This window comes from Polaromonas sp. C04 (genome assembly GCF_002002705.1).
Lineage (GTDB): Bacteria > Pseudomonadota > Gammaproteobacteria > Burkholderiales > Burkholderiaceae_C > Rhodoferax_A.
Genome location: NZ_MUNS01000041.1, coordinates 396540 through 453094 on the forward strand (window position 1 = coordinate 396540; position 56555 = coordinate 453094).

At 65.0% G+C, this 56555-nt stretch carries 50 protein-coding genes and 1 tRNA gene (2 of these 51 cut by a window edge); 24 read left to right on the top strand and 27 right to left on the bottom strand.

Features of this window, described 5'->3' with window-relative positions:
- Positions 1 to 74, bottom strand: partial view of a YbcC family protein gene (locus tag B0E49_RS18275; protein WP_077564002.1) — the start only. Its footprint begins 2449 nt before the window's first position; only the first 74 of its 2523 coding nucleotides appear in the window; it begins with the start codon at positions 72 to 74; its stop codon lies beyond the left edge, outside the window.
- Entirely contained in the window at positions 71 to 1705 is a 1635-nt protein-coding gene (locus B0E49_RS18280; protein ID WP_077564202.1) for an NADH-quinone oxidoreductase subunit L, read from the bottom strand. Before B0E49_RS18280 ends, B0E49_RS18275 begins: the two co-directional genes overlap by 4 nt.
- A 103-nt stretch (positions 1706 to 1808) precedes the next feature.
- On the opposite strand from B0E49_RS18280, the gene B0E49_RS18285 reads away from it, so the two are divergent.
- Positions 1809 to 2708 (top strand): LysR family transcriptional regulator, encoded by a 900-nt coding sequence (locus B0E49_RS18285; protein ID WP_077564003.1) that lies wholly within the window; start codon positions 1809 to 1811, stop codon positions 2706 to 2708.
- Positions 2709 to 2766: 58 nt separating this feature from the next.
- Here the strand turns inward: B0E49_RS18285 and B0E49_RS18290 are convergent, their stop codons facing one another.
- From B0E49_RS18290 to B0E49_RS18315, 6 genes are all read right to left on the bottom strand, one after another.
- Positions 2767 to 3351, bottom strand: coding sequence for a YqiA/YcfP family alpha/beta fold hydrolase (locus tag B0E49_RS18290; RefSeq protein WP_077564004.1), 585 nt, complete (start codon positions 3349 to 3351; stop codon positions 2767 to 2769).
- A gap of 26 nt (positions 3352 to 3377) precedes the next feature.
- Positions 3378 to 3662: a PEP-CTERM sorting domain-containing protein gene (locus B0E49_RS21040; RefSeq protein WP_144264618.1), complete on the bottom strand. Its 285-nt coding sequence runs from the start codon at positions 3660 to 3662 to the stop codon at positions 3378 to 3380.
- A gap of 9 nt (positions 3663 to 3671) precedes the next feature.
- Positions 3672 to 4319 carry a hypothetical protein gene (locus B0E49_RS18300; RefSeq protein WP_144264619.1) on the bottom strand — a complete coding sequence of 216 codons (648 nt, stop codon included), beginning with the start codon at positions 4317 to 4319 and terminating at the stop codon, positions 3672 to 3674.
- A gap of 278 nt (positions 4320 to 4597) precedes the next feature.
- The gene (locus tag B0E49_RS18305; RefSeq protein ID WP_077564007.1) at positions 4598 to 6925 is read right to left on the bottom strand and encodes a hypothetical protein; all 2328 of its coding nucleotides are present in this window, start codon (positions 6923 to 6925) and stop codon (positions 4598 to 4600) included.
- Positions 6926 to 7214: 289 nt separating this feature from the next.
- Positions 7215 to 8192, bottom strand: a complete 978-nt coding sequence (locus B0E49_RS18310; protein ID WP_077564008.1) for a helix-turn-helix transcriptional regulator — start codon at positions 8190 to 8192, stop codon at positions 7215 to 7217.
- A 383-nt stretch (positions 8193 to 8575) separates the two neighbouring features.
- Positions 8576 to 10483, bottom strand: coding sequence for a hypothetical protein (locus B0E49_RS18315; protein ID WP_144264620.1), 1908 nt, complete (start codon positions 10481 to 10483; stop codon positions 8576 to 8578).
- 285 nt (positions 10484 to 10768) lie between these two features.
- Here B0E49_RS18315 and B0E49_RS18320 point away from each other — a divergent pair, with 285 nt between their 5' ends.
- The 6 genes from B0E49_RS18320 to B0E49_RS18345 all read left to right on the top strand — a co-directional run bounded on the left by B0E49_RS18320 (position 10769) and on the right by B0E49_RS18345 (position 18327).
- Positions 10769 to 11491 (top strand): response regulator transcription factor, encoded by a 723-nt coding sequence (locus tag B0E49_RS18320; RefSeq protein WP_077564010.1) that lies wholly within the window; start codon positions 10769 to 10771, stop codon positions 11489 to 11491.
- 36 nt (positions 11492 to 11527) lie between these two features.
- Positions 11528 to 13357, top strand: coding sequence for a histidine kinase (locus B0E49_RS18325; protein WP_286138106.1), 1830 nt, complete (start codon positions 11528 to 11530; stop codon positions 13355 to 13357).
- Positions 13358 to 13389: 32 nt separating this feature from the next.
- Positions 13390 to 14544, top strand: coding sequence for a rod shape-determining protein RodA (gene rodA / locus B0E49_RS18330; protein WP_077564011.1), 1155 nt, complete (start codon positions 13390 to 13392; stop codon positions 14542 to 14544).
- On the top strand, positions 14541 to 15422 hold the full coding sequence (locus B0E49_RS18335; RefSeq protein ID WP_077564012.1) for an NAD(P)-dependent oxidoreductase: 882 nt from the start codon (positions 14541 to 14543) through the stop codon (positions 15420 to 15422). Before rodA ends, B0E49_RS18335 begins: the two co-directional genes overlap by 4 nt.
- Positions 15423 to 15531: 109 nt before the next feature.
- The gene (gene tldD, locus B0E49_RS18340; protein ID WP_077564013.1) at positions 15532 to 17004 is read left to right on the top strand and encodes a metalloprotease TldD; all 1473 of its coding nucleotides are present in this window, start codon (positions 15532 to 15534) and stop codon (positions 17002 to 17004) included.
- Between the two features lie 192 nt (positions 17005 to 17196).
- Positions 17197 to 18327 carry a 3-deoxy-7-phosphoheptulonate synthase gene (locus B0E49_RS18345; RefSeq protein WP_077564014.1) on the top strand — a complete coding sequence of 377 codons (1131 nt, stop codon included), beginning with the start codon at positions 17197 to 17199 and terminating at the stop codon, positions 18325 to 18327.
- 43 nt (positions 18328 to 18370) lie between these two features.
- Here the strand turns inward: B0E49_RS18345 and mpl are convergent, their stop codons facing one another.
- Both mpl and B0E49_RS18355 read right to left on the bottom strand, forming a co-directional pair.
- Complete coding sequence (mpl, locus tag B0E49_RS18350) at positions 18371 to 19852, bottom strand: UDP-N-acetylmuramate:L-alanyl-gamma-D-glutamyl-meso-diaminopimelate ligase (RefSeq protein WP_077564015.1); 1482 nt, start codon at positions 19850 to 19852, stop codon at positions 18371 to 18373.
- 84 nt (positions 19853 to 19936) lie between these two features.
- Positions 19937 to 21586 carry a long-chain fatty acid--CoA ligase gene (locus B0E49_RS18355; protein ID WP_286138108.1) on the bottom strand — a complete coding sequence of 550 codons (1650 nt, stop codon included), beginning with the start codon at positions 21584 to 21586 and terminating at the stop codon, positions 19937 to 19939.
- Positions 21587 to 21671: 85 nt separating this feature from the next.
- Between B0E49_RS18355 and B0E49_RS18360 the strand changes: the two genes are divergently transcribed.
- The 7 genes from B0E49_RS18360 (at position 21672) to B0E49_RS18390 (ending at position 27768) form a co-directional block, all read left to right on the top strand.
- A complete protein-coding gene (locus B0E49_RS18360) occupies positions 21672 to 22265 on the top strand; it encodes a hypothetical protein (RefSeq protein WP_077564017.1) in 594 nt (197 codons plus the stop codon).
- On the top strand, positions 22262 to 22837 hold the full coding sequence (locus B0E49_RS18365; RefSeq protein ID WP_077564018.1) for a redoxin family protein: 576 nt from the start codon (positions 22262 to 22264) through the stop codon (positions 22835 to 22837). Before B0E49_RS18360 ends, B0E49_RS18365 begins: the two co-directional genes overlap by 4 nt.
- A 163-nt stretch (positions 22838 to 23000) precedes the next feature.
- Complete coding sequence (accB, locus tag B0E49_RS18370) at positions 23001 to 23453, top strand: acetyl-CoA carboxylase biotin carboxyl carrier protein (protein ID WP_077564019.1); 453 nt, start codon at positions 23001 to 23003, stop codon at positions 23451 to 23453.
- A 22-nt stretch (positions 23454 to 23475) separates the two neighbouring features.
- The gene (gene accC / locus B0E49_RS18375) at positions 23476 to 24825 is read left to right on the top strand and encodes an acetyl-CoA carboxylase biotin carboxylase subunit (protein WP_077564020.1); all 1350 of its coding nucleotides are present in this window, start codon (positions 23476 to 23478) and stop codon (positions 24823 to 24825) included.
- A 27-nt stretch (positions 24826 to 24852) separates the two neighbouring features.
- Positions 24853 to 25761: a 50S ribosomal protein L11 methyltransferase gene (gene prmA / locus B0E49_RS18380; protein WP_077564021.1), complete on the top strand. Its 909-nt coding sequence runs from the start codon at positions 24853 to 24855 to the stop codon at positions 25759 to 25761.
- A 49-nt stretch (positions 25762 to 25810) separates the two neighbouring features.
- Positions 25811 to 26845: a DUF3426 domain-containing protein gene (locus B0E49_RS20575; RefSeq protein ID WP_077564022.1), complete on the top strand. Its 1035-nt coding sequence runs from the start codon at positions 25811 to 25813 to the stop codon at positions 26843 to 26845.
- A 20-nt stretch (positions 26846 to 26865) separates the two neighbouring features.
- Positions 26866 to 27768, top strand: a complete 903-nt coding sequence (locus B0E49_RS18390; protein ID WP_077564023.1) for a carbohydrate kinase family protein — start codon at positions 26866 to 26868, stop codon at positions 27766 to 27768.
- A 74-nt stretch (positions 27769 to 27842) separates the two neighbouring features.
- Here the strand turns inward: B0E49_RS18390 and B0E49_RS18395 are convergent, their stop codons facing one another.
- From B0E49_RS18395 to B0E49_RS18435, 8 genes are all read right to left on the bottom strand, one after another.
- Positions 27843 to 28301 (bottom strand): histone H1-like DNA-binding protein, encoded by a 459-nt coding sequence (locus tag B0E49_RS18395; protein ID WP_077564206.1) that lies wholly within the window; start codon positions 28299 to 28301, stop codon positions 27843 to 27845.
- Positions 28302 to 28480: 179 nt separating this feature from the next.
- On the bottom strand, positions 28481 to 29719 hold the full coding sequence (locus B0E49_RS18400) for a ribonucleotide-diphosphate reductase subunit beta (RefSeq protein WP_077564024.1): 1239 nt from the start codon (positions 29717 to 29719) through the stop codon (positions 28481 to 28483).
- Positions 29720 to 29838: 119 nt separating this feature from the next.
- Positions 29839 to 32793 carry a ribonucleoside-diphosphate reductase subunit alpha gene (locus B0E49_RS18405; RefSeq protein ID WP_077564025.1) on the bottom strand — a complete coding sequence of 985 codons (2955 nt, stop codon included), beginning with the start codon at positions 32791 to 32793 and terminating at the stop codon, positions 29839 to 29841.
- Positions 32794 to 33188: 395 nt separating this feature from the next.
- On the bottom strand, positions 33189 to 33803 hold the full coding sequence (gene ampD, locus B0E49_RS18415; protein WP_286138109.1) for a 1,6-anhydro-N-acetylmuramyl-L-alanine amidase AmpD: 615 nt from the start codon (positions 33801 to 33803) through the stop codon (positions 33189 to 33191).
- A complete protein-coding gene (locus B0E49_RS18420; RefSeq protein WP_077564028.1) occupies positions 33787 to 35226 on the bottom strand; it encodes a sigma-54-dependent transcriptional regulator in 1440 nt (479 codons plus the stop codon). The genes ampD and B0E49_RS18420 overlap by 17 nt, the downstream gene beginning before the upstream one ends.
- Positions 35227 to 35229: 3 nt before the next feature.
- Entirely contained in the window at positions 35230 to 36942 is a 1713-nt protein-coding gene (locus tag B0E49_RS18425) for a sensor histidine kinase (RefSeq protein ID WP_077564029.1), read from the bottom strand.
- Positions 36943 to 37173, bottom strand: a complete 231-nt coding sequence (locus B0E49_RS18430; protein WP_077564030.1) for a PP0621 family protein — start codon at positions 37171 to 37173, stop codon at positions 36943 to 36945.
- A complete protein-coding gene (locus B0E49_RS18435; protein ID WP_077564031.1) occupies positions 37170 to 37979 on the bottom strand; it encodes a cytochrome C assembly family protein in 810 nt (269 codons plus the stop codon). The genes B0E49_RS18430 and B0E49_RS18435 overlap by 4 nt, the downstream gene beginning before the upstream one ends.
- A gap of 96 nt (positions 37980 to 38075) precedes the next feature.
- Between B0E49_RS18435 and ffh the strand changes: the two genes are divergently transcribed.
- Complete coding sequence (gene ffh, locus B0E49_RS18440) at positions 38076 to 39440, top strand: signal recognition particle protein (RefSeq protein WP_077564032.1); 1365 nt, start codon at positions 38076 to 38078, stop codon at positions 39438 to 39440.
- A 75-nt stretch (positions 39441 to 39515) separates the two neighbouring features.
- On the opposite strand, the gene miaB is transcribed toward ffh, so the two are convergent.
- From miaB to B0E49_RS18460, 4 genes are all read right to left on the bottom strand, one after another.
- Positions 39516 to 40859 (bottom strand): tRNA (N6-isopentenyl adenosine(37)-C2)-methylthiotransferase MiaB, encoded by a 1344-nt coding sequence (gene miaB / locus B0E49_RS18445; RefSeq protein ID WP_077564033.1) that lies wholly within the window; start codon positions 40857 to 40859, stop codon positions 39516 to 39518.
- Positions 40860 to 40966: 107 nt separating this feature from the next.
- Positions 40967 to 41323, bottom strand: a complete 357-nt coding sequence (locus B0E49_RS18450) for a hypothetical protein (protein ID WP_286138110.1) — start codon at positions 41321 to 41323, stop codon at positions 40967 to 40969.
- A 216-nt stretch (positions 41324 to 41539) separates the two neighbouring features.
- Positions 41540 to 41616 (bottom strand) — tRNA-Met (locus B0E49_RS18455).
- Between the two features lie 38 nt (positions 41617 to 41654).
- Positions 41655 to 42434, bottom strand: a complete 780-nt coding sequence (locus B0E49_RS18460) for an enoyl-CoA hydratase (RefSeq protein WP_077564035.1) — start codon at positions 42432 to 42434, stop codon at positions 41655 to 41657.
- 114 nt (positions 42435 to 42548) lie between these two features.
- On the opposite strand from B0E49_RS18460, the gene B0E49_RS18465 reads away from it, so the two are divergent.
- Genes B0E49_RS18465 through paaK form a run of 3 tightly spaced genes read left to right on the top strand, consistent with a single transcriptional unit; the run spans position 42549 to position 45084 of the window.
- Complete coding sequence (locus B0E49_RS18465; RefSeq protein WP_077564036.1) at positions 42549 to 43355, top strand: enoyl-CoA hydratase-related protein; 807 nt, start codon at positions 42549 to 42551, stop codon at positions 43353 to 43355.
- A complete protein-coding gene (paaI, locus tag B0E49_RS18470) occupies positions 43352 to 43789 on the top strand; it encodes a hydroxyphenylacetyl-CoA thioesterase PaaI (protein WP_144264621.1) in 438 nt (145 codons plus the stop codon). Before B0E49_RS18465 ends, paaI begins: the two co-directional genes overlap by 4 nt.
- Entirely contained in the window at positions 43786 to 45084 is a 1299-nt protein-coding gene (gene paaK, locus B0E49_RS18475) for a phenylacetate--CoA ligase PaaK (protein ID WP_077564038.1), read from the top strand. The genes paaI and paaK overlap by 4 nt, the downstream gene beginning before the upstream one ends.
- On the opposite strand, the gene B0E49_RS18480 is transcribed toward paaK, so the two are convergent.
- Genes B0E49_RS18480 through B0E49_RS18495 form a run of 4 tightly spaced genes read right to left on the bottom strand, consistent with a single transcriptional unit; the run spans position 45081 to position 49852 of the window.
- Positions 45081 to 46163 carry a DUF3108 domain-containing protein gene (locus B0E49_RS18480; RefSeq protein ID WP_077564039.1) on the bottom strand — a complete coding sequence of 361 codons (1083 nt, stop codon included), beginning with the start codon at positions 46161 to 46163 and terminating at the stop codon, positions 45081 to 45083. The genes paaK and B0E49_RS18480 overlap by 4 nt on opposite strands.
- Complete coding sequence (locus B0E49_RS18485) at positions 46142 to 47920, bottom strand: M61 family metallopeptidase (protein WP_077564040.1); 1779 nt, start codon at positions 47918 to 47920, stop codon at positions 46142 to 46144. Before B0E49_RS18485 ends, B0E49_RS18480 begins: the two co-directional genes overlap by 22 nt.
- 33 nt (positions 47921 to 47953) lie before the next feature.
- Complete coding sequence (locus B0E49_RS18490; protein ID WP_502688714.1) at positions 47954 to 48679, bottom strand: DsbC family protein; 726 nt, start codon at positions 48677 to 48679, stop codon at positions 47954 to 47956.
- 48 nt (positions 48680 to 48727) lie between these two features.
- Positions 48728 to 49852 carry an FAD-dependent monooxygenase gene (locus B0E49_RS18495; protein WP_077564042.1) on the bottom strand — a complete coding sequence of 375 codons (1125 nt, stop codon included), beginning with the start codon at positions 49850 to 49852 and terminating at the stop codon, positions 48728 to 48730.
- Between the two features lie 58 nt (positions 49853 to 49910).
- Here B0E49_RS18495 and B0E49_RS18500 point away from each other — a divergent pair, with 58 nt between their 5' ends.
- Entirely contained in the window at positions 49911 to 50777 is an 867-nt protein-coding gene (locus B0E49_RS18500) for an MOSC domain-containing protein (RefSeq protein WP_077564043.1), read from the top strand.
- Between the two features lie 72 nt (positions 50778 to 50849).
- Complete coding sequence (gene ychF, locus B0E49_RS18505) at positions 50850 to 51941, top strand: redox-regulated ATPase YchF (RefSeq protein ID WP_077564044.1); 1092 nt, start codon at positions 50850 to 50852, stop codon at positions 51939 to 51941.
- Positions 51942 to 52020: 79 nt separating this feature from the next.
- Here the strand turns inward: ychF and B0E49_RS18510 are convergent, their stop codons facing one another.
- Positions 52021 to 52503 (bottom strand): YqaA family protein, encoded by a 483-nt coding sequence (locus B0E49_RS18510; RefSeq protein WP_077564045.1) that lies wholly within the window; start codon positions 52501 to 52503, stop codon positions 52021 to 52023.
- A gap of 137 nt (positions 52504 to 52640) precedes the next feature.
- Between B0E49_RS18510 and dusB the strand changes: the two genes are divergently transcribed.
- The 4 genes from dusB to B0E49_RS18530 all read left to right on the top strand — a co-directional run.
- Positions 52641 to 53717 (top strand): tRNA dihydrouridine synthase DusB, encoded by a 1077-nt coding sequence (gene dusB / locus B0E49_RS18515; protein WP_077564046.1) that lies wholly within the window; start codon positions 52641 to 52643, stop codon positions 53715 to 53717.
- Complete coding sequence (locus tag B0E49_RS18520; protein WP_077564047.1) at positions 53698 to 53934, top strand: Fis family transcriptional regulator; 237 nt, start codon at positions 53698 to 53700, stop codon at positions 53932 to 53934. Before dusB ends, B0E49_RS18520 begins: the two co-directional genes overlap by 20 nt.
- A complete protein-coding gene (purH, locus tag B0E49_RS18525; RefSeq protein ID WP_174571113.1) occupies positions 53925 to 55526 on the top strand; it encodes a bifunctional phosphoribosylaminoimidazolecarboxamide formyltransferase/IMP cyclohydrolase in 1602 nt (533 codons plus the stop codon). The genes B0E49_RS18520 and purH overlap by 10 nt, the downstream gene beginning before the upstream one ends.
- 316 nt (positions 55527 to 55842) lie before the next feature.
- On the top strand, positions 55843 to 56555 hold the 5' portion of the coding sequence (locus B0E49_RS18530; RefSeq protein WP_286138135.1) for a putative hydro-lyase. 67 nt of this gene lie beyond the right edge of the window; only the first 713 of its 780 coding nucleotides appear in the window; the start codon lies at positions 55843 to 55845; its stop codon lies beyond the right edge, outside the window.

A 56555-nucleotide genomic window follows, 5' to 3' on the forward strand; every position in this document is an offset into this window, starting at 1 on the left:
CGAGCGCAGGCTGCCGTGATCTGCGCGGCCAATGGCGAGTCATCAAGCCCGGGTGTATCGACACGCGTATTCATTGCGATGCTCCGGCAGCAGGGTGCGAGGTCAAGGGCATGAAGTTTCCGCCTGGCAGCGACGATGCCTTGGTCACCGCTGGGCCCGGAGGTGGCCACAGCCTGAACGCGATCCCGTTGAACGTCTCGTCCAGAAACAGCCCACCGTAAAACCAGGGGTACAGGCGCTGTGCCAGCTGGCTTCGGGGCGCCACGGTGACGAGCGACTGCACCGCGAACAGCGCTGCAAAGATGATCGCCACCATCACCCACAGTCCCGTGATGGTTGAGGTGGCAGGCGACTGCAACCAGATGCCAAAAAGGACGTGCAGGGCAAAGTAGATCAACGTGATGCCAAAGGCAGCGAGAGCCAGGGCGGGCAGCCAAAATCCCCCAAGTCGCGGGGCCTGCACCCGTATCAAAGGTGTCAGCGCCAGGCCCACAACGCCTGCCAGCACCCAGATGGCGGGTGCGGCAACCAGGGCGGGCGTCAGCGCCGTCCATAACACGCCCGCGGCCAGCACCATGCCCAGTCCGACCAGGGCGCCGGCCCCTATCCCCGCCCAGCTCGGAGCTGCGGCGCGTGGTGACAGCTTTGCCACCGAGCTCGTTTGCACGGTGCCCCCAGAGCCGAGAAACGAATGGGCCTTGTACAGCGAATGTGCCAACAGATGGACGAGTGCCATGTCCCACGCGCCCAGTCCGCATTCCACCAGCATGAAGCCCATCTGCGCGCAGGTGGACCACGCCAGCATCACCTTCACGCTGATGCGCGTGGTCATGACCAGCGCCGCCAGCGATGCCGTGGCAGCCCCTGCCAACACCAGAAGTACTTGCGAGGCCGGTACTTGTGACACCAGCGGAGCGAAGCGAATGAGGACAAATCCCCCCAGATTGACGATGCCCGCGTGCAGCAGCGCCGATACGGGGGTGGGCGCCTCCATGACCTGAATCAACCAGCCGTGAAATGGCAACTGGGCGCATTTCAGCAGCGCGGTGCAGGCAATGAGGGCCGTCGCGATCCGGGCGCTCAGCGGCAAGGCGGGGCTGTGGGTCGCCATCAGCAGGATCTGGTCTATTTGCAGGGTGCCAAAAGCCTGGTACAGAAGACACACAGTACCCGCCATGCACAAATCGGCCAGGCGCGCGACGATGAATTTCTTGTGCGCTGCCACGACGGCCGCGGGCCGCTCACCAAAAAAAGTCAACAGTTGATGCAGCGCCAGGCTCGTCCCCATCCATGCCAGGGCCAGCCCCAATACGTTGTTGGTGGCCACCACCACAAAGACCGACGCCAGAGTCGTCATGAGCCAGCGCACATAGTGGCGCTCCCTGCTTTCGCCCTGCAGGTAGCGTTGCGAGTAGCGGACGATGACCCAGCCCACAAATGCCACCAGCAGCAGCATCGCCGCGCCCAGACGGTCGACCCGTTGGCCATAGGCGGCGCCATGGAGGCCCAGCGCGGCAGCGACCAGCAAGGCCGCCGCCAGACCCAGTGCCGCACCGGTGGCCCACCGTGCGGCGCGCCAGGCCGTTGCCGTGTCGTGGCGCGGACTGGCGAGCAGAGCGGCCGTCGCGGTCGCCAGCGCTGGCGCCAGCACCCAGATGGCCTGTGCCAGCGGCAGGGTGACAGGAGAGAAAAGTTGAAGCGTCATAACGAAGTCCGGAATGCGAATGAACAGACTTTGCCGGCATCTGATCATTCTGTAAAATACATTTTTCAGTCAATTTCAATCTAAAAAACAGAACTATTTATCAATGAGCCGCCTGAACTTTCATCATCTGCATTACTTCTGGGCGGTCGCCAAGGAGGGGAATCTCACCCGCGCCGCGACGCGCTTGCATGTGTCGCAGTCGGCTCTGTCGGCGCAGATCCGGCAACTGGAGGAGCAGCTTGGTCAGCAGTTGTTCACGCGCGTCGGTCGAGGCCTGCAACTGACGGAAGCGGGACAGCTGGCGCTGGGCTACGCCGATTCGATCTTTGCGGCCGGCACGGAGTTGATGGCGCTGCTGCGCGAGGGGCGCCGCGACGAACGTCAGGTCATCCGCATCGGCGCCGTGGCCACGCTGTCGCGCAATTTTCAGGAGAACTTCATGCGCTCGCTGCTGGAACGCGACGATGTCGAGCTCGTGCTTCAGTCAGGGAACCTGCTCGATCTGATGGCACGACTGCGGGTCCACACACTGGACCTTGTCCTGTCGAACCAGCGTGTTCATGCCAGCACTGACAACCCCTGGCGGTGCCAGCGTGTCGCACGCCAGCCCGTCAGCCTGGTGGGCAAGGTCCGGCCCCCCGGCATGCCGTTTCGCTTTCCGCAAGACTTGTCAGAGGTGCCGCTGCTGTTGCCGGGGCGTGACAACGACATCCGCGCGGCCTTCGACATGATGTGTGAGCAGCGCGGCATCCGTTACCGCATCAGAGCCGAGGTGGACGATATGGCACTGATGCGCCTGCTGGCACGCGATTCCGACAGTGTGGCGCTGATGCCGAGCGTGGTGGTGCAGGACGAATTGCGCAGCGGTCGCCTGATGGAATACGGAGTGGTGCCGGATCTGTTTGAGAATTTCTACGCCATTTCGGTGCGGCGCCAATTCGAGCCGCCTTTGCTGCGAGCGTTGCGCAAGCAGCCCGAAGCCGCGGTGCTGGGGGCGCTGTAGCCGCACCGGCAAGACTTGCCCGGCGCAGCGCCTGCGGGTGGCGGTAGTGGACTCGTCGTCACGCCAGCTGCAAAAACTCGAACACCTCGTCGATCTGGGCGTCGAAGTCGCTCAGGGCGTGGTCGCTGCCCTCCAGCAGCCGGATGCGCGCGCCGGGATAGCGCGCCGTCATCTCGCGCCAGTCCAGCACCTCGTCGCCCTTGGCGATCACGGCGAAATAGTTGCGCGGGTCGGCCACCGGGCCGCATTCGAGGGCGCGCAGCTCGTCCACAAATTCCGGCTTGAAGAAAAAGTGATCGGCGGGGTCGTGCCAGGCGGTTTGCTCGCCCACGTACTTTTGCAGGTCGCGCGCCGGGGCAATGGCCGGGTTCAGTAGCACGGCCTTGCAATGGGTCTGCTCGGCCACAAATGTCGCGTAAAACCCGCCCAGCGACGAGCCCACCACGGCCATCGATTCGTGTGGCCACGCGGCAATGCAGTGCATCAGCAGCGCCATGGCTTCGCGCGGCGAGGGCGGCAGCTGCGGGCACCACCAGGTCACGCCGGGGTGCTGCGCTTGGACGCGCGCGGCAACTTTTTGCGCCTTGGCGGAATGGGGCGAGGAGCGAAAACCGTGCAGGTAGAGCAGGTGGGTGGTGGGCATGGCGCCATCATACGAAGTCGGCCCTGCTACAAATTATGTCGGCGGCGAGCTCTTGCGAGCGCTCCCAGCCCCATCAGCATGAGCGCATAGGTCGAAGGTTCGGGAACGGCGTTTGGAGTGGCCGGCGCCGCGTTGCCGACTCCGTCGGTAACGATCGAATAGCCGGGGTGCTCTGCTGTCCATTCAGGGTCGAGATACAAGGGGTCGATAAATCCGTTTGCAGTCTCAATCCACAAATCACCATTTTGTGTTTGACTGCCCGTCGCCTGCAATGTCAGAGTGATGGGTAGGGCGTCACCTGGCGCGCGCAACGAAAGACGTCAGGGCTGAAGCTGAAACTCGACGAGCTGACGAACCCAGTTGTTGTATCCATCGTCATATTCGGTCTTGACTAAGCTGCGTGTTGCCGGCGCGTACCAGTTGGCCAAAACCAGTCGACCATTACTGTGGGTTGTGTCGCTGTTCCAGAACCCTTTGTACTCAACCTTGAACGCGTCGAACTCACCTGCAGGTACCTTCACCTTCTCGAATGCGACTACGGTTGCCTTAAGTTCCCATCGCCCTTTGCTCCCGGTGACCTTGTTTGCAAAGCTAGCCTTGTACGCCCACTTCTTGCCCACCTCCAGGGGAAAACTCAGTGTCTTTACCTCCCCCGACACTACCGATGTTGATGATTCCATGATGCTTAAATCAGGTGTCATCAATAGCGTGCCCTCGTTCTCGGTGCCCTCAATCTGCGAGGCCGTGACCGCCGTGATGCGCCAATCAAACTTGGAGTCCTTGACCCCTGTGCGGCGATCGGCTTGTTCATACTTCCATCGATCTCCCACTTTAATCGTAGGAACTTCGGCGCGCTTGACTGCGTCTTCGGCTGACGCTGAGTTGGTGCACAGAACAGTGAACGCGAGTAGGCCCACTCGCAGCAAGTTGCTCAGCTGTGGTGCGTCGATGGTAGTGTTGGTCTTCACTTCGATCTCCCTTCGCAACGGTGGCTTGGCAGATAGGGCGCTGCCATGACGCTCAACTAAGATTAGACGATGAAGATTTTGCTTGGGGCGGTTTCAAGACTGTTGCGCTTCAGACTTGAAACCGCCTTGGCTTTCTGGAAATGAGGCCGTGATATAGAAATGGAATATGACGACACGTTGATTCGGCGTAAGCGGGCGGCGAACTCATCTTGGGCAAGATCCGAGCCGCCTTCTCCTGAACCCGAAAATTGCCCGTTTGTCAGCCGCCGTGGTGGGGTTTAACGTCGTGTACCGATGAAGTTACCCGTCGCAGGCGGGTTGGTATCTGTATAGGTGCCGCTCGCCGCGCCCGTCAGGAAGTTGAGGGTGCCCGTGGCGGTGCCGTCAGGAGCTGACAGGTTGAAGGCGCCGGCTGCGAGGTCCGTGAATGCCACGGTGCACGCATAGTTGGTGGTGCCACTGCCGTCAATCGAGGTGCAGTCGGCATTGCCACCGCCGTAAATATGGATGATGGTTGAGCCGTTGGCATTGGGGTCGGACACCTCCCAATCGCCCGTGTAGGACGTCCTCGTCAAGGCCAACGGCGTGTCCGGGTCCACGGCGGGCAGCCCAAGCTGGGAGGCCAGGGCGTTGGTGGCGGCCAGATTCAGCCCCGCGGTGTTGATCGTGGTCGTGTTGCTTTGGTAGCCGAAGTAGACCTTGCCGCCGCGTTCCACAAACACGCCCTGGTAGCCCAGCCCGCTGGCGATCAGCGGCGGATTGCTCAGCGTCATGACGCGTGCGTCGCCCAGAGTGGAGATGGTGTAGGAGCCCGTCCCGATCGCGGTGCAACTGCGGGTGGACCCATTGGTAAATCGCTCCTTGCACGCGTAGTAGGTCACCGGGTTGGTGCCAGTGCCCGTGAAGGCCACACGAATCTTGATGTTGCCGGTGTAATACCCCGTCGGTGTGCTGTTGAAGTTCACCGAGCCGAGCTGGCCAATGCCCAGTGTGCTCTGGCCCCAGGCCTCATTGGGTACGTCGCTGACGAAAGATGTGCCCTGGAGGGTGTTTTGGACGAAGACGCAGGGAGTCCCTTTGATTGTGTTGATCAAATCTTCGAGTTTGGTGGCCTGGTATGTCGGCGGGAGCGAAAACTCGGAGGAGTTGCAGGCTGCTGCGCCTCCGCTGGTGGTATCGCCGCCAGCGGCTACTTCCGCGCTGTACAGCGTCACGTAGTTGCTGCTTCCCGGGTAATAGGCAACCGCTGTGCTCAAGGGCGTGGTCGATTGGTAGGACAGCTTGGCATCGGCCGGGAATTTGGCGGAACCCAGCACGCTGGCTGCCAAATTGATGGACAGGTTGGTATAGCCCGCCGTCGTGATCTGGTTGTACACGTCGATCATGGAGCGGCCGGCGATGTCGAACACGGCGCGATTCGATCTGCCGGTTTCCACCTTGTCGCAGTAATCGTAGCTTGAGTTGCCGTTGGCATCGGGTGTAGTGCTGGTGCTCTCAACGTTCACGGCGCAGCTGACCCAGTTCGAACCGTTGAAATGCAGGTCTGACTGGCGGTTCGGGCTGCCCCCGTTGTTCCAGGCGGCCACCGCGCCATTGACGCTGTTGTAGCGGCGGCTCACAAACTTGGTGTTGCCCGAGGCATCCGGGGTGTTCTGGGCCAGCGTGGAAACGAGGGTCCTGGCAGACCAGTTTGTGGCGTCCTTGAAATTCAGGCTGCGCAGGGTTGCGCTCGCGACGGCCGTGTCGGCCCCGGCAGTGGGGGATGAAGCGAGCTGGTTGTTGATCGCGACCAGCGTGGCGGCCGACGCGGTCGTCAGACCCGTGTCGGCCACCAACGCATTGGCCTGGGCCAGCAGAGCCGCTTCCATGGCCGCGGGTGAGGCGGCGGCCTGAACACTGGGGTCGGCCAGGGCGGTGAGCAGCGCCGGCAGGATTTCAAGCAGCTTGTTCTGGATGATCTTGTCCAGATCGGCCTGCCTGATCACCGCGCCATCCATCGCGGTGGTGCCAACGGCGCCGGCGAGCAGGCTGGATTGTTGCTGGGTGGTCACCACCACCATGCGGGCCAGCGTGCCGGCGGCCTGGCTGTCGGCCGTGCTGCCCTTGGTGAAGTCGGCAAACAGCGAAACGTTGAGACCGGTTTGCGCCTTGACGGACGCTTCCGCCTGGGCGCTGGTGGCCCCGGTGCTGGCGATCAGGGTCTGCACCAGGGTGGTCAGCGGGCTGACCACGGCCGTTTTGTCGGCGGGGGCCTGCAGGGTGAAGGGGGTCGTCACGGGGCCGTGGTCCGCGTCGACCGCGTCGGTGCCGACCACCGCGAGAATCGGATATTTACCGGCGTCTTCCGTGGGCACCTGCAGGGTGACGTTGCCCGCGGCGTCCGTCTTGCCCGACGGCTCGCCGCTGTCGCAAATGCCGTTCAGGTTTTTGTCCAGGCAGACCGTGGCGTTTTTGATCGCGCCGTCGATCACGGTCACGGGCACGCTGGTCTTGGCTGCCGTTGGCGGCGATACGCTTGTGCCGCCACCGCCGCCGCCACACCCTGCTAGGGTCAGCATGGCCGCACCTGCAAATGCAAGTGCCAGTTTTTCGAGTTTGTTGGTCATGAGTTTCTCCCAGAAATTTGAACGATATGACTAGGATAGATATCGCCATGCACAGAGCAATGATGCAAACGCACTATCTGCGATGGCATAAAGCCCAAAACCCATGCAGATGGCCCTGCAACACGGATGAAACCTTTGTGAAACAGGTTTCCACGTGGGCCGGTGCTGCCGAAGTGCTTGATCCGGGTTCAGGTCAAGAGGACGCTCATGGTCCCGTCGAGTGCTCGCCAGGCCGCCCGGATCGGGTCAATTGCCGAACACCCGTCCCGCTTGCGGGGTCGAGAGACGGTCAATACCCGGCAGACTTCAATTGAGCCACCAACTCCGCGTTATTGCGCACATGGGACCGTTCGAGCATGGACTGCATGTGGTTGCGCACCGTCGCGGGAGCGATGTTGAGCTGCCGCGCGATCTCTTTGTGCGTCAGTCCCTGGGCGATCTGCCTGGCGACCTGGCGTTCGCGCGGCTTCAGGCTGTCGACGGGCAAGCGGCGGCGGCCTCTCAGGAAGAGAAATCCCTTGATCGGTGTGGCCACGACGACCAGCGCCCGGCCTTCGTACCACGACCGCGTGTCCCGTCCGGTCACCGCGTCGTACAGCGGTCCGGGGACCGTAAGGTGCCGTGACGCAGGCCACTCGCTGCACAGCAGAGATTCGAAGTCGTCCTCCGTGAACAGTAGATGGCCGGCACCATCCGCGATCGCCATGCTCCACGCCTTCTCGCCGAAGAGCGCTCTCATCTTTTCGAGGTGAACGGCATGGTTGATGGTCCATGCTTCCATGAGGTGCGGCACCACCGCCTGAATGAAGGTCCGCTGAACTTCCGTGAAGGGACGGTTGGTGTAGGCGCCGTAGAGGGAGACCGATTTGACGAGGCCGGTATCAGGGCTCTTGAAACCCACAATGAGCGCGTGCTCATGGCGAAATCGCCGTGCGTAGGCAAAAATTCCGGATGTCGACCGATCGACCGAGGACAGTGCCGTCAGGTGATAGTTGAAGGCGCGGCCGGGGTGGTCAAGCACCTGTCTAGGCGAAATATCTTGATCACGAATCTCCGCGTAAATTTGAAGTGCTTCCGGGGGATCGTTCAGGACGCACGGATGGTGATAGTCGACTCCTCGCGAATCCTGCACGCTCACGCCCCAGCGCGCCATGTCGAAGTGCACGATGGTCTTGACGTGGTCGAGTGCGAATTCCTGAAAGTCCTGGAGCGGAATTTCTCGGGCGCCGCGATAGATCGCGAGTAGCAGTTCGCCGAACTCATCCATTTGGTACGCCTCCCACCAAACAGTGAAAGAACCTGCGGAGATTGAATGTTTTCTTTCCGCGCCAAACTGTTCTAACGGCGACGACCGGCCAGCGAGACGATGGCTGCCCTTTGGGAAGGCAATAGAGTAGCGATGTGTGTTCAGCCACTCATGATGAACGCCGTCCCGGTGCCCGGAAATCGAGGTTACACGATGTACGTTCTACTGCGATTGACGTTGCGCGGCTAGTTGGTAGTTACGCTAGTCGAGAACGCGCGAGATTTACCCGTGAGGAACTGTGCGGTCGGCGGGCGAAAGCCATGCTGAAAAAATGCCGTCCACCCGGATTGGATGGAAGGCATGGCCCGCCTGTGACGGGATAAGCCAGGAAAGGCGGTGAACGCTTAGTCCAGACCGAGGCTGGCGCCAAGCACGTCGGCTGCCTGCAGATTCAGGCGCTGCTGGTTATTGACCTGCAGTTTGTCCTGCCCGCCGACGTAAGTGATGCCGCTGCGCTCCACGAACAGTCGATAGCTCGTGTTGCCCAGTTGGGTAGGTTCTGCCGCGAAGCGCAACACCTTGGCGTCGCCGCGTGTGGCGATGGTGTAGGTGGTGTTGAGAATGGCGGCACATGTGCCAGGCAGCGTGCGGTTCTGCGGCGTCGTCGATGCGCGAGACGCCATGTCGCCTTCGCATTCATAGAAGCGGGCTTTCTGCGTCGAAGCGTCGAAGCCGACCATGTAGCGCTTGTACGCGGCGCTGCCGTCGGCCTTGACATAGTCACGGGCCGAAATGAGCACCCGGGCATTGTTGCCATTGACGTTGGCGATGGGGACCGCGCCCGTCAGGTCGCCGGCGTTCCAGCCAATGAATTGGGCCAGCGTTGCGTCGCGCCACGTTGCTGTATTCGCGTTCATCGGATCGTCTGCCTGGGGAATGGTGGCGCGGCCATTCGCGGTGCGGTCGTAGTACTCCGGGTTTTCCAGATCTGTGCTGGTCTGGTAGCGCAGCTTGGCGCCGGCGGGGAACACGGTGTTGCCAAGCAGGGACTGGATGGCGGGGAGTTCCGGGTTCGGGCCCCAATTGGAGAACTTGCCCTGATTGTCAGCCAACGGGTAGGCGCGGATCTCCCGCACCACGTCGATGATCTTCAGCCCCGCGATGTCGCGGTCGTAACGCTTGGCCTTGCTCTTCTGGCTCTTGCAGTACAGCGACTCCGACTCGCCCGCCGCGTTGAATGCCGACGACTCGTGAACAAAATTGGTCGGGCAATCGAACCATTCGGTACCGGTCCAGTAGATCTGCGGGCGTATCCAGTTGTTCAGGCCTTCGCCCCATTCGAGCTCGTCGCCATTCACCTTGCGGTTGCGGTATTCCGTGAAGTGGCGCTTGCCGTCAGCGTCAGGGGTGTTTTGCGCGGCGGTCGCGCTGAATGCCCGCAGGTAGTAATTGTTGACATCGGTGAATTCGAACCAGCGCAGGCTCACCGTGTCGGTGGGCGTCTCGGAGGCATTGTCGGGCACGCTGGTCTGACTGTTGGCCGCCACCACCAGGCCGATGTTGTCCTTGGACAACCCAGATTCGGTGGCAACCTGCTGTGCGGCCGCCGCAATGGCCGCTTCCTTTTCCGCCAAGGTGGCGGTGCCGCTGGACAACACCGGTGAATCGAGTACCGCCAGGATCACGCTGGGGAGTATCTGCAGCAATCGGGCGTTGATCGCCGCGTCGATTTGAGCTTTGGTCAATGCTGCCCCATCCGTGCCCTTGGCGTCAGTGGTCGCGGTGCGCTGCGTTTGGGTGGTCACCACGATCAGGCGCGCCACGGTGCCGGCCTGTTTGCCGGTGTCGCTGGCATCCTTGGTGAAATCATCGAAAAGTGAGGCGCTCAGGCCCAATTTGTCCTTGATGGCATCGGCTGCTGCTGTGGAGGTGCCGCCGCTGGCTTCTACATAAGCCTGCACCAGCGTGGTCAGCGGGCTGATCACGGCGGGCTTGTCGGCAGGTGCCTTGAGCGTGAAGGGGACGAGTACGGGCCCGGTATCGAAGTCCTCGGCGTCGGTCCCGACAATAGCGAGGACCGGATATTTGCCGGCGTCCGCGCTATCAATCTGCAGCGTCACTTTGCCGTCGGCGTCCGTCTTGCCCGACGGCTCGCCGCTATCGCAAATACCGTTGAGGTTTTTGTCCAGGCAGACCGTGGCGTTCTCGATCGCGCCGTCGATCACGGTCACGGGCACGCTGGTCTTGGCCGCCGTTGGCGGCGATACGCTTGTGCCGCCACCGCCGCCGCCACACCCTGCTACGGTCAGCATGGCAGCACCTGCAAATGCAAGTGCCAATTTTCCGAGTTTGATCGTCATAAGTTCCTCCAAAAAATTTGAACGAAGCGCTCCGGAGATCCCTTCGGAATTCGCCTGGAACGCATTGGGCCGATAGTTGTGACAAATTGCATCCCATAAACATGGGGCACTGTCGGACTGCCGCGACGTTGATAGCGAATTCCCCCATTTATGGGAGGAGGTGCGGCTGGCGGTTCGCCCAAGCTGCGCTTATGCTCGCGCCGTGTTACAGATTTAAACCAGTTCGGAGCCAGGAAGATGCCGGTGTGGCGTGTATTGATTGTTGAAGACGACTCGCAGATGCGCGAGTTTTTTGCCGCCAGCGTGACGCGCTGCGAGCGGCTGGCGCTGGCCGCCAGCGTGGGCTCGGTGGCCGAGGCGCGCGCCTGGCTGGACGACCCGGCCCATGCGGTCGATGTGCTGTTGACCGACCTGGGCCTGCCCGACGGCAGCGGACTCGACGTGATCCGCCACGCCACGCGCCTGCACCCGGCCTGCGAGCCACTGGTGATCTCGATGTTCGGCGACGAAGACAATGTGCTGGCCAGCATCGAGGCCGGCGCGCTGGGGTACATCCACAAGGACTCGACGCCCGACGACATCGCCCACACCATTCTGGAGATGAAGGACGGCGCTTCGCCGATTTCCCCGATGATCGCGCGCCGGGTCCTGTCCAAGTACCTGAGTTTGCAGTCAAATCAGGCGCTAGCCCAGGAGCAGCGTGCGCGGGAGGCTATTGAAAAGGTAGCATTCGAGGCGCAAGCCACGGCCAACAGCGGCCTGCTTTCCAGGCGCGAGCAGGCGGTGCTGGAGCTGATCGCGCGCGGGTTTTCGTACCTGGAGATCGCGCGCCTGCAGTCGGTCAGCGTGCACACCGTGCAAACCCACATCAAGAACCTGTACAGCAAGCTGGCGGTGCACTCCAAGAGCGAGGCCGTTTTTGAGGCCACCAAGCTCGGCCTGCTGCGCGCGCACGGCTGAGCGGGAGCGCGGCGCGTCAGCCGCTACCATGCGCGCATGATGATTCGCCGTGTTCGTGTTGTTGCGGGGCTGCTGCTTTGGCTGGGGCTGGCCTGCGGCGCGGGCGCCGCGACGCTGGAGTTGCGCGAGGCCAACGCCAGCATTGCCGTGAACGGGGTGACCACGCAGAAGGCCGTCGCGCTGCCCTACAACTGGGATCGTCTGCACCGCGGCCAGCCCGGCACTGCGACCTTCGACGTGGCCTTTGCGCTGGCAGAGCGCCCGAGCGAGCCCTACGAGGTCTATTTTCTGCGCCTGGGCAACGCCTACGAGGTGTGGCTGAACGGAACCATGCTGGAGCGCAACGGCAACCTGCAGGCCTTCAACAGCGACGACTATGGCCAGGTGCCGCGCACCGTGGCCCTGCCGCCGCAACTGCTGAAAGAAGACAACCTGCTGCACATCCGCATCCGGGCCGACACCGGACGCCGCGGCGGCGTCCCCGCCGTGGTGGTGGGGCCCGACCATGAGGTGGATGCGCTGTACAACGCCGAATACCGCTGGCGCGTGACCGGCTCCGAAGTGGTGGTGATTTTGAGCCTGCTGGTGGGCGCCATGGCGCTGGCGCTGTGGTTGACCCAAACCGATCCGACCCAGCCGGGGCGCCTGCGGCGTGATCCCCTGTACCTGTTCGCGGGCCTGGCCGAGCTCAGCTGGGCTCTGCGTGTGGGCGCCGTCCTGATCGAGCAGCCGCCGCTGCCGTGGTCCCTGTGGGGGCCGCTCAGCGCTGTGGCGCTGGGCGGCTGGGTCTGCTTCATGATGGCTTTTTGCTGCATTGCGGCGGGCTGGGCGCAGCATCGCTGGTCGCCCGCGTTCCTGCGCTCGCTCTGGCTGTTGCTGGCCGCTGGCGGCGTGGCGGCCTTCGCCACCTACGCCTGGCATCTGCCGTGGCTGCTGACGCTGTGGTACGGCCTGCTGGCGGCCATCGCGTTGCCGTTTGGCATTTTTTACTGCTGGGCCACCGTGCGGCACCCCACCGCCATGCGCGTGCCGGTGGCGCTGGCGCTGGTGCTGAACGTCGCGATCGGGCTGCGCGACTGGGTGGTGTTTCGTTTCTCCGACGCGTTCGGCGGCAATACGTACACGCGCTACTCCTCGGTGGTGTTCGGCCTGACCCTGGGCTACATCGTGCTCACGCGCTTTCGCGAGGTCAGCGGGCAGGCGCGCGACCTGCTGGCCAATCTGGCCAGCCGGGTCGCGCAAAAGGAGCTGGAACTGGCACAAAGCTACGCGCAGGTCGAACAGCTGGCGCGCCAGCAGGAGCGCACCACCGAGCGCACCCGCATCCTGCGCGACATGCACGACGGCGTGGGCTCGCACATCAGCGCCGCGATCCGCCAGCTGCAATCGGGCAAGGCCAGCCACGACGAGGTGCTGCTGACCCTGCGCGACTCGCTGGACCAGCTCAAGCTGTCCATCGACGCGATGAACCTGCCGCCCGGCGACGTCACGGCCCTGCTGGCGAATCTGCGCTACCGGCTCGAGCCGCGTTTTGCGGCCTCCGACATCGAGCTGCAATGGGATGTGGAACTGCTCGAACCTTTGGCACGGCTCGATGCCGGCGCCATGCGCCAGCTGCAGTTCATGGTGTTCGAGGCGCTGTCCAACGTGCTGCAGCATGCGCACGCGAGCCGGCTGCGCATCGACGCGCGCCAGCTGGGCGCCGGCGTGCAGCTGCGCATCATCGACAACGGCCGTGGTTTCGACGCGGCGGCGCCGCTGCGCAAGGGCCTGCTGTCCCTGCACGAGCGCGCCGCCTCGATCGGCGCGACCCTGGCGCTGGACAGCGAGCCGGGGCACACGGTGGTGGAAATCAGGCTGGCCTGAGCGGGATGGTCCGGGCACGGGATAATCACGCCATGTCCGCGGTATTTGACAAACCTTCCCTGTGGCAACGTGCCACCCCGATGTTCCGGGGCTTCGACGGCCCGCTCGCGTTTGCCGTATTTCTGCTCGCCTGCGCCGGCTTGGTGACGATGTATTCGTCGGGCTACGACAACGGCGCGCGCTTTTACGACCACGGCCGCAACATGCTGATCGCGGGCTCCATCATGTTCGTGGTGGCGCAGATTCCGCCGCAGCGCCTGGCCAGCCTGGCGGTGCCGCTGTACACGCTCGGGGTCGCGCTGCTGATCGCCGTGGCCATTTTCGGTGTCACCAAGAAGGGCGCGCGGCGCTGGCTGAATCTGGGCGTCACGATCCAGCCCAGTGAAATCCTCAAGATTGCCATGCCGCTGATGCTGGCCTGGTGGTTCCAGAAGCGCGAGGGGCAGCTGCGCCCGCTGGATTTTCTGGTGGGCGGCGTGTTGCTGGCCGTGCCCGCCGCGCTGATCATGCGCCAGCCCGACCTGGGTACGGCGCTGCTGGTGCTGACGGCCGGCGTGGCGGTGATTTTCTTTGCCGGCCTGAGCTGGAAACTGATCCTGCCGCCGGTGCTGCTGGGCCTGGTCGCGATCACGCTGGTGGTGGCGTTCGAGCCGCGGCTGTGCGCCGATGGCGTGCGCTGGGCGGTGCTGCACGACTACCAGCAGCAGCGCATCTGCACGCTGCTGGACCCCACGCGCGACCCGCTGGGCAAGGGCTTTCACATCATCCAGGGCATGATCGCCATCGGCTCGGGCGGTGTTTGGGGCAAGGGCTTCATGCAGGGCACGCAGGCGCACCTGGATTTCGTGCCCGAGCGCACCACCGACTTCATTTTTGCGGCCTTTGCGGAAGAATTCGGCCTGCTGGGCAATCTGCTGCTGATTGCGGGTTTCGTCTTCCTGGTGCTGCGCGGGCTGATGATCGCACTGGAAGCGCCCACGCTGTTTTCGCGCCTGCTGGCGGGCTCGATCACCTTCATGTTCTTTGCCTACGCGTTCGTCAACATGGGCATGGTCAGCGGCATCTTGCCGGTGGTTGGCGTGCCCCTGCCCTTCATCAGCTACGGCGGCACCGCCATGGTCACGCTGGGCATGGGCATCGGCATCCTGATGTCCATCTCCAAATCCAAACGGCTGGTGCAGACATGACGCATTCCGCAGACAAGACGCCGGTCGGCATCATCGGCGTGGGCAATATGGGCACGGGCATGGCGGCCAATCTGCTGGCGCAGGGCTGGCCGGTGCATGTGCGCGATCTGGCGCCGGCCAAAGAACATGAGCTTGAGCGTTTTGGGGCTGTAGCCCATGCCAGCCCTGCGCAGCTTGCTATCAATTGCGAAGTCATCATCGTCTGCGTGGTCGATGCCGCGCAGACCCGCGAGGTGCTGTTCGGCGCCGACGGTGCCGCGCCCGCGATGCGCGCCGGGCAGGCGGTGATGCTGTGTCCCACCATCGCGCCGCAGGACGTGGAAGCGTTCGCCAACAAACTGGCCGGGCGCGGCCTGCACACCATCGACGCGCCCATGTCGGGCGGCCCGGTGCGTGCGCGCGACGGCTCCATGAGCCTGATGGTCGCGTGCCCCGATGCCGTATTCGAGCAGCACCTCGCGCTGCTGCAGGCGCTCTCCAACAAGCTGTTTTGCATCGGCCAGCGCCCCGGCGACGGCGCGCGCACGAAGCTGGTCAACAACCTGCTGGCGGGCATCAACCTGGTTGGCGCGGCCGAGGTGCTGGCGCTGGCGGGCCGCATGGGGCTGGACCTGGGCACCACGCTGGACGTGATCGAGCAGTCCAGCGGGCAGAGCTGGATCGGCTCGGACCGCCTGCGCCGCGCCATCGCGGGCGACTTCGCGCCGCGCGCCCACACCACGCTGCTGGCCAAGGATACGCGGCTGGCGCTTGCCGCCGCGCAGGCCACGGGGTTCGAGCCGGCGCTGGGCCGCGTCGCCTGCGACACGTTTGCCCGTGCCATCGATGCGGGCCTGGCGGGTGAAGACGACGCCAGTGTGTTCAAGCTGCTGAAATGAAATACCCCCGATGCGCCTGCGGCGCCTCCTCCAAACCCATCGTCATTCCCGCGCAGGCGGGAATCTACGGCAATTCAGTGACGGCGCGGCGGAGAACTAAAATGGCCTCATGATCTCCCGCGAATCCACCATCGAACGCCTGGCCATCGCCCAGCGCCTGTTGCTCGAACCCTTTGGCCTGACCGAGGCGCACCTGTCGCGCGCGCTGGCGGAAATCACCTCGCACAAGGTGGACGACGCGGACCTGTATTTCCAGTACACGCGCTCCGAGGGCTGGAGCCTGGAAGAGGGCATCGTCAAGACCGGCTCTTTCAGCATCGACCAGGGCGTCGGGGTGCGCGCCGTCAGCGGCGAGAAAACCGCGTTCGCCTACTCCGACGATATTTCCGAGGCGTCGCTGCTCGACGCGGCCCTGACTGTGCGCTCCATTTCGTCCGCGGCCCAATCCGGGCGGGTCAAGGCAGCTAGCAGAAAGATAGCGGGGAGCCGTTCGCTGTACAACGAGCTGGACCCGATTGCCAGCATGGACAGCGCGGCCAAGGTCAAGCTGCTGGAAAAAGCCGAGCAACTGGCACGTGCCAAAGACCCGCGCGTGGCGCAGGTCATGGCCGGCCTGGCGTGCGAGTACGACGTGGTGCTGGTGGCGCGCGCCGATGGCACATTGGCCGCCGATGTGCGTCCGCTGGTGCGCCTGTCCGTCACCGTAATCGCCGAGGCCACGGTGGGTGGCACGGTGCGCCGTGAAATGGGCTCGGGCGGCGGCGGCGGCCGCTTCGGCCTGGCGTATTTCGACGACGAGGTCATCACCCGCTACGTGAACGAGGCCGTGCATGCCGCGCTGACCAATCTCGACTCGCGCCCCGCCCCGGCCGGCGAGATGACGGTGGTCCTGGGCTCGGGCTGGCCGGGCATCCTGCTGCACGAGGCCATCGGCCACGGGCTGGAGGGCGACTTCAACCGCAAGGGCTCGAGCGCGTTTGCCGGGCGCATGGGCCAGCGCGTGGCGGCCAGGGGCGTGACGGTGCTGGACGACGGCACGATTGCCGACCGCCGTGGCTCGCTCAACGTGGACGACGAAGGCAACGCGACGCAGCGCAACGTGCTGATCGAGGACGGTATCCTCAAGGGCTACCTGCAGGACTCGCTGAACGCGCGCCTGATGAAGTCCAAGCCCACCGGCAACGGCCGGCGCGAGAGCTACGCGCACGTGCCGATGCCGCGCATGACCAACACCTACATGCTGGGCGGCGACAAGGACCCGAAGGAAATCGTCGCCAGCATCAAGAAGGGTCTATACGCCACCAACTTCGGCGGCGGCCAGGTCGACATCACGAGCGGCAAGTTCGTGTTCTCGGCCAGCGAAGCCTACTGGGTCGAAAACGGCAAGATCCAGTACCCGGTCAAGGGTGCGACCATTGTCGGCAACGGCCCAGACGCATTGACCCGCGTGACGCTGATCGGCAACGACATGAAGCTCGACCCCGGCGTCGGCACCTGCGGCAAGGAAGGCCAGAGCGTGCCCGTGGGCGTGGGCCAGCCTACCTTGCGCATCGACGGGCTGACGGTGGGTGGAACGGCCTGAGCGGGGTTTTTGAAAAAAGTGCTACATTTCACAACCATGCAAGCACGCAGCGCCTTCTATTTTTACTTTTGGTTCTCAGTCCCCGGCGGACGAGAGGCAATCGCGTAGCAGAGCGCACCTCACATCGAACCGCCGGCGCCTCCAGCCCCGGCGGTTTTTTTATGCCCGAATTGATTTAACAGGAGCGACACAATGAATGCCAAGGCCACAGCCCCCACCAGCGAGAGCTGGTATGCGAGCGTCGAGAAAACCAGCCAGACCGACGACAAACGCATCAAGGACATCACCGTGCTGCCCCCGCCAGAACATTTGATCCGCTTCTTCCCGATCGTCGGCACCGCCGTCGAATCGCTGATCACGCAAACGCGCAAGAACATCCACCACATCATTGCCGGCAAGGACGACCGGCTGCTGGTCATCATCGGTCCGTGCTCGATCCACAACCCGGAGGCCGCGATCGACTACGCGCGCCGCCTGGCCGCGCAGCGCGCCAAGTACGCCGGCACGCTGGAGATCGTGATGCGCGTGTATTTCGAGAAACCGCGCACCACGGTCGGCTGGAAGGGCCTGATCAACGACCCCTACCTCGACGAGAGCTACGCCATCGACGAGGGCCTGCGCATTGCGCGCCAGCTCCTGATCGAGATCAACCGCCAGGGCCTGCCGGCCGGCAGCGAATTCCTCGACGTGATTTCGCCGCAGTACATCGGCGACCTGATCAGCTGGGGCGCGATCGGCGCGCGCACCACCGAGAGCCAGGTGCACCGCGAGCTGGCCTCGGGCCTGTCGGCACCGATCGGCTTCAAGAACGGCACCGACGGCAACATCCGCATTGCCACCGACGCGATCCAGGCGGCGGCGCGCGGGCATCACTTCCTGTCGGTGCACAAGAACGGCCAGGTCGCGATCGTGCAGACCAACGGCAACAAGGACTGCCACGTGATCCTGCGCGGCGGCAAGACGCCCAACTACGACGCTGCCAGCGTCGCCGCGGCCTGCAAGGAGCTGGAGGCGGCGAAGCTGCCCGCCACCCTGATGGTCGATTGCAGTCACGCCAACAGCCACAAGCAGCACGAGCGCCAGATCGAGGTGGCGCGCGACATCGCAGCGCAGGTCGCCGGCGGTTCGCGCAACGTGTTCGGCCTGATGGTGGAGAGCCACCTGGTCGCAGGTGCGCAGAAGTTCACGCCCGGCAAGGACCGGCCGCAGGCGCTCGAATACGGCAAGAGCATCACCGACGCCTGTCTGGGCTGGGACGATTCACTGCGGGTGCTGGAGCTGCTGTCCGACGCGGTCAAGGCGCGCCGCGCACGCAAGGCCTGAGCATAAAACTGTGCCCTAGACCATTCTGGACAATGAAATATGGCTATTGATTTGGTAGCGTCTGCAGCATCGCGAGCAGCCGGGCATGAATGCCGCCAAAGCCGCCGTTGCTCATGCACAGGATGTGGTCGCCGGGCCGCACCGCCGCCTGGATCTGCGCGACCAGTTCGTCGAGGTTGCCGGCCACCTGGGCCTTGCAGCCCGGTCCCACGCCCATAGTCGCCAGCGCCTCGCGCGCGTCCCAGTCGAGTCCGCCGGCGTGGCAGAACGCGAGGTCGGCGTCTTCCAGGCTCCACGGCAGCTGCGCCTTCATGGTGCCGAGTTTCATGGTGTTGCTGCGCGGCTCGAACACGGCGAGGATGCGTGCTTGCGGGCCGACCTGGCGGCGCAGGCCGTCGAGCGTGGTGCGGATCGCCGTCGGGTGATGCGCAAAGTCGTCGTACACCGTGATGCCGCCCACACTGCCGCGCACCTCCATGCGGCGCTTGACGTTCTGGAACTCGCCCAGCGCCTGGGCTGCTGCGGCGGGCGTAACGCCCACGTGCTCGGCCGCGGCGATCGCGGCCAGCGCGTTGAGCTGGTTGTGAACGCCGCCCAGCGCCCATCGCACCTGCGCCACGCGCTCTCCTTTTAGCAGCACGTCAAAGGCGCCGGGCTCGCCCACGGCGGAAAAATCGCTCACTGCCGCGCCAAAGCTGCGCACCTCGCTCCAGCAGCCCTGGTGCAGCACGCGCGCCAGGCTCTCTTCGAGCCCGTTCACCACGATGCGCCCGGTGGATGGCACGGTGCGCACCAGGTGGTGGAACTGGCGCTCGATGGCGGCCAGGTCGTCAAAAATGTCGGCGTGGTCGAACTCGAGGTTGTTCAGGATCGCGGTGCGCGGGCGGTAGTGCACGAACTTGCTGCGCTTGTCGAAGAATGCGGTGTCGTATTCGTCCGCTTCGATCACGAAAAAGGAGCGGCCATGCGGCAGAGGGCTCTGCGCAGGTAAAGGAGGAGCCCGCAAAGCGGGCGGGGGACACGAAGCAGAGCCCTCTGCCGCACGGTCGCCCCCCACGCGCGCCGAGACGCCGAAGTTCAGCGGCACGCCGCCGACCAGAAAGCCCGGCTGCAGGCCGGCGCACTCCAGGATCCAGGCCAGCATCGAGGTGGTGGTGGTCTTGCCGTGCGTGCCGGCCACGGCCAGCACGTGGCGGCCCTGCAGCACATGCTCGGCCAGCCACTGCGGGCCGCTGGTGTAGGGCAGGCCGGCATCCAGAATGGCTTCCATCAGCGGAAACTTCGCTGTGCCGTCGCTAAGATGGGCGCGGCTCACGACGTTGCCGACGACGAACATGTCGGGCTGCAGCGCCAACTGCTCGGCGCCAAAGCCCTCGATCAGGTCAATGCCCAGCGCGCGCAGCTGGTCGCTCATGGGCGGATACACGCCCGCGTCGCAGCCGGTCACCTTGTGGCCCGACTCGCGCGCCAGCGCGGCCAGGCCGCCCATGAAGGTGCCGCAGATCCCCAGAATATGAATGTGCATGCACCGATTTTAGGCGGGATTCAACGTGTTTCAGGCCTCCAGCCCTTGTGCAACATGTACAATCAGCTATTGAAATCGTAGCGCTCAGGTTTTGCTGGCAAAGCGCTCGCGCAGCTTCATCTTCCAGAATTTGCCGGTCGAGGTGCGCGGCACGGCGTCGATGAACTCGTAGCGCTCGGGCAACTGCCATTTGGCAAAGCCGTGCCCCAGCAGGTGCGGGCCGAAGTCGGCGGCCGTCGCGCCCCGGCCGGGTTTCAGCACCACGCAGGCCAGCGGGCGCTCGCCCCATTTTTCGTCCGGCATCGCGATCACGGCGGCCTCGGCCACGGCCGGGTGCGCCATCAGCGCGTTTTCCAGATCGACCGAGCTGATCCATTCGCCGCCGGACTTGATCAGGTCCTTGGTGCGGTCGGTGATTTTCACGAAGCCCATCGCGTCGACCGAGGCCACATCGCCGGTGCGCAGCCAGCCGTCGGCACTGAACTTCTCGGGGTCCACGGCGACCTGGTGGTAGCTTCCGGTGATGAAGGGCCCGCGCACCTGAACCTCGCCCACGCTTTGGCCATCCCAGGGCTGCTCGGTGCCATCGTCGCCCCAGACGCGCAGATCGACCAGCGGCACCGGCACGCCGGCCATGGCGGCGCGGCGGTAGCGCTCGTCCATGCTCGCGTTGCGCAGCTCGGCCTTGGGGTAGGACACGGTGGCGACCGGCGAGGTTTCGGTCATGCCCCAGCCCTGCAAAATCCAGATGCCGTGCTGGTCGAACGCGCGGATCAGCGCCTCGGGCACGGCCGCGCCGCCAACCAGCGAGCGCATGCCTTTGGGCAGCTTCCAGCGGCCGTGGTTCGGCGAGTCCGGGCTTTGCGCGGCGTCGAAAGTCTGGATCAGGCTCATCCAGATGGTGGGCACGCCGAGCGACAGGGTCGGCGGCTCCAGCTGCATCAGATCCAGCAGGTCGTCGGGGTGCAGGTGCGGGCCGGGAAACACGAGCTTGACGCCCATCATCACCGCGCCATACGGCATGCCCCAGCTGTTGGCGTGGAACATCGGCGTGACCGGCAGCACCACGTCGGTACCGCGCAGGCCCCAGAAATCGCCCAGGCTGGCCACCAGCGTGTGCAGCACGGTGGAGCGGTGCGAATACACCACGCCCTTGGGCCGGCCCGTGGTGCCCGAGGTGTAGCACATGGCGACCGGGTCGTTTTCGTCGTGCGGCGGGTACTGGAAGGCATCCGGGTCGGCGCTTGCGAGCAGGGCCTCGTAGTCGGTGAATTCCGCCGGCACGGGAGCGCCGGAGAACGGAAAGACGATGACCTTCTCGAATTTGTACAGGTGCGCGAACCGCCGGTACAGCGGCAGCAGCAAGTCGTCGATCACCAGAAAGCGGTCCTGCGCGTCATTGGCGATCCAGCCCAGCTCGTCGGGCGACAGGCGCAGGTTCAGCGTGTGCATCACGCCGCCGGCCGCGGGAATGCCGAAATAGCATTCCAGGTGCGCGTGGTGGTTCCAGCACAGGGTGGCGACGCGCTCGCCTTTTTGCAGGCCCAGCCCCTGCAAGGCCCCCGACAAGGCCCGCGTACGGCGGTAGTAGTCGCCAAAACTGTGCCGCTTGAGCGATTTGTCGGGCAGGCGCGAGACGATCTCGTTGCTGGCAAACAGGGTGCCTGCGCGCTCCAGCAGGTGATTCAGCGACAACGGCACGGGCATCATCGTGCTTTTCATGGGGGCGGGCATGCGGTGGTCTCCGGACATCGTGGTTTTGGTCTAATCTACTGCGTGCAGGCGGGCAACGCCAGTTAGAGAATGCAAAATCAACTCCATGGATACCCTGAAATCTGAAATTGCCGCGGCCGCCGCCCGTATGGTGGTGGAGGAAGGGCTGGAATACGGCCCGGCCAAGCGACGCGCGCTCAAACAGATGGGGCTGCCGGCCCGCACGCAACTGCCCGGCAACGACGAGATTGAAACGGCGGTGCGCGAGTACATCGATCTGTTTTGTGCCGACACGCAGCCCGCTGAGCTCGCCGCGCTGCGCCGGCTGGCGCTGTCGTGGATGCAGCGCATGGCGCCGTTTCGGCCCTATCTGGGGGGCGCGGTCTGGCATGGCACGGCGACCAAGCTGTCGGACATTTATATCCAGTTGTTTTGCGATGACCCCAAATCAGCGGAGATTGCGCTGATTGACCACAAGGCGGACTACGAGCCGCGCACCGTCAGGGGCTTTCACGGCGAGTCGGTAGAGGCGCTGAGCCTGTCCAGCATCTGCCGCGAGCTGGACACGATCATCGGCGTGCACCTGCTGATCTACGATCTGGACGATCTGCGCGGCGCGCTCAAGCCCGATGCCAGAGGCCGCTCCCCGCGCGGCAATATCGAGGCGGTGCGCCGGCTGCTGCAGGACACGACGCCATGAGCAACGATCACGATCCATCATCGGCTGCGCGTGGCACGCCCAAAATCGGCCCCAAGGGTGGTCGGCGCCGGATTCTTTATGCGGGCGTTGCCACCGCCGCCGCGCTGGGAGGGGCGAGCGTGGCCTGGTGGAAATTCCAGCCGCACGCCACGGCGGCAGACGCCGCGCTATGGGGTTTGACTTTCGACACGCCCAGCGGGGAAAAGCTGACCATGCAAAGTCTGCGCGGCAAACCCCTGCTGGTCAATTTCTGGGCCACCTGGTGCGCGCCATGCGTTGAGGAGATGCCTTTATTGGACCGCTTTTACCGTGAAAACTCAGGCAAAAGTTGGCAAGTTCTTGGATTGGCAATTGACCAGGTGGAGCCGGTCAATCGCTTCCTGAAAAAAGCACCGGTCAGTTATCCCGTGGGCATGGCCGGACTGCAGGGAACGGATCTGGGGCGCTCGCTGGGCAATTCGGTCGGCGGTTTGCCCTTCACCGTGGTGTTCGGTGCGGCAGGCACTGTGTTGCATCGTAAAATAGGCCAGCTTACCGCTGCGGATTTGCAGCAGTGGGCGGCGCTGGGATAAGCCGGCACAGGATGTGCCGCGGGGCATTCTCCAGAGAGCCCTGGAGATTGCTAGCACAATTGGCTAGCGAGAAAATAGAAGAAATTAAAGGCAAAAGCGCGCATTAAGCGGAATTTGGAGTAAATTCTCGCTTTTCTTATTGTCCGCAGTCGTTGGAGATTTCATGGATCTACGCAAACTCAAGACCTTGATCGACCTTGTGTCCGACTCAAATGTGTCCGAACTCGAAATCACCGAAGCAGAAGGCAAGGTTCGAATTGTCAAAGGCGGCGTCGTGCTGCAACCCGCCGCCGCACCCGTGATGGTGGCCGCGCCCGCCATCGCACCGCAGGGCCTGGCGCCAGCCACGCCGGCCGCGGCGCCTGCCGCTGAAGTGCCGCCGGGGCACGTCGTCAAGTCGCCCATGGTGGGCACGTTTTACCTGTCGTCGAGTCCGGGGGCCAAGCCTTTCGTCGAGGTCGGCAGCGCGGTCAAGGAAGGCGACACGATCTGCATCATCGAAGCCATGAAGATCCTCAACGAGATCGAGGCCGACAAGTCGGGCACCATCACCCAGATCCTGGGGCAGAACGGCCAGGCCGTTGAATATGGGCAGCCCCTCTTCGTGATTGAGTGAAGTTAAAAGTAAGCGGCCACTCATGTTTAAAAAAATCCTGGTTGCCAACCGTGGCGAGATCGCCCTGAGAATCCAGCGCGCCTGCAGCGAGATGGGTGTCAAGGCGGTGATGGTTTATTCGGAGGCCGACCGCGAGGCCAAGTACGTCAAGCTCGCGGAAGAAGCGGTCTGCATCGGGCCGGCCTCGGCGTCGCTGAGCTACCTGAATATGCCGGCGCTGATTTCGGCCGCCGAGGTGACCGATGCCGAGGCCATTCATCCGGGTTACGGGTTTTTGGCCGAAAACGCCGATTTCGCCGAGCGGGTTGAAAAAAGCGGCTTTCAGTTCATCGGCCCGACCCCCGAGTCGATCCGCCTGATGGGCGACAAGGTGTCGGCCAAGCAGGCCATGATCAAGGCGGGCGTGCCGTGCGTGCCGGGCTCCGAGGGCGAACTGCCGGACGACCCGGTGCAGATCCGGCGCACGGCCAAGACGGTGGGCTACCCCGTCATCATCAAGGCCGCCGGCGGCGGCGGCGGGCGCGGCATGCGCGTGGTGCATACCGAGGCGGCGCTCATCAATGCGGTGCAGATGACCAAGGCCGAGGCCGGCGCGGCCTTCGGCAATCCGGCCGTGTACATGGAGAAATACCTGCAGAACCCGCGCCACATCGAGATCCAGATCCTGGCCGACAAGTACAAGAATGCGGTCTATCTGGGCGAGCGCGACTGCTCGATGCAGCGGCGCCATCAGAAGGTGATTGAAGAGGCCCCGGCGCCGGGCATCCCGCGCAGGCTGATCGAGCGGCTGGGCGAGCGCTGCGTGGCGGCTTGCAAAAAGATCGGCTACCGCGGCGCCGGCACCTTCGAATTTTTGTACGAGAACGGCGAGTTCTACTTCATCGAGATGAACACGCGCGTGCAGGTCGAGCATCCGGTGACCGAATTCATCACGGGCGTGGACATCGTCAAGACCCAGATCATGGTCGCAGCCGGTGAAAAACTGCCCTTCACGCAGCGCCAGATCGAGATCCGCGGTCACGCGATCGAATGCCGCATCAACGCCGAGGACCCGTTCACATTCACGCCCTCGCCGGGGCGCATCACCACCTGGCACACGCCGGGTGGGCCGGGCGTGCGGGTGGACTCGCACATCTATACCAACTACTTCATACCGCCGAACTACGACTCGATGATCGCCAAGATCATCGTGCATGGCGACACGCGCGAACAGGCGCTGGCGCGCATGCGCACCGCGCTCAACGAGACGGTCATCGAGGGCATCCAGAGCAACATCCCGCTGCACCGCGAGTTGATGGTGGATGCGAATTTCGTGGCGGGCGGCACGAATATTCACTACCTCGAAGAATGGCTGGCGCAGCACAAGCGCTGAGCGAACAGCCCCCATGGCGTAGCACGCATGTTTGAACTGAGCCTGATGTGCCCGCAGGACCGGGTCGAGACCTTCAGCGAGGCGCTGGAGGCGCTCGATGCGCTGAGCGTGTCCGTGGAAGACTTTGATGCCCAGACCGACGCGGAGCAGGCCCTGTTTGGCGAACCCGGCATGCCGCCTCCGAAGGACGGCTGGCAGCGCTCGCGCGTGCTGGCCTTGTTCGCTACAGAATCACTAGCAAAAGAGGCAGCATCCTTGCTGGCTGCGCAGGATTTCTTTGATGAATGCCGATTGCTCGGCATCAGTCTGGTGCCCGATCAGGACTGGGTGCGCCTGACGCAATCACAATTTGCGCCGGTCGAGGTCACGCCCGAGTTCTGGATCGTTCCAACCTGGCATGAGCCGCCGGCGCAGGCCCGCACCATCATCCGGCTGGATCCGGGGCTGGCCTTTGGCACGGGCACGCATCCCACCACGCGCATGTGCCTGCGCTGGATTGCGCAGCATGGCCGTGCTGACGGGCAACACGCCGCGGGCAATCCGTTGGGCCGGGTGCTCGACTACGGCTGCGGCTCCGGCATCCTGGCCATTGGCGCGGCGAAATATGGCGCCGTGGACATCGATGCGGTCGACATCGATAGCGCCGCGGTCGAGTCCACGCGACTCAATGCGCAGGCCAATGCCGTGCGCCTGCACACCGGCCTGCCCGATCAGGCGACGGGCCGCTACCAGACGGTGCTGGCGAATATCCTGGCCACGCCGCTCAAGGTGCTGGCGCCGCTGCTGTGCGCGCATGTCGAGCCCGGTGGCTCGCTCGTCATGGCGGGGATTCTGGAGCGCCAGGCCGATGAGCTCAAGGCGGCTTATGCGCCGTATGCGCGGTTGGTGGTGGCCGACAGCGAAGACGGCTGGATCCTGATGACCGCCACGCTGTGAATCGTGGTGTGGCGCTAGGGCCGCGCGGCGACCCTACAATCCGTTACCCATGAGCCTGATCACACGCTGCCCTGCCTGCGGAACGATGTTCAAAGTCGTGCCCGACCAACTCAGGATTTCCGACGGCTGGGTGCGCTGTGGCCAGTGCGCCGAGGTCTTCGAGGCGCCCGAGCACCTGCTACCGGAACCCCTGGTCGCGGCGCCGGCCCCGTCTGTGGCCTCGGTGCCCCATAGCAGCAATGCGACGGGGGCGGCACCGGCGGCGCCCGTCGCCGGGCCCGAAGGGGCAGCCACCGCCGAAATCATCGAGCAGGACGCTGACGACGAGTTCTGGGCGCTGCCGCCAGGCGTAGATCTGCCGCCGCCTGAAATACAGCCGGACATGGAACCAGGTGCATCTGCCGAACCTGGCCCTGCGGATGAGGTCGTGCCGCCCGCGTCCCAGGAGGAACCTCTGGACGTGCTGCCGGGCGAGCCGGAGCCTGCGCCCGTGAGCGGGTTTCTGACAGAGCCGAGTGCGACGTCTTCGCTCGAGCCGGGCCCGGCCCCCGACCCGGCCCTGCAGGAGGTGTCGTTTGTGCGGGAAGCCCAGCGCAAGGCGCTGTGGCAACGCCCGCAGATTCGCCGCGTGCTGATGGCGGCGTGCGCCGCGCTACTGGTGTTGCTGGGTCTGCAGGGGGTTGTGTACGAGCGCGACAGGATTGCCGCCTTCGAGCCGCGCACCCGGGGCCTGTTGCAGGGGCTGTGCGTCCCGCTGCGCTGCACGGTGGCGCCGCTGCGGCAGATCGAATCCATTGTGGTCGACAGCTCATCCTTCAAAAAGGTCCGCGACAATGTTTACCAGCTCAGCCTCACGATCAAAAATACCGCGCCCGTCGCACTGGCGATGCCCAGTGTCGAGCTGGCGCTGACCGACACGCAGGACCAGCCGGTGCTGCGCCGGGTTCTGTTGCCCACCGATCTGGGCGCCGCGGCCGTGCTGGCGGCGGGCGGCGAATGGTCCGGCTCGCTTCCTGTCGGCGTGGCGGACAACACCATCGCGGCCCGTATTGCGGGTTACCGCGTGCTGGCCTTTTATCCCTGACATCTTTTCATCCAAAACTTATGGCAGCAATCATTTGTGGCTCCCTGGCCTTTGACACCATCATGACCTTCGAGGGCCGGTTCGCCGAGCAGATCCTGCCGGATCAGCTGCACATCCTCAACGTCTCGTTCCTGGTGCCCGCGCTGCGCCGTGATTTTGGCGGCTGCGCCGGCAACATCGCCTACGGCCTGAAACTGCTCGGCGGCAACCCGCTGCCGATGGCCACCGTCGGCAGTGACGGCCTGGATTACATCGCGCGCTTGAGGGCGCAGGGCATCAGCACCGAGTTCGTGCGCGAGGTCAGCGATACCTACACCGCACAGTGCTTCATCACGACCGATCTGGCCAACAACCAGATCACCGCTTTCCATCCCGGCGCCATGCAGCAGGCGCACCTCACGAAGATTGCGCCGCGCAGCGACGTGCGGCTGGGCATCATCTCGCCCGACGGCCGCGACGCGATGCTGCAGCATGCCGAGCAGTTCAAGGCGGCTGGTATTCCCTTTGTGTTCGATCCGGGCCAGGGACTGCCGATGTTCGATGGCAAGGAGCTGGCGCACTTCGTCGAGTTGGCCACCTGGGTCGCGGTGAACGACTACGAAGGCAAGATGCTCAGCGATCGCACGGGCTGGAGCAGCGCCGAGCTCTCACGCCGCGTGCAAGGTCTGATCGTGACGCTGGGCGCCGAGGGCAGCGAAGTGTGGGTTGATGGCGAGAAAACCGGGGTGCCCCCAGCCAAGGCGAGCGCGGTAGTGGACCCGACGGGCTGTGGCGACGCCTACCGCGGCGCGCTGCTGTATGGGCTGGAACAGGGCTGGAGCCTGGCACGCTGCGCCGCGCTGGGGAATCGCATCGGCGCGCTCAAGATTGCCCAGCGCGGGCCGCAGAACTACACGCTGGATTTGAAAGAAATCGGGCTGTAGCCCATACGAAAAAATGAAAAAGCCCGATGTCTTGCGACACCGGGCCTGGAAAGCGGCAAGCCGCTGTTGGCTGCTTACGGCTTGCTGGCCGTAGGAAACGGCCATGCCGCCTGCGGGTTCAGAGTTGTCTGAGCCGCAGGGGCAGCCGGCGCCAGGGCTGCTTTGGCAGCGGGTGCTTTCGCGGCTTTCTTCGCAGCGGGTTTTTTTGCTGCTTTCTTGGCGGCCGGCTTTTTCGCCGGGGCTTTCTTGGCGGCCGCCTTCTTCGCTGGCGCCTTTTTCGCTGCTGCCTTCTTCGCAGGAGCTTTCCTGGCTACGGCTTTTTTCGCCGGAGCTTTTTTCGCCGCCGCTTTTTTGGCAGGAGCCTTCTTCGCTACAGCCTTCTTGGCGGGCGCTTTTTTCGCCACTACTTTTTTGGCAGGGGCTTTCTTCGCAGCGGCCTTCTTGGCCGGAGCTTTTTTCGCCGCTACTTTTTTAGCAGGAGCTTTCTTCGCAGGTGCGGCCTTTTTTGCGGCCGGTTTTTTCGCAGTTGCCATCATTTTCTCCTTGATCAAATTGCAAAGAGCACTTCATGCTTGTTGGTTTGCATGAAGCGATCCATGGTGTTGGAACAATGTCCAGCACCATGAACACGGGAACACAGGCTGTCGCCACGCTCTGCGGCGCGATCAATAGTCTGTGCGATTCTTGATTTCATTATGGTTATAGGAATGCTTCAATCCCAGGAAAGCGCACCGCCCGACTGATACTCGATCACGCGGGTTTCAAAGAAGTTGCGCTCTTTCTTCAGGTCAATCATTTCGCTCATCCACGGGAACGGATTGGTCTCGTTCGGGAACAGCTCCTCGAGTCCGATCTGCGTGGCGCGCCGGTTCGCGATGTAGCGCAGGTAGCCCTTGAACATGGAGGCGTTCATGCCGAGCACGCCGCGCGGCATGGTGTCCTCGGCGTATTTGTACTCGAGTTCCACCGCCTTCATGAACAGGGCCCGGATCTCGGTCTTGAATTCGGCCGTCCACAACTGCGGATTTTCCAGCTTGAGCTGGTTGATCAGGTCGATGCCGAAGTTGCAATGCATGGACTCGTCGCGCAGGATGTACTGGTACTGCTCGGCCGCACCGGTCATCTTGTTCTGCCGGCCCAGCGCGAGGATTTGCGTGAAGCCGACATAGAAGAACAGGCCCTCCATCAGGCAGGCAAACACGATCAGCGACTTGAGCAGCGTCTGATCGGTCTCGGGCGTGCCGGTGTGGAAGTTCGGGTCGCTGATGGCCTCGATGAACGGGATCAGGAACTCGTCCTTGTCGCGGATCGACTGCACTTCGTTGTAGGCATTGAAGATCTCGCCTTCGTCCAGGCCCAGCGACTCCACGATGTACTGGTAGGCGTGCGTATGGATGGCCTCCTCGAACGCCTGACGCAGCAGGAACTGGCGGCACTCGGGCGCCGTGATGTGGCGGTAGGTGCCGAGCACGATGTTGTTGGCGGCGAGCGAGTCGGCGGTGACGAAGAAGCCGAGGTTGCGCTTGACGATGCGCCGCTCGTCCTCCGAAAGCCCGTTCGGGTCCTTCCACAACGCGATGTCGCGTGTCATGTTGATTTCCTGCGGCATCCAGTGGTTGGAGCAGGTGGCGAGGTATTTTTCCCAGGCCCATTTGTATTTGAACGGCACCAGCTGGTTGACGTCGGTCTGGCCGTTGATGATGCGCTTGTCGGAGGCGTTGACGCGCCGGCGTTCACCGCTCGCGGCGGGTGCAAGCGTGGGAGGGGTTGCGCGCGCAGCGGCCGGCGCGGGCATCACGGCGCCGTCATTCAGGGTGCGCAGTGCGGGCTGTGGGCCGGTGGCGGGAGAGGGAGAAAAAAGAGGCGGGAGTTCCACCCCGCGGTTGTTTCGCAAACCGCTGTTTTGTGCTGCAGGCAATGAGGGCTTGACTTCTTCGTCCCAGGTCAACATAGATTTTCCAATGCTCAGATTATGAAAGCAGCGATGTGAAATGCAAAGTGCTCATTCACATCGCTGTCATATTGTGTTGCTCAATTGCATCGCAATTTAGAGATGCAGTGCGGCTTGATTTATTGGCACGACTCGCACGTCGGATCGTCAACGCCGCAGAACTGGATGTCGGTTGCCGGCATCGCGCTCATCTGCGATCGCGCGGCCGCGGCGGCGGCATCGAGTGCACTTATGCCGGCGCCGCCTTTGGCTTCCCCGCTTGAGGTCACGGCATTCAAACGGCCGGCCGTGACCGTTGATTTTTCCGCATGCGTGGCACTCATGGTGCGCAGGTAATACGTGGTCTTCAGGCCTCGCAACCAGGCCAGCTTGTAGGTGTCGTCGAGCTTCTTGCCGGAGGCGCCGGCCATGTAGATGTTGAGCGACTGCGCCTGGTCGATCCACTTCTGGCGGCGCGCCGCGGCTTCCACCAGCCAGGTGGCTTCGACTTCAAAGGCGGTCGAGTACAGCGCCTTGATTTCCTGCGGCACGCGGTCGATCGGACGCAGCGAGCCATCGAAGTGCTTGAGATCCATCACCATCACGTCATCCCACAGGCCCAGACGCTTGAGGTCGCGCACCAGGCCGCCGTTGATCACGGTGAACTCGCCCGACAGGTTGGACTTGACCGACAGGTTGCCGAAGCAGGGCTCGATCGAGGCATCCACGCCGATGATGTTGGAGATGGTGGCGGTCGGCGCAATGGCCACGCAGTTGGAATTGCGCATGCCGTCCTGGGCAATCTTGTGGCGCAGGGCCTCCCAGTCCATGGTGGAGGAGCGGTCCACTTCGACATAACCGCCGCGCGCCTGTGCCAGCAGCTCCAGCGTGTCGAGCGGCAAAACGCCCTTGTCCCACAGCGAACCCTTGTAGCTCGCATACTTGCCGCGCTCCCTGGCCAGCTCGGTGGAGGCCCAGTAGGCGTAGTAGCAGATCGCTTCCATCGACTGGTCGGCGAATTCCACCGCGGCCTGGCTCGCGTAGGGAATGCGCAGCTCGTACAGGCTGTCCTGGAATCCCATCAGACCCAGGCCCACCGGGCGGTGGCGCATGTTGGAGTCGCGTGCCTTCTTGACCGCGTAGTAGTTGATGTCGATCACGTTGTCGAGCATGCGCATCGCCGTGGTGATGGTTTTCTTGAGCTTGTCGTGATCCAGCACCTGGGTGCCGCCGGCCTGGCCTTCGGGCGCCGCCTTCAGGTGCTGCAACAGGTTCACCGAGCCCAGGTTGCAGACCGCGGTTTCGGTGTCGCTGGTGTTGAGCGTGATTTCGGTGCACAGATTGGAGGAGTGCACCACGCCCACGTGCTGCTGCGGCGAACGTACGTTGCAGGCATCCTTGAAGGTGATCCAGGGATGGCCGGTCTCGAACAGCATGGTCAGCATCTTGCGCCACAGGTCGCTGGCCTGCACCGTACGGCAAGGCTTGATCTCGCCGCGCGCCGCGCGCTCTTCGTAGGCCACGTAGGCCTTCTCGAAGTCGGCGCCGAACTTGTCGTGCAGATCCGGCACGTTGTTGGGCGAGAACAGCGTCCACTCGCCCTTTTCCATGACGCGGCGCATGAACAGGTCGGGAACCCAGTTGGCGGTGTTCATGTCGTGCGTGCGGCGGCGGTCGTCGCCGGTGTTCTTGCGCAGCTCCAGGAATTCCTCGATGTCCAGGTGCCACGATTCCAGGTAGGTGCACACGGCCCCCTTGCGCTTGCCGCCCTGGTTCACGGCCACGGCGGTGTCGTTGACCACCTTGAGGAACGGCACGACGCCCTGCGATTCGCCGTTGGTGCCCTTGATGTGCGAGCCCAGCGCGCGCACACGCGTCCAGTCATTGCCCAGGCCGCCGGCAAACTTGGACAGCAGCGCGTTTTCCTTGATGGATTCGTAAATGCCGTCGAGGTCGTCCGGCACCGTGGTCAGGTAGCACGACGAGAGCTGCGAGCGCAGCGTGCCGCTGTTGAACAGGGTCGGGGTGCTGGACATGAAGTTGAACGACGACAGCACTTCGTAGAACTCGATGGCGCGCGCCTCGCGGTCGATTTCGTTCAGCGCCAGACCCATGGCGACGCGCATGAAGAACACCTGCGGCAGCTCGATGCGGTTTTTCCGCACATGCAGGAAGTAGCGGTCGTACAGGGTTTGCAGGCCCAGGTAGTCAAACTGCAGGTCGCGCTCGGCCTTGAGTGCGGCGCCCAGTTGCTTCAGGTCGAACTGCAACAGCCGCTCGTCGAGCAGCTCGGCCTCCACGCCCTTCTTGATGCCCAGGGGGAAGTAGTCGGCATATTGCTGCGCCATCTCGGTCTGGGTGGCTTCCACGCCCAGCACTTCGCGGGTAATGGTGTGCAGCAGCAGGCGCGCCGTGGCATAGGTGTAATCGGGGTCTTTCTCGATCAGCGTGCGCGCGGCCAGGATCGACGCCTTGTAGACCTCGTCCATGGGTACGCCGTCGTACAGGTTGCGCATGGTCTCGGCCACGATCGGGTCGGGCCGGATGTCGGCACCCAGGCCGGCGCAGGCCGATTCGATCAAGGCCTGCAGCCGGTTCAGGTCCAGCGCCACGCGCTGACCACCGTCGAGCACGTGCAGCGTAGGCGCCTTGGGCGCCGCCTGCGTGGCCTGCTGTGCCCGCTCCTGGGTGCGCCGCTCCCGGTACAGCACATAGGCGCGCGCGATTTCGTGGTGGCCACCGCGCATCAGGCCCAATTCCACCTGGTCCTGCACGTCTTCGATATGGAAGGTGCCCCCGCCCGGGCGCGAGCGCATCATGGCGCGCACCACGCCCTGGGTCAGGCTGTCGACCACCTCGCGCACGCTGGCCGATGCGGCGCCCTGCGTGCCATGCACGGCCAGGAACGCCTTCATCATGGCCACGGCAATCTTGTTTGGTTCGAACGGCACGACGGAGCCGTTGCGCCGGATGATCTGGTAGTGCGCCAGCGGACTGGCAGCCAGGGCGCCCGCGCTGTCGGTTCCCCGGGTGGTGGACGTGCCTGCGGGGTGGCTGGTGCTGGCAGGGAGAGATTGGTTTGAAGTTGCTTGCATTGTTTCCTCGTCTTTCGCAATTTTTGTGGGGGCAATGGCCTGGCGGGCAGACTCGAAACGGTTGTCAAAGCCCCAGGCTGCCGCGCGATGGGGACACTATAGCTAGTGTTTCGCGCTAACTCAAGCCACTACCGGTAGTGTATCGCCCCCGAAACGGAGGATTGGCGCGCCGACCCGAAAACCTCACGGGACTGAGTGGGTTTGGACGCGCTGCGTCAGGCGCCGGTGATGGAGCCGCAGGCGTTGCCAGCGCACGCGCTGTTCCCGCAAATCAAGTCAATATGCGGCTTTCGGGGATTTTTTCCGCGCATCACCGCTTGCGGATTGGCTGCGCACTTTGGCGCATGCTTTGGCGGCGACCTGGGGATGCGGAAAATGATTCCGCAAAAATAAATTCAAGCGTCGTGAAACGGCGCCGCACCAGCGGGAAAACACCGAGTTCGCCAGCCCAGTGCGCGTTGCAAAAAAGCCCATTGAAAGCCGCTGCCCGGATCCCGCTTGCGGCCCGGGGCAATGTGTTCGTGACCGGCGATATGCGTCACCGGGTAGCGCTGCGCCAGCGCGGCGCACAGGTCCGCCAGGGTTTCGTACTGGGCGGTCTCGAACGCATCGCCCTCCAGGCCTTCCAGTTCAATGCCGATCGAGTCGTCGTTGCAGTTGTCGCGCCCGCGGTAGTGCGAGCGTCCCGCATGCCAGGCACGCGCATCGCAGCTGACGAACTGCCATAGTTCCCCATTGCGGCGAATGAAGAAGTGGGCCGACACCTGCATGCCGCGAATCGATTCGAAGTAGGGGTGGGCGCTCCAGTCCAGCGTATTGGTGAACAGCCGCAGCACTTCGTCGCCGCCGTAGTGCCCGGGCGGCAGGCTGATCGAGTGCAGCACGATCAGGTCGATCAGCGCGTTGGCCGGGCGCTCGCCGGCGTTGGGTGAGCGCAGCACGCGCGCAAAACGGTACCAGCCATCCTGCCACAAGGTGCTGGCGGCGCGGTGATCAGGGGGTGTCGTCATGCGCATCGTCACCAAACGGGGTGGTGATGTTCAGGCGTGCAATGCGGTAGCGAATCTGGCGCAGGTTCAAACCCAGTCGTGCCGCCGCGGCGGTGCGGTTGAAGCCGGTCTCGGTGAGTGTTTTGACCAGCACTTCGCGCTCCTGCTGGTCCAGATAGCTTTGCAGATCGCCCGTCACGGCAGGCGGGCCATTTGAAGGCTGTGAAGGCTGGCCCGGCACAAAGTCCACATGCAACTCACTGCCGTCGCTCAGCGCCACAGCGCGATGCAGCAGGTTTTCGAGCTCGCGCACGTTGCCGCTCAGGGGATGCGAGGCCAGTTGCGCCAGCAGGGCGCTCGAGAGCGCGGGCACCGGCATGTCGGACTCCTGGGCAATCTTGGCGAGCAGCGCCTCGCACAGGGCCGGCAGGTCGCTGCGCCGCTCGCGCAGCGGGGGCACTGCAATCTCAATCACGTTGAGACGGAAAAACAGGTCCTGCCGAAAGCGCCCGGCCGCTACGTCGGCGGCCAGATCCTTGTGCGTGGCGCTGACGATGCGCACGTCCACCGCATCCTCCTGGGTCGAGCCCAATGAGCGCACGCTGCGCTCCTGGATGGCGCGCAGCAGCTTGGACTGCATGGCCAGCGGCAGGTCGCCGATTTCATCGAGGAACAGCGTGCCTTTGCGCGCCGCCTGGAAGTAGCCATCACGGTCCTGGGTCGCGCCGGTGTAGGAGCCTTTTTTGGCGCCGAAGAATTCGGCCTCCAGCAGGTTCTCCGGAATGGCGCCGCAGTTCACGGCGACAAAGGGAGCGTCCGCACGATGACTGCAGGCGTGGATGGCGCGCGCCACCAGTTCCTTGCCGGTGCCGGACTCGCCGCGTACCAATACCGGTGCCATGCTGCGCGCCACCTTGACAATGCGCTGCTTGACCAGGCGCATCGGCTCGGAGTCGCCGACCATGCGCCGCAGCGAAGCCGGTTCGCTGTCCGGCCGATCCAGCGCGCTGGCGGCTTTGGCAGGACCCGGTGTGCCGCGGCCGCTTTTATAAATCTGGCCGGTGTCCTGGATGGCGGAGGCCACCACCGTGCGGAACTGTTTCAGGTCCACCGGCTTGGTGAGGTAGTCGAACGCGCCGGCCTTCAGGGCTTCGACCGCGTTTTCGGCGGAGCCATAGGCCGTCATCACGATGCAGCGTTCCGCACGCTGCTGCGCCTGCATGCCGGTGAGCAGTTCCATGCCCAGGCCGTCGGGCAGGCGCATGTCGGTAATCACCGCGTCGAAGCGCTTTTCTTTCAGGCAAAGCCAGGCCTCGGCCAGGTTGGCCGCGGCGTCCACGTGATAGCCCTCGCGGGTCAGCGTGAGCTCGTACAGGTCGCGCAGGTCGGGTTCGTCGTCGACGACCAGGACCTGCGCCGGAGAGGGGGAGGGGTTGGCTGACATGACTTAAGCGCGCATTGTGTCAAATGCAGGCGTGGTTGAACGAAAGGCCACAAAAAACTCATTGCCTTCACACACACCGCCGGCCAGGCGTTTGCGCGCGCGGTCATAGCCGATGACCGCACCATGGCGCTCGCACAACTCGCGGCAGATGTACAGGCCCAGGCCGCTGGAGCGACTCTCCGACGAGAAGAAGGGCTCGAACAAATGGCGCTGCACGCTGGGCTCCAGCGGAGCGCCGTCGCTCCAGACCCGCAGCGTCGCCTGTCCGGTGATGGATGCGTGGGTCGAGACCTGCAGCGAGTCCGGCGCATGGCCCGCGTAACGCAAGGCATTGTCCAGCAGGTTCACCAGCACACGGCGCAGGTGGTCTGCGTCGAATGCGACCAGGACTTTGGCCGCGTCAAGCGCCAGCCCGATCGAGCGGCCGCTGCTGGCTTGGCGCGCCCAATCCATGCAGATGTCCCGGATCGTGGCGTCCAGGCTCAGCGAGGCGGGCAGGGACAAGTCCGATTTTTGCTGTGCCCGCGATACGTCGAGTACGTCCTCGACGATGCGCGACAGTCTTTGCGCGTTCTGCTGCACCATCAGCGCCAGGCGCTGCTGCGCCGGCTCGGCCAGGTCCTCGCCGAGCAGGGCATTCGCCTGGGTGATGGCCGCCAGCGGGTTGCGTATTTCGTGCGCCACGGCGGCCGACATGCGCCCCATGGCGGCCAGCTTTTCGGTGCGCAAGCGCGCCTCCATCTCGCGCAGATCCTGCAGGAACATGACGCACAGGCTCTCGACCTCCTCTTCATGGGTCGCTGTCAGGCGCGTGCGGGCGCGCATGCGGCAGGCGTTGTGCCCCGCATGATCAATGGCCAGATCGGCGATCTGGTCGCCGCGCTGCAGAAACGTCAGGCGCGCCAGTTCGGCCACGGCGCGCCAGGCGGGCTGCGAATCCAGCACGAACGGTGCCATGGGCGCCGGCCCGTCGGCGCCGAGCAGCTGCCTTGCGGCCGGATTGGCGGCGCGCACCACGCTCCTGGCATCGACCACCAGCACGCCGTCGGTCAGGCTCTCGATCACCAGCTCGTTGACATGGGTCTGGATCCGTACCGCGAGCCCGCTGCGGCGCGCCCGCAACTCCTCACGCACCAGCCGCGAGGCGAGCTGGTGCGTCAAAAACGCGACGATGAACAAGCCGATGCCCGCCAGGCCGGCCTGCAGGAAATGCGACGCCATGTCGCCAGGGGCCTGCAGCGAGACGTGCCAGGCCTCCGCCAGCAGGATCAGGGTCACGCCGGCGGCCGTGCCCAGCGCCAGCAGGACCGAGCCGAGCACCGACGCCAATAACACGGGCAGCGCAAACAGGGGCGTGTAGTTGATCGCGCTGGTCTGCAAAAACTGCAGCGCCGAGAAGACCACGACATCCACACCGATGGTGAACACCCACTGCGGGTCGAAGCTCTGGCCCGGCCACCGCGGGCGCGCAAAAATTCGCACCGCCAGCGCCGCGGCCAAATAGGCCGCGCACAGGGCGACCAGCCATTTGTTGACCGGCTGGCCAAGCCCGTAGATCGAGCCCTGCAGCAGCAACAGCAGCAGGCCGATCATGGCGCGTGCCGTCATGAAGCCGCGCCACAGCCGCACGATTGCCAGATTTTGATGCACCGGCTGGCTGCTGCGCTCGGGCTCCAGGGGCCCAAACCAGGAGGAGGCGTCCGGCGAACGGCTCATTCAGCCCTCGGCCCGGCGCCGGTGCTCGGCGCAGCAATACAGGCCCTGCCGGCCCGCCACCGCGTCGGTCCTGGGCACATGCACCGCACACACCGGGCAGCGCACCATGTCTTGCAGCATGGGTTGAGGCGGCGGGGGGGCGTCGCGCCGCGGCGCCTGTTCGGCGTCCCGGTGCGTGCGCCACAACCAGATGCCGGCCAGCGCCACCGCCAGCATGAGGATGAACTTCATGGGGTGCGTCCCAAGATCACTTCCAGCACGAAGCGCGAGCCGACATACGCCAGCAACAGCAGCCCGGAGCCCGCATACAGGAACCGCACCGCCTTGCGTCCGCGCCAGCCAAAGCGTGCGCGCCCCAGCAGCAGCACCGCGAACGTGAGCCACGACAGGATGGAAAAAACGGTCTTGTGGTCCCACTGCCAGCCCGGGCCCGTGCCGGTCGGGCCGTACAGGGTTTCCGCGAAGAACCAGCCCGCCAGCAAGGTGGCCGAGAGCAGGATGAAGCCGACCGTCACGAAGCGGAAGGTCAGCCGCTCCAGCGTGAGCAGCGGCACGCCGGTGCGGGCGTCGCTGGCCAGGCGGATCTGCCTCTCGGCGCGCGTCATGAGCCAGGCGTGCAGCACCGCGGCCGCGAACAGGCCGTAGGACGCGATGCCCAGCGCCAGATGCAGCGGCAGCCAGGGCGAGGCGGCATGCAGGTGCGCGCCCGGAAACGCGAGCGGCAGCAGCACGGCGATGCCACCCAGCGCCGCCAGCGCCCAGCGCACCGGCAACTGCGGAAACAAATGGCTCTCCACGCCGTACATGGTCAGCACCAGCCAGGCCGTCATGGACAGCGCCGGCGCAAAGCCGAAGCGCGGCGTGTCACCCAGCAGTCCCCAGCCCAGCACCAGCGCGTGCAGCAGCCAGCCGAGCATCAACCAGGCGCGGGCCGCGGGCGCGCTCATGCGGGCGGCCGCCGCGGCCGGCACCGTGTAGGCGAGCGCGACCGCCACGCTCAGGATCTCGGTGATCGGGCTCGCACTGGGTAAAATCATGGGATACAGTTTAGCGGCTCGATTTTTCCTGCCCGACATCCCCGGCATTCACCCGTCCCCACTACAGGCTGCGCGTTCAGCGCATCGACCCTCTTCATGGCCTCCGCTCTCACCGACAAACTCTCCCGCCTCGTCAAGGAAATGCGCGGCCAGGCCCGCATCACCGAGACCAACGTGCAGGACATGCTGCGCGAGGTGCGCATGGCCCTGCTCGAGGCCGACGTGGCGCTGCCCGTGGTGCGCGACTTCATTGCGCGCGTCAAGGAAAAAGCGCTCGGGCAGGAAGTGATGGGCTCGCTCTCGCCGGGGCAGGCACTGGTCGGCATCGTGAATCGCGAGCTCAGCCACACCATGGGCGAGGGCATCAGCGACATCAACCTGGCGGCGCAGCCGCCCGCCGTGATCCTGATGGCCGGCCTGCAGGGCGCCGGCAAGACCACCACCACCGCCAAGCTGGCCAAGCACCTGATCGAAAAGCGCAAGAAGAAGGTGCTGACGGCCTCGGGTGACGTCTATCGCCCGGCTGCCATCGAGCAGCTCAGGATGGTGACGCAGCAGGCCGGGGCCGAGTGGTTCCCCAGCACGCCCGAGCAAAAGCCGGTCGACATCGCGCGCGCCGCGATCGACTACGCGCGCAAGCATTTCTTTGACGTGCTGCTGGTCGACACGGCCGGCCGGCTCGCCATCGACGAGGTGTTGATGCGCGAGATCAAGGAGTTGCACGCCGCGCTCGATCCGGTCGAGACGCTGTTCGTGGTCGATGCCATGCAGGGCCAGGACGCGGTCAACACCGCCCGCGCCTTCAAGGAGGCGCTGCCGCTGACCGGCATCATCCTGACCAAGCTCGACGGCGACTCGCGCGGCGGTGCGGCGCTGTCGGTGCGCCAGATCACCGGTGCGCCGATCAAGTTCGCCGGCACCAGCGAAAAGCTCGACGGCCTGGAGGTGTTCGACGCCGAGCGCCATGCCGGGCGCATCCTGGGCATGGGCGACATCGTGGCGCTGGTCGAGCAGGTCACGGCCGGGGTTGACGTCGAGGCCGCGCAAAGGCTCGCGGCCAAGGTCAAGAGCGGCGCGGCCTTCGACCTCAACGATTTTCTGGGCCAGCTGCAGCAGATGAAGCAGATGGGGGGCTTGTCCAGCCTGCTCGACAAGCTGCCCGCGCAGATGGCGGCCAAGGCCGGCCAGGTCGACATGAACAAGGCCGAGAAAGACATCAAGCGCAAGGAAGGCATCATCCAGAGCATGACGCCGCTGGAGCGCCGCAAGCCCGACCTGATCAAGGCCACGCGCAAGCGCCGCATCGCCGCCGGCGCCGGCGTTCACGTGCAGGAAGTGAACCGCCTGCTCAATGAGTTCGAGCAGATGCAGGGCATGATGAAGAAGATGAAGGGCGCCGGCATGATGAAAATGATGAAGCGCATGGGCGGCATGAAGGGCATGCCGAAGATGCCGTTCTGATCGACTTCACAAGAGAAATGGGCTGTCAGCCCTTGTGTGACGGACGCTAATCGCTATCAAATCGATAGTCAATGCTCAAGCGAGCAGCGCGCTTTCCTGCAGCAGCACTTCGCCGCGCAGCCAGCGCTGGCTGGCCTCGGTGATGCGCACATCCACCATCTGACCCGTGAGCCGCGGCTGGCCGGGGAACAGCACCAGACGGTTGCACTCGGTGCGCCCCGTGAACACCGCCGGGTCCTTGCGCGACGGCCCTTCCACCAGAATGCGCTGCACCGTGCCCTGGCGGCTCGCGCTGATGGCGCGCACGCTCTCGTCCAGCCGCGCCTGCAACTGCTGCAGCCGGCGCAGCTTGACCTCGTGCGGTGTGTCGTCGTGCAGGTTGGCGGCCGGCGTGCCCGGGCGCGGGCTGAAGATGAAGCTGAACGAGGTGTCGTAGCCCACGTCGTCGATCAGCTTCATCATCTTGTTGAAGTCGTCCTCGGTCTCGCCCGGAAAGCCGACGATGAAGTCCGAGCTCATGGCCAGCTCGGGCCGGATCGCGCGCAGCTTGCGGATGGTGCTCTTGTATTCCATGGCGGTGTAGCCGCGCTTCATCGCCATCAGGATGCGGTCCGAGCCGTGCTGCACCGGCAGGTGCAGATGGTTCACCAGCTTCGGCACGCGGGCATACACGTCGATCAGGCGCTGCGTGAACTCGTTCGGGTGGCTGGTGGTGTAGCGGATGCGCTCGATACCGGGGATCTCGGCCACGTACTCGATCAGCAGCGCAAAGTCGGCGATCTCTGCGGTGTCGCCCATAGCGCCGCGCCAGGCGTTGACGTTCTGGCCCAGCAGCGTGACTTCCTTCACGCCCTGGTCCGCCAGCCCGGCCACTTCGACCAGCACGTCGTCGAGCGGGCGCGACACTTCCTCGCCGCGCGTGTAGGGCACCACGCAGTAGCTGCAGTATTTGGAGCAGCCCTCCATGATGCTCACAAAAGCCGAGGCACCGTCCACGCGCGCGGGCGGCAGGTGGTCGAATTTCTCGATCTCGGGAAAGCTGATGTCGACCTGGGGGCGGTTTTGCCGTTCGCGCGCGTCCAGCAGCTCGGGCAGGCGGTGCAGCGTCTGCGGGCCGAACACGATGTCCACATACGGCGCGCGCTCGATGATGGCCGCGCCTTCCTGGCTGGCCACGCAGCCGCCGACACCGATCCTCGCACCGCGCCGGGCCAGGTGCTTGATGCGGCCCAGATCGGAGAACACCTTCTCCTGCGCCTTCTCGCGCACCGAGCAGGTATTGAACAGGATCAGGTCGGCCTCGTCCACGTTGGGCGTGGCCTCGTAGCCCTGCGCCGCGTGCAGCACGTCAAGCATCTTGCCCGAGTCGTACTCGTTCATCTGGCAGCCGAAGGTTTTGATGAAGACTTTTTTGGTCATGGCGACCTCTCATGTGGGTTGCTATTGAATCGATAGTGGCTAGTGCATGCCGGATATGGGCTGCAGGCCGATTTGGCTAAAAACCGGGGCCGCGCCAGCGCGCCGGCTTACTGCTGCGGGTACACGGGCAACTGGTTGAACGGCGTCTTGCCGTCGTCCCTGGGCGTGGTGTTGACCTCGGAGCTGAAGAGGAAATTTCGCGCCGGCTGAGCCCCCGCGCGCCGCTCCCGGGCCTCCTCGGGGTTGAGGATCCACACTTCACTGACCAGGCCGGCCGCGTCGCGCAGGTAGTTGACGGTCAGATCCTGCCCCACCAGTGCGCCCGACATCACCAGCATGTTCTGCGCGCCGTGGATGCGCGCGCCCGGCGACAGCCGATCCGCCTGCCCGTCGAGCTGGATCGCAGGCGGCGCCGTGACCACCAGCTCGCCGCGCAAGGCCGCCTTGGGAAAATTCCGGTGCATCGTCTGCATCTCCGCTTGCGCCCGGGCTTGCGAGGAAAAAGTGGCGATAGACCCCGTCAACAGGGCGCAGAGCGCTATCGAAAAGATAGCGTACGAGAATTTTGGGCAGCGGTTCATGGTTACATCCAGAGGCTGGGTTGGCAGGGCGCAATGGCAGCGCCCCAATAAAAAAAGCACTGTGCGGGACAGTGCCTTTTTTGTCAATGAGACGTTGTCTGGTGGCGCTTCACGGATTCGAACCGCGGACCTGTGGATTATGATTCCATCGCTCTAACCGACTGAGCTAAAGCGCCTGAGCCCTCAATTATAACGTGACGGCCCCGGCGCGATCTCACTGATTCTTGAACTCGGGCTTGCGCTTGTTCACGAACGCGTCCATGCCTTCCTTCTGGTCGGTGGTGGCAAACATCGCGTGGAACAGCCGGCGCTCGAACATGATGCCGTCGCTCAAGGAGCCCTCGAAGGCGCGGTTTACCGATTCCTTGGCCGCCATCACGGCGATTTGCGAGTAGTCGCAGATCATCAGCGCTGCGCCCAGCGCTTCAATCATCAATTTGTCCAGCGCCACCACGCGGCTCACCAGGCCGGCGCGCTCGGCCTCGGCGGCGTCCATCATGCGGCCCGTGAGCGCCATGTCCATGGCCTTGGCCTTGCCCACCGCGCGCGGCAGGCGCTGCGTGCCACCGGCGCCGGGAATGATGCCGAGCTTGATCTCGGGCTGGCCAAAACGCGCGTTGTCGGCCGCGATGATGAAGTCGCACATCATCGCCAGCTCGCAGCCGCCGCCCAGCGCGAAGCCGCTCACGGCGGCGATCACCGGCTTGCGGATGGAGCGGATGGTTTCCCAGTTGCGCGTGATGTAGTCGCCCTTGTAGACGTCGGCAAAGCCGTAGGTCGCCATGGCGCCGATGTCGGCGCCGGCGGCAAAGGCCTTCTCGCTGCCGGTGACGATCATGCAGCCGATCGCCGCGTCGGCGTCGAAGCCCTTGAGGGCGTGGCCCAGCTCGTCCATCAACTGGTTGTTCAGCGCGTTGAGCTGTTTCGGGCGGTTCAGGGTGACGACGCCGACCTTGCCGCCTTCGGTGCGGACCGTGATCAATTCGTAATTCATGGACATCTCCGGATTATCTGTTGCAATAGCAAACTATAACCAACGACCCACCAAGGGAAACCATTAACCGACCGATCGGTCGGCCAATGGTAAATTCCGTTTCAGGAGACACGCATGACCGAACCCACCCCCCCATCCACCGTCTTGTACAGCGAGCAGGGCGGCATCGCCGTCGTGACCCTGAACCGCCCGCAGTCCCTCAACAGTTTCACGCGCCAGATGCACCACGACCTGTGGGCCGCGCTGGACCGCGCCGAGGCCAACCCCGCCATCCGTGCGCTGGTGATCACCGGGGCCGGGCGCGGCTTTTGCGCGGGCGCGGACCTGGCCGAGTTCGACTTTGCACCTGGCCCCGGCCTGGTCGAGCGCGCCAATCCCGGTCCGGTCATCGACCAGGCCTTCAATCCCACGGCGCGCCGCCTGCAGGGCCTGCGCATGCCCACGATCGCGGCGGTGAACGGCGTCGCGGCCGGCGCCGGCGCCTCGCTGGCCATGACCTGCGACATCGCGATTGCCGCGCCCACGGCCAGCTTCATCCAGGCCTTCAGCAAGATCGGCCTGATTCCCGACGCCGGCGGCAGCTGGTTCCTGGTGGAGCGCCTGGGCCTGGCGCGCGCCATGGCGCTGGCCATGACCGGCGACAAGCTGGCGGCCGCGCAAGCCAAGGAGTGGGGCCTGATCTGGGACGTGGCGGACGACTGCGTGGCCGCTGCCATGGAGATGGCGCAGCGCCTGGCCGTCATGCCGACCAAGGCGCTGGTGGCGACCCGCCAGTTGCTGCGCGAGGCCGGCACGCGCACGCTGCACCAGCAGCTCGACGCGGAGCGCGACACCCAGTCGGCCCTGGGGCGCACGCACGACTACATCGAGGGCGTGACGGCCTTCCTGGAAAAGCGTCCGGCGCAGTTCAAGGGGGAATGATGGACGCCGCAGCGTTGGCTAAGCGCGTGGGCGAATCGATGTTCGCCGTCGACACCGCGTCGAAGGACTTCATGAAGATGGAGCTGGTCAGCTGCCAGCCCGGGCGCGCCACGATGCGCATGACGGTGCGCGAAGAGCACCTGAACGGCCACCAGATCTGCCATGGCGGGCTGATCTTTACGCTGGCCGATTCCACTTTTGCCTTCGCCTGCAACAGCCATAACAAGGTCACCGTGGCGGCAGGCTGCAGCATCGAATTTTTGAAGTCGGGACAACTGGGCGACGTGCTGACCAGCGAGGGCGTGGAGCAAACCCTGAGCGGGCGCCACGGCATCTACGACATCAAGGTCAGCAACCAGCATGGCGAGCTGATTGCGTTGTTTCGCGGCAAGAGCGCGCAGATCAAGGGCCACATCATTGAGGGAACGTCATGAGCCATTTGACGGCATTTGCGCTCGAGCCGATCGAAAAAGCCAGCCTCGACGAGCTGCGCGCGCTGCAGCTCAAGCGGCTGCAGGCCACGCTGGTCCACGCCTACACCCATTCGCCGGCCTACCGCGCCAAGTTCGACGCGGCCGGGGTGCACCCGCACGATTGCCGCAGTCTGGCCGACCTGGCCAGATTTCCGTTCACCAGCAAGAAGGACCTGCGCGAGCACTACCCGTTCGGCATGTTCGCCGTGCCGCGCTCTTCGGTGGTGCGCATCCATGCCTCCAGCGGCACCACCGGCAAACCCACGGTGGTGGGCTACACCGCGCGCGATATCGACACCTGGGCCACGGTGATGGCGCGCAGCATTCGCGCCAGCGGCGCGCGCCCCGGCGACATGGTGCACGTGAGCTATGGCTACGGCCTGTTCACGGGCGGCCTGGGCGCGCACTACGGCGCGGAAAAGCTCGGCCTCACGGTGGTGCCATTCGGCGGCGGCCAGACCGAAAAGCAGGTACAGCTGATCCAGGACTTCCAGCCCGACATCATCATGGTCACGCCCAGCTACATGCTGGCGATTGCCGACGAGTTCGAGCGCCACGGCATCGACCCGGCCAGCTCCTCGCTGCGCATCGGCATCTTCGGCGCCGAGCCCTGGACCAACGACATGCGCCTGGCGATCGAGCAGCGCATGGGGATCGACGCGGTGGACATCTACGGCCTCAGCGAGGTCATGGGCCCGGGCGTGGCCAACGAGTGCGTCGAGACCAAGGACGGCCCGACCATCTGGGAAGACCATTTCTACCCCGAAATCATCGACCCCCACACGGGCGAGTCGCTGCCCGACGGTGAGCTGGGCGAACTGGTGTTCACCAGCCTGACCAAGGAGGCGCTGCCCATCATCCGCTACCGCACGCGCGACCTCACGCGGCTGCTGCCCGGCACGGCGCGCACCATGCGCCGCATGGAAAAAATCACCGGCCGCAGCGACGACATGATGATCATCCGCGGCGTGAACGTGTTCCCGACGCAGATCGAGGAGCTGATTCTCAAGCGCGCCGAACTGGCCCCGCATTACCAGTGCATCCTGACGCGCGAGGGGCCGATGGACAACCTTACGGTGGCGGTGGAGACGCGCCCCGGCGTGTCGCCCGAGAGCCTGGAAGCGCGTGCCAGCGCCCAGCTGCTGCAGCACGAGATCAAGGTCTATGTGGGCTCCAGCGTGCAGATCGAGCTGCGACCCGAGGGCGGCATCGAGCGCAGCGTGGGCAAGGCCAGGCGGGTCGTGGACCAGCGCTAGCGCTGCTCGATCTTGTCGACGATCAGGTCCACGTAGTTCTGCTCATCCAGATTCAGGCGCACGCGCACCGGCAGGTATTGCAGGCTCGGCGCAAACCACATCTCCACCATGATGGTGCCGCGCGGACTGCCCGGCGGGCGCGGCTTGATGTGAAAGGCCTGCACCGGGCCGAGCCGCGGGGTGGGTACCGTGACTTCTTCGGGCACGTCGTAGGTCCACAGGTCCACGCCGCCGGGGCGCGCCAGCCACACGTCGAACGAGTGGCCCACCTGCAGCGCGGTCTGCCCGGTGTTGAACTGCCAGGCGAGCTCGACGAACTGGCTGATCGTGTCCTGCACCCCTTGCGGGCGCGCCACCTGGTTGCCATTGGGCAGCACGATGCTGTGCTCGTCCAGCACGATGCTGCGGCGCCGGCTGCGCACCAGCTCCTCATAGACGCGCGGAAACAGGCCCGGCGGCGTGATGCTGCCCTGGCTGGTCATGCTCATGCTGAGCAGCCAGCCGATGTTGACCTCGATGCGGGACTGGTACTGGTCGCCCTGGCGTTGCCACAGCACCTGGGCGTCGCCGTGCAGCGCGCCGCGGTAGTTGCCGCTGAGACGATAGGTCAGGCGCGTGTCGTCGGGCCAGATGTCCAGGTAGTTCGTGGTGGCATGGGGGTTGGCGCTGTCGTCCAGCGGCGTGACGCTGTCGGTGCCGGCCTGGATGGATGCCGGCGCTTCGGGGGCGCTGGCGGCCGCGGTGGCGGCGCTGCTCGTCGCCTCGGGCGCGGAGGCGGTGGGCTCCGGCGGCGCCGCGGAGGCGGGTGGCTGTGGTGGCGCGGCGGCTTCGATTGCTATTGATTTAGTAGCTTTATGTGCGCGTGTGGCATGGGCTGGCGCTGCTTTTCTCTCAAGAACGGGCGGCGGCGCCGGGGCCGTGGGCACGATCTCGCGCGTCAGCATCGGCGCGGCCATGGGCCGCAGCACCGAGGTCTCCTGCCAATGGGCGGCCAGCCAGGCCAACACGGCCCAGTGCGCCAGCAACACGACCAGCGTCAGCGCGGCAACCGTGCGGCCTAATCCTGGGATGCGAGCCACGGCTTGGCCAGTGCGGCGTCGCGCAGGGCCAGACGCCACGTGGTGATGGCGGGGGGCAGGGCCAGCGCCAGCCGCAGCAGGCGCTTGTCGCGCGCGATGATGACGGTCACTTTTCTGGAGCGCCCCGCGTACAGCAGCAGCTCGTCGAGCTTGCTCAGGCGCCAGCTGCTGGGCGAGGCTTTGGTGCCGACTTCGACGCCCAGCCATTCGTCGCCCGCAGCCAGACCGGCGCGCTCGGCCGCTCCGCCGCGCAGCACGGTCTTGACCTGGATGCCGTTGCTCTCGGCGACACGCAGGCCGAGTCGCTGCGCCAGCTGGGCCGGCTCGTCGAGCACGGCCACGCCGTGGCGCTCGAGCAAGTCCTGCAGCGGCAACTCGCGCGTGCCGTGCACCCACTGCGCGATCTCCTTCGAGAAGGAGCGCCCGCCCAGCTCCTGCAGCACCGCGGCGAAGTCGGCCTCGGTCATGGGGCCGGCCTGGCAGCGCTGCCACAGGGCGCGCATCACGTGGTCGAGCGTGGTGTGGCCCTCCAGGCGCAGCGTCAGGTCGAAACACAGCGCCACCAGCGCGCCCTTGGTGTAGTAGCTCACCGTGGCGTTGGGCGTGTTCTCGTCGACCCGGTAGTACTTGACCCAGGCGTCGAAACTGGCCTGCGCGACCGACTGCAGCGCGCGCCCCGGCGTCTGCTGCACCTGGTTGAGGGTCTTGTTCAGCAGGCGCAGGTAGCCGGCATCGTCGATCAGGCCGGCGCGGCGCAACAGCAGGTCGTCGTAGTAGCTGGTGAAGCCCTCGAAAAACCACAGCAGCTGCGTGTAGTTTTCCTGCGTGTAGTCGTAGCGGGCGAACTCCTTCGGGCGCAGGCGCTTGACGTTCCAGGTGTGGAAGTATTCGTGGCTGATCAGACCCTGCAGCGTCGTGTAGCCCTCGGGCGGTTTTTTCTCGCCGAGCCGCGGCAGGTCCCGGCGGTTGCAGATCAGCGCCGTGCTGGTGCGATGTTCCAGCCCGCCGTAGCCATCGTCCACGGCGTTCAGCATGAACAGGTAGTTTTTGTGCGGCGCCCGGGCTCTGGCGCGGGCGCCCGCGCCAAAGGCGCCATGCCAGAAGCGGATTTCGGCCTCGCAGATTTTCTGCGCGTCCGCCAGCAGCCGTTCGAAGTCGAACGAGGGCGGCGCGCCGGCCACGACAAAGCGGTGCGGCACGCCGCCGGCCACGAAGGTGCCGCTCAAGAACGTGCCCATTTCCACCGGACAGTCCACCAGTTCGTCGTAACTGGCCGCGAGGTAGTGGCCGAACCCCTTTTTATCAATTTTTTGGGCTGTAGCCGGCGTAACCACCTGCCAGTGCGCTATGGATTGACTGGCAACCAGCTCCAGTCCGTGCGGCCGATCCTCGTGCCCCTCGACGCGCAGGCACAGGCTGGTGCCGTTGAAAAAGCCGCGTGCGGCATCCAGCCACGCGGTACGCACCGAAGGGTCCAGCGCATACACCTCGTAGCTCAGCACCAGCGGTTGGGCCGGCAGGCATTCCACCTCCCAGCTGCATTTGTCGAGTTGGCGCAGCGGGGCAGCCCTGGTGCCCTGACGCGCCTGCAGGTTCTGCAGGTTCTTGGAGAATTCGCGCACCAGGTAGCTGCCCGGGATCCACACCGGCAACGCCACGCGCTGCTGTGCGGCGGGCTCGGCAATGGTCAGCGTGACGCGGTACAGGTGTGCGTGCAGGTCGGCCACCTCCACGCGGTAGTGCAGGGGCGGAACCATCAAGCGGGACTTCAAGATGCGCGGCCGATGGGTCTATTTGGCGGCGGCCAGCTGCTTTTCGACCTGCTGCGCGTCGATGTAACCCGGCACGCGTGAGCCGTCGGTGAAGAACAGGGTCGGCGTGCCGGTGATCTTGTAGCGGGTCGCGAACGCCAGGTTGCGCGTCAGCGCCGTGGTGTCACACGTGGCGGCCGGCGGTGCGGCGTCCTTCAGCATCAGGTCCTGCCAGGCCTTGGCGCGGTCCTTGGCGCACCACACGTTCTTCGACTTTTCGGGCGAGTCGTGCCCCAGGATGGGCAGCAGGAACATGTGGATGGTGACGTTGTTGACGGATTGCAGGTCGCGCTCGAAGTGCTTGCAGTAGGGACAGTTGGGGTCTTCGAACACCGCCAGCTTGCGCTTGCCGTTGCCGCGCACCACGGTGAAGGCGTCCTTCAGCGGCAGGGCGGCGAAGTCCACCGCCGTGAGTTTGTCCACGCGTTCTTCGGTCAGGTTGCGGCGCAGCTTGGTGTCGATCAGGGCGCCCTGGATCAGGTAGTTGCCCTCCGAGTCGGTGTACAGGATGTCGGAGCCGTTCACGCGCAGCTCGTACAGGCCGGGCATGCCGGTTTTGCTGACCTCATCGATCTTCGGCATTTGCGGCACGCGCTCGGCCAGGTTCTTGCGAATCACCGCCTCCTGGGCGCTGGCGCCCAGGCAGCTCGTCAAGGCGGCCACCGCGAGCACCGTGTGCAGCAGGGTTTTCAGTAATTTCGTCATCATGGTTCCGGTTGTTTTCAATTCCTGCCGTGGCGGCGGCGATTTGGTTCAAGTCCGGCGCAGCCCCATCGCCTGCCGTGCCAGCCAGGTCTTCAGCGGCCCGCTGTGTTCAAACCCGTTCATGCCCCAGTTGCGCAAGGCCTGCAAGGGCCCCGCGCCGCGTGCAAACAACTGCTGCAGGCCGTCGGTGGCCAGCCCCATCGAGAGCACCTCGGCCTTGCGCGCGCGCTCATAGCGGCGCAGCAGCCGCAGGTCGCCCACGCTGCGCCAGTAGTCGCGCGCGTGCAGCACGCCGGCCAACTCCGCCGCATCGGCCAGGCCCAGATTCAGCCCTTGCCCGGCCAGCGGATGCACCGTGTGGGCGGCGTCCCCGGCCAGCGCCCAGCTTTTCCCTGCGTGCGTGCCGACCCAGCGAACGGCTCGCGCCAGTTGCAGCGGCCAGGCGGCGCGCTCGCTGTCCAGCGTCAGCGTGCCCAGGGCGTTATGGCTGGCGACGCCGAGCTGCCGTGCAAATTCTTCGGGGCTCAGGGCCAGCAACTGCGCCGCACGCTCCTGAGGGACAGACCACACAATCGCCACCGAGTTCCCCTGGTCACCGCCCAGCGGCAGGAAAGCCAGGATCTCGTTGTTCGCAAACCACTGGCGCGCGATCTGGCCGTGCGGCTTTTCACAAACCAGCCGGGCCGCAATGGCCCGCTGCGGATACGGTGTGACGTCAAAATCGATGCCGAATTCCGCGCGCGCGCTGCTGGCGCGGCCCTCGCAGATCACGGTCAGTGCGGCGCTCTGCGGCGCGTCCACGACCTCGACCAGCGGCTGATAGCGCACCGCCTCGGCCAATTGGGCCTCGAGGGCGGGCACATCGACAATCCAGGCCAGCGCCGGCACGCCCTGCGCGGCGGCGCTGAAGTTGACCTCGCCGCCGTCATCGCCGCACACCTGCATGCCCAGCACCGCGGTGGCGAAGGCATCAATGGGCCAGCCGCGCAGTGATTCGAGCAGTGCGCGCGCCGCGGCGTTGAGCGCATAGGCGCGCACATCGGCGGCGGCTGCGGCCGGCGCCGTGGGCCCGGCCACCAGCGCCACGCGCAGCCGGTCGCGCGCCAGCAGCAAGGCGAGCGTGCGGCCCACCACGCCGGCGCCGCGAATACACACATCAAAGGGTTGAGCCATAAGCCCACAATTGTAGGAGGCGGGGCAAAATCGGAGCTTTCGTTGAAAGGATGACCCCGTGACCTCTTCCAGCCCCGACGTGACGGGCCGTATTGCGCGGCTGTTCCTCTACCCGATCAAATCGTGCGCCGGCATCGAGGTGCAAGAGGCCCTGCTGCTGGAAACCGGGCTGGAGTGGGACCGCGCCTGGATGGTGGTGGACGAGGCCGGCGACTTCGTGACGCAGCGCACGCTGGCGCGCATGGCGCTGATCCGCCCGCAGCTCAAGACCTCCGAGATGGTGCTGCGCGCGCCCGGCATGCTGGCCCTGCATGTGGCGCTGGACGCCGTGGAGCAGCCCGCGCGCGTGCGGGTCTGGGACGACGTGGTGGACGCCTGGGACATGGGTGCGCTGGCGGCCCAGTGGTTCAGCGACTTTCTGGGCCAGAAGCTGCGGCTGGTGCGCTTCGATCCCGATGTGCAGCGCCTGTCCAGCCTGAAGTGGACCGGCGGCGTCGAGGCGCCGGTCCAGTTCAATGACGGATTTGCGCTGCTGGTGACCAGCGACGCGGCGCTGGACGATCTCAACACGCGCCTGGCGGCGGGCGGCCACGCGCCGGTGGGCATGGAGCGCTTTCGCCCCAACGTCGTGCTGTCGGGCGTGCAGGCGCACGACGAAGACCATCTGGACACCCTGCACGTGGCGACCGAGCCCGGCCCGGCGCAGCTCAAGCCCGTCAAGCCCTGCGTGCGCTGCCCGATTCCCAATGTCGACCCCGCCAGCGGCATCCCCAGCCCCGAAGTCGGCGACACCTTGCAGACCTACCGGCAGGACGCGCGCATGAACGGCGGCATCACCTTCGGCATGAATGCCATCGTGCTGGCCGGTGCCGGCCAGCTGCTGCGCGTCGGCCAGAGCGTGGCGGCGGACTACGTTTTCGACTGACAGCGCCAAACCGGGCCGGCGCCTGCGTCGCTTGGGTCGCTTACACTTGGCCCCTGATTTTTGGGGTTTGTTATGAGTCTGAAGTGCGGCATTGTGGGCCTGCCCAACGTGGGGAAATCCACCCTGTTCAATGCCTTGACCAAGGCCGGCATCGCGGCCGAGAACTATCCTTTTTGCACCATCGAGCCGAACGTGGGCATCGTGGAGCTGCCGGACCCGCGGCTAAGCCAGCTGGCCGCGATCGTGCAGCCCGAGCGAATCGTGCCCGCCATCGTCGAATTTGTCGACATCGCCGGTCTGGTGGCCGGCGCCAGCAAGGGCGAGGGCCTGGGCAACCAGTTCCTGGCGCATATCCGCGAGACCGACGCCACCGTCAACGTGGTGCGCTGCTTCGAGGACGAGAACGTGATCCACGTCGCCGGCAAGGTGGACCCGATCTCCGACATCGAAATCATCCAGACCGAGCTGTGCCTGGCCGACCTGTCGTCGGTCGAGAAGGCGCTGCACCGCCACACCAAGACGGCGCGCTCGGGCGACAAGGAGGCGATCAAGCTGGTGGCCCTGCTGGAGCAGTGCCAGGCCGCGCTGAACCAGGGCCAGCCGGTGCGCACGCTGAACTTCAACAAGGAAGACCAGCCGCTGATCAAGCAGCTGTTCCTGATCACGGCCAAGCCCGCAATGTTCGTGGCCAACGTGGCCGAGGACGGTTTCGAGAACAACCCGTTCCTGGACCGGCTGCGCGAGTACGCGGCCAAGCAAAACGCGCCCGTGGTGGCGATCTGCGCCAAGATGGAAGCCGAAATGGCCGATATGGAGGAGGAGGACAAGCAGATGTTCCTGGCCGAACTCGGCCAGAGCGAACCGGGCCTGAATCGCCTGATCCGTGCGGCCTTCAAGCTGCTGGGCCTGCAAACCTACTTCACCGCGGGCGTCAAGGAAGTGCGCGCCTGGACCATCCACGTCGGCGACACCGGCCCGCAGGCGGCCGGCGTGATCCACACCGATTTTGAGCGCGGCTACATCCGCGCCCAGACCATTGCGTTCGACGACTTCATCGCCTACAAGGGCGAGCAGGGCGCGAAAGACGCGGGCAAGATGCGCTCGGAAGGCAAGGAGTACGTTGTCCGGGACGGCGACGTGATGAACTTCCTCTTCAGTTCCTGAGATTTACAGGAAATAGGACTGTAGCCCTTGATTGGCGTTGGCTGGTAGCTATGTATCTGGTAGGAATACCGGCACCCTTTCAAAACGTGAACCGCCCCGGGAACACCCAGACCAGCGCCGCCGTCATCGCGACGTAGCGCAGGAACTTGCCCACCGCCATCCAGCCCACACAGGGCCAGAACGGCAGCTTGAGCCAGCCGGCGACGGCGCACAGCGGGTCGCCGATGCCGGGCAGCCAGGACAGGAGGCAGGCGATGGGGCCGAGTTTTTCGAGCCAGTTCAGGGCCTTCAAATGCGTCGGCGAATGGCGGTATTTGTCCAGCACCTGGTGTGCGCCGTAACCCATCCACCAGTCGAGCGCGCCGCCCAGCGTGTTGCCCGCCGTGGCGACCGCAATGGTCGGCCAGTACAGCTCGGGGTTGAGCTTGATCAGTCCGAACACCACCGGCTCGGAGGCCAGCGGCAGCAGCGTGGCGGAAACGAACGACACCACGAAGACCGTGCTGAGGCCCAGTTGGGGCAGCGCCAGCAGCGTGAGCAGGTGTTGGATCCAGGCTTCCATGGGTGCCACGAGTATAGGCAGACCGCAGGGTGGAAATTCCGGGCGCAATTTCAATTGCTGAAATTTTGGGCGACTACAATGACAGACCCCGCCCTCCGCCCCTTTTTTCAGCAACGCGTTTGCGCCTTCACCGCCCCATGAACATCGGTCCATTCACCCTGGCGAACAACCTGTTCGTCGCCCCGATGGCGGGCGTGACCGACCGGCCGTTTCGCCAGCTCTGCAAGCGGCTCGGCGCCGGCTATGCGGTGAGCGAGATGGTGACCTCGCGCCGCGATTTGTGGAACACGCTGAAGACCTCGCGCCGCGCCAACCACGAGGGCGAGCCGGGACCGATCGCCGTGCAGATTGCCGGCACCGACGCGCCCATGATGGCCGAGGCCGCGGCCTACAACATCGACCGTGGCGCACAGATCATCGACATCAACATGGGCTGCCCGGCCAAGAAGGTCTGCAACAAATGGGCCGGCTCGGCGCTGATGCAGGACGAGGCGCTGGCGCTGTCCATCGTGCAGGCCGTGGTGGCCGTGTGCGCACCGCGCCGTGTGCCGGTCACGCTCAAGATGCGCACCGGCTGGTGCCAGTCGCACAAGAACGCCGTCGTGCTGGCGCGCGCGGCGCAAGATGCCGGCGTGCAGATGGTCACGGTGCATGGCCGCACGCGCGAGCAGGGTTACAAGGGGCGCGCCGAGTACGACACGATTCGCCAGGTCAAGGCCGCGCTGCGCATTCCGGTGGTGGCCAACGGCGACATCGCCACGCCCGAGCAGGCGCGGGACGTGCTGCGCGAGACCGGGGCCGACGCCGTGATGATCGGCCGCGCGGCGCAGGGCCAGCCCTGGATCTTTCGCGAGATCGCGCATTTTCTGGCGACCGGCGAGCATCTGGCGCCGCCGCTGGTGGCCGAGGTGCGGCGCCTGCTGCTGGACCATTTGCAGGACCACTACGCGCTGTACGGCGAGTTCAGCGGCGTGCGCACCGCGCGCAAGCACATCGGCTGGTACGTGCGCGCCCTGCCGGGCGGCGAAGCGTTTCGCGCACGCATGAACCGGCTGGAAAACTGCCAGGCGCAAAGCGCCGCGGTAGCCGATTTTTTTGACGAACTGGGTGCCGGCAGCGACCGGCTGCCGCGCGGCCTGGCCCGCGCACCCACGGACCTGGGCGAAGAACAAGAGCAACGAGGGGAACAAGGGTATGAGCAAGAAGCACATTGAAGAGTGTGTGCGCGCCAGTCTGGAAGGCTACTTCAGGGACTTGCGCGGCACCGAGCCGGGCGGCATGTACGAGATGATGGTCAAGGTGGTGGAGCGCCCGCTGCTCGAAGTGGTGATGAACCAGGCCGACCACAACCAATCCAGGGCCGCCGAATGGCTGGGCCTGAACCGCAACACGCTGCGCAAGAAGCTGGTTGAACATAAGTTATTGAAATGAACGCACTGATCTCTGTCTCCGACAAAACCGGCATCGTTGAATTCGCGCAGGCCCTGCATGCGCTGGGCATCAAGCTGATCTCCACCGGCGGCACCGCCAAACTGCTGGCGGAGCAGGATCTGCCGGTGACCGAGGTGGCGGCGCTGACCGGCTTTCCCGAGATGCTGGACGGGCGCGTCAAGACGCTGCACCCGAACGTGCATGGCGCCCTGCTGGCGCGGCGCGACGTGCCCGCGCACATGGCGGCGCTCGCACAGCACGGCATCGACACCATCGACCTGCTGGTGGTCAACCTGTACCCGTTCGAGGCGACGGTGGCCCAACCCGGCTGCACGCTGGAGGATGCGATCGAGAACATCGACATCGGCGGGCCCGCCATGGTGCGCTCGGGCGCGAAGAACTGGAAGGATGTGGCGGTGCTGACCGACGCCTCGCAGTACACCGGCGTGCTGGACGAACTCAAGGCCGGCGGCACGGTCAGCGACAAGACCAAGTTTGCGTTGTCTGTCGCGGCCTTCAATCGCATCAGCTGCTACGACGGTGCGATTTCTGACTACCTTTCGAGCATCCGGGGCGACGGCAGCCGCGCGCTGTTTCCGGGCCAGGCGAATGGCCGCTTCATCAAGCTGCAGGACCTGCGCTACGGCGAGAACCCGCACCAGCAGGCCGCGTTCTACCGCGACCTGTACCCGGCGCCGGGCTCGCTGGTGACGGCGCAGCAGCTGCAGGGCAAGGAGCTGTCGTACAACAACATCGCCGACGCCGATGCCGCGTGGGAATGCGTCAAGAGTTTCGAGACACCGGCCTGCGTCATCGTCAAGCACGCCAACCCGTGCGGCGTGGCGCTCGGCGCCGATGCGCTGCAGGCTTACAGCCGCGCGTTCCAGACCGACCCGACCTCGGCCTTCGGCGGCATCATTGCCCTGAACCGGCCGGTCGATGCCGCGGCTGCGCAGGCGATCAGCCAGCAGTTCGTCGAAGTGCTGATGGCCCCGGGCTACACGCCCGAGGCTTTGGCCGTGTTCAAGTCCAAGGTCAATGTGCGGATCCTGCAGATTGCGCTGCCGCCCCACGCCGGCCCGGGCAAGAGCGGCGCGGGCAAAACCGACTGGGACAACGGCCGCAACGCCATGGACGTCAAGCGCATCGGCTCCGGCTTGTTGATGCAGACCGCCGACAACCATGAACTGACGCTGGCCGATCTCAAGGTGGTGAGCCAGAAGCAGCCGACGCCGCAGCAGCTGCAGGACCTGCTGTTCGCCTGGAAGGTGGCGAAGTACGTCAAGTCAAACGCCATCGTGTTCTGCAAGGACGGCATGACCCTGGGCGTCGGCGCGGGCCAGATGAGCCGGCTCGACTCGGCGCGCATCGCCAGCATCAAGGCGCAGCATGCGGGCCTGTCGTTAGAGGGAACGGCGGTCGCGAGCGACGCCTTCTTCCCGTTCCGCGATGGGCTCGATGTGGTGGTGGACGCCGGCGCGAGCTGCGTGATCCAGCCCGGCGGCTCGATGCGCGACTCCGAGGTGATCGCGGCCGCCGACGAGCGTGGCGTGGCCATGGTGTTCAGCGGCGTGCGCCACTTCCGCCACTGACATTCAAGAGAAAAGTGCCTGCAGCCCATGAGGGGCAATCACTGCATGCTGCTATTTTGATAGCAATCTGAAAACGCCGCAGGCCACGCCATGCGTCCCGGCGATGGCTTGCACACTGCCGGCGCCGCGGTTGCGGGCGGCCGATTTTCATCGAAAAAATCGATCATGGCATAACGAAATTTAGCGTTTGTCGCGCCCCGCCGCGCGCTCGATACTGCGCCCCATCTGCACCGTGCGACCCGGCACACGCAGCCAACCGCAGGAGAGCCATGTGAGCGTTCTTGATCCTTCCCCATCGGCCGCGGCCGAACGTCCCGTGTTCGCCAGCGCGCGCGAGGCGCGCCAGGCGATCCGCACCGGCCGCTGGCGCGAGCACACCAGCGGCCTGGCGCCGGCCAACGTCCAGGGCAACGTGGTGATCCTGCCGGCGGCGCTGGCGTCCGACTTCCTTCGCTTTTGCCAGCGCAACCCCAAGCCGTGCCCGCTGCTGGCCGTGTCCGAGCCGGGCGATCCGATGCTGCCGACCCTGGGCGCCGACATCGACATCCGCAGCGACGTGCCGCGCTACCGCGTCTGGCGGGACGGCGAACTGGCCGACGAGCCGGGCGACATCGGCGCGCTCTGGCAGGGCGACCTGGTGAGCTTCGTGCTCGGCTGTTCGTTTTCCTTCGAGCACGCGCTGATCGAGGCCGGCATCGAGCTGCGCCATGTGCGCCAGGGCCGGAACGTGGCGATGTACCGCACCAATATCCCCACCACGCCGGCCGGCCCGTTCCATGGTCCGATGGTGGTGTCGATGCGTCCCATGAAGGCCGCGGATGCGATCCGCGCGGTGCAGGTCACGGCGCGCGTGCCGGCCGTGCATGGCGCGCCGGTGCACCTGGGCGACCCGGCCTTGATCGGCATCGCCGACATCGCCCGCCCCGATTTCGGCGACCCGGTCGAGATCAAAGCCGATGAGCTGCCGGTGTTCTGGGCCTGCGGCGTGACGCCGCAGGCCGTGGTGATGGCGGCGCGGCCCGCGTTCTG

What these genes read in the sequence shown, in the direction of transcription:
- B0E49_RS18280 (WP_077564202.1), bottom strand. Translation starts at nt 1,705, where the DNA reads ATGACGCTTCAACTTTTCTCTCCTGTCACCCTGCCGCTGGCACAGGCC.
- B0E49_RS18285 (WP_077564003.1), top strand. Translation starts at nt 1,809, where the DNA reads ATGAGCCGCCTGAACTTTCATCATCTGCATTACTTCTGGGCGGTCGCC.
- B0E49_RS18290 (WP_077564004.1), bottom strand. Translation starts at nt 3,351, where the DNA reads ATGCCCACCACCCACCTGCTCTACCTGCACGGTTTTCGCTCCTCGCCC.
- B0E49_RS18305 (WP_077564007.1), bottom strand. Translation starts at nt 6,925, where the DNA reads ATGACCAACAAACTCGAAAAACTGGCACTTGCATTTGCAGGTGCGGCC.
- B0E49_RS18310 (WP_077564008.1), bottom strand. Translation starts at nt 8,192, where the DNA reads ATGGATGAGTTCGGCGAACTGCTACTCGCGATCTATCGCGGCGCCCGA.
- B0E49_RS18315 (WP_144264620.1), bottom strand. Translation starts at nt 10,483, where the DNA reads ATGCTGACCGTAGCAGGGTGTGGCGGCGGCGGTGGCGGCACAAGCGTA.
- B0E49_RS18320 (WP_077564010.1), top strand. Translation starts at nt 10,769, where the DNA reads ATGCCGGTGTGGCGTGTATTGATTGTTGAAGACGACTCGCAGATGCGC.
- B0E49_RS18325 (WP_286138106.1), top strand. Translation starts at nt 11,528, where the DNA reads ATGATGATTCGCCGTGTTCGTGTTGTTGCGGGGCTGCTGCTTTGGCTG.
- rodA (WP_077564011.1), top strand. Translation starts at nt 13,390, where the DNA reads ATGTCCGCGGTATTTGACAAACCTTCCCTGTGGCAACGTGCCACCCCG.
- B0E49_RS18335 (WP_077564012.1), top strand. Translation starts at nt 14,541, where the DNA reads ATGACGCATTCCGCAGACAAGACGCCGGTCGGCATCATCGGCGTGGGC.
- tldD (WP_077564013.1), top strand. Translation starts at nt 15,532, where the DNA reads ATGATCTCCCGCGAATCCACCATCGAACGCCTGGCCATCGCCCAGCGC.
- B0E49_RS18345 (WP_077564014.1), top strand. Translation starts at nt 17,197, where the DNA reads ATGAATGCCAAGGCCACAGCCCCCACCAGCGAGAGCTGGTATGCGAGC.
- mpl (WP_077564015.1), bottom strand. Translation starts at nt 19,852, where the DNA reads ATGCACATTCATATTCTGGGGATCTGCGGCACCTTCATGGGCGGCCTG.
- B0E49_RS18355 (WP_286138108.1), bottom strand. Translation starts at nt 21,586, where the DNA reads ATGCCCGCCCCCATGAAAAGCACGATGATGCCCGTGCCGTTGTCGCTG.
- B0E49_RS18360 (WP_077564017.1), top strand. Translation starts at nt 21,672, where the DNA reads ATGGATACCCTGAAATCTGAAATTGCCGCGGCCGCCGCCCGTATGGTG.
- B0E49_RS18365 (WP_077564018.1), top strand. Translation starts at nt 22,262, where the DNA reads ATGAGCAACGATCACGATCCATCATCGGCTGCGCGTGGCACGCCCAAA.
- accB (WP_077564019.1), top strand. Translation starts at nt 23,001, where the DNA reads ATGGATCTACGCAAACTCAAGACCTTGATCGACCTTGTGTCCGACTCA.
- accC (WP_077564020.1), top strand. Translation starts at nt 23,476, where the DNA reads ATGTTTAAAAAAATCCTGGTTGCCAACCGTGGCGAGATCGCCCTGAGA.
- prmA (WP_077564021.1), top strand. Translation starts at nt 24,853, where the DNA reads ATGTTTGAACTGAGCCTGATGTGCCCGCAGGACCGGGTCGAGACCTTC.
- B0E49_RS20575 (WP_077564022.1), top strand. Translation starts at nt 25,811, where the DNA reads ATGAGCCTGATCACACGCTGCCCTGCCTGCGGAACGATGTTCAAAGTC.
- B0E49_RS18390 (WP_077564023.1), top strand. Translation starts at nt 26,866, where the DNA reads ATGGCAGCAATCATTTGTGGCTCCCTGGCCTTTGACACCATCATGACC.
- B0E49_RS18395 (WP_077564206.1), bottom strand. Translation starts at nt 28,301, where the DNA reads ATGGCAACTGCGAAAAAACCGGCCGCAAAAAAGGCCGCACCTGCGAAG.
- B0E49_RS18400 (WP_077564024.1), bottom strand. Translation starts at nt 29,719, where the DNA reads ATGTTGACCTGGGACGAAGAAGTCAAGCCCTCATTGCCTGCAGCACAA.
- B0E49_RS18405 (WP_077564025.1), bottom strand. Translation starts at nt 32,793, where the DNA reads ATGCAAGCAACTTCAAACCAATCTCTCCCTGCCAGCACCAGCCACCCC.
- ampD (WP_286138109.1), bottom strand. Translation starts at nt 33,803, where the DNA reads ATGACGACACCCCCTGATCACCGCGCCGCCAGCACCTTGTGGCAGGAT.
- B0E49_RS18420 (WP_077564028.1), bottom strand. Translation starts at nt 35,226, where the DNA reads ATGTCAGCCAACCCCTCCCCCTCTCCGGCGCAGGTCCTGGTCGTCGAC.
- B0E49_RS18425 (WP_077564029.1), bottom strand. Translation starts at nt 36,942, where the DNA reads ATGAGCCGTTCGCCGGACGCCTCCTCCTGGTTTGGGCCCCTGGAGCCC.
- B0E49_RS18430 (WP_077564030.1), bottom strand. Translation starts at nt 37,173, where the DNA reads ATGAAGTTCATCCTCATGCTGGCGGTGGCGCTGGCCGGCATCTGGTTG.
- B0E49_RS18435 (WP_077564031.1), bottom strand. Translation starts at nt 37,979, where the DNA reads ATGATTTTACCCAGTGCGAGCCCGATCACCGAGATCCTGAGCGTGGCG.
- ffh (WP_077564032.1), top strand. Translation starts at nt 38,076, where the DNA reads ATGGCCTCCGCTCTCACCGACAAACTCTCCCGCCTCGTCAAGGAAATG.
- miaB (WP_077564033.1), bottom strand. Translation starts at nt 40,859, where the DNA reads ATGACCAAAAAAGTCTTCATCAAAACCTTCGGCTGCCAGATGAACGAG.
- B0E49_RS18450 (WP_286138110.1), bottom strand. Translation starts at nt 41,323, where the DNA reads ATGCACCGGAATTTTCCCAAGGCGGCCTTGCGCGGCGAGCTGGTGGTC.
- B0E49_RS18460 (WP_077564035.1), bottom strand. Translation starts at nt 42,434, where the DNA reads ATGAATTACGAATTGATCACGGTCCGCACCGAAGGCGGCAAGGTCGGC.
- B0E49_RS18465 (WP_077564036.1), top strand. Translation starts at nt 42,549, where the DNA reads ATGACCGAACCCACCCCCCCATCCACCGTCTTGTACAGCGAGCAGGGC.
- paaI (WP_144264621.1), top strand. Translation starts at nt 43,352, where the DNA reads ATGATGGACGCCGCAGCGTTGGCTAAGCGCGTGGGCGAATCGATGTTC.
- paaK (WP_077564038.1), top strand. Translation starts at nt 43,786, where the DNA reads ATGAGCCATTTGACGGCATTTGCGCTCGAGCCGATCGAAAAAGCCAGC.
- B0E49_RS18485 (WP_077564040.1), bottom strand. Translation starts at nt 47,920, where the DNA reads ATGGTTCCGCCCCTGCACTACCGCGTGGAGGTGGCCGACCTGCACGCA.
- B0E49_RS18490 (WP_502688714.1), bottom strand. Translation starts at nt 48,679, where the DNA reads ATGACGAAATTACTGAAAACCCTGCTGCACACGGTGCTCGCGGTGGCC.
- B0E49_RS18495 (WP_077564042.1), bottom strand. Translation starts at nt 49,852, where the DNA reads ATGGCTCAACCCTTTGATGTGTGTATTCGCGGCGCCGGCGTGGTGGGC.
- ychF (WP_077564044.1), top strand. Translation starts at nt 50,850, where the DNA reads ATGAGTCTGAAGTGCGGCATTGTGGGCCTGCCCAACGTGGGGAAATCC.
- B0E49_RS18510 (WP_077564045.1), bottom strand. Translation starts at nt 52,503, where the DNA reads ATGGAAGCCTGGATCCAACACCTGCTCACGCTGCTGGCGCTGCCCCAA.
- dusB (WP_077564046.1), top strand. Translation starts at nt 52,641, where the DNA reads ATGAACATCGGTCCATTCACCCTGGCGAACAACCTGTTCGTCGCCCCG.
- B0E49_RS18520 (WP_077564047.1), top strand. Translation starts at nt 53,698, where the DNA reads ATGAGCAAGAAGCACATTGAAGAGTGTGTGCGCGCCAGTCTGGAAGGC.